General features: G+C 26.7%; 43 protein-coding genes, 7 tRNA genes and 1 pseudogene (1 of these 51 cut by a window edge). 33 read left to right on the plus strand and 18 right to left on the minus strand.

The window, feature by feature from the left end:
- Positions 1–346: 346 nt before the first annotated feature.
- Positions 347–1876, plus strand: a pseudogene (rne, locus tag BVAF_RS02050) (ribonuclease E); the annotation flags it as partial.
- Positions 1877–3131: 1255 nt separating this feature from the next.
- Positions 3132–4115 (plus strand): L,D-transpeptidase family protein, encoded by a 984-nt coding sequence (locus tag BVAF_RS02055; protein WP_148259509.1) that lies wholly within the window; start codon positions 3132–3134, stop codon positions 4113–4115.
- A 235-nt stretch (positions 4116–4350) separates the two neighbouring features.
- Here the strand turns inward: BVAF_RS02055 and BVAF_RS02060 are convergent.
- The 3 genes from BVAF_RS02060 to pgsA form a co-directional block, all read right to left on the minus strand.
- Positions 4351–4432 (minus strand) — tRNA-Leu (locus BVAF_RS02060).
- Between the two features lie 61 nt (positions 4433–4493).
- Positions 4494–4564, minus strand: a tRNA-Cys gene (locus BVAF_RS03215).
- A 387-nt stretch (positions 4565–4951) separates the two neighbouring features.
- The gene (gene pgsA / locus BVAF_RS02065; RefSeq protein ID WP_013516732.1) at positions 4952–5533 is read right to left on the minus strand and encodes a CDP-diacylglycerol--glycerol-3-phosphate 3-phosphatidyltransferase; all 582 of its coding nucleotides are present in this window, start codon (positions 5531–5533) and stop codon (positions 4952–4954) included.
- A 228-nt stretch (positions 5534–5761) separates the two neighbouring features.
- Between pgsA and BVAF_RS02070 the strand changes: the two genes are divergently transcribed.
- Positions 5762–5834 (plus strand) — tRNA-Lys (locus tag BVAF_RS02070).
- Positions 5835–5979: 145 nt separating this feature from the next.
- Here the strand turns inward: BVAF_RS02070 and BVAF_RS02075 are convergent.
- Positions 5980–6068: transfer RNA gene (locus BVAF_RS02075), tRNA-Ser, on the minus strand.
- A 154-nt stretch (positions 6069–6222) separates the two neighbouring features.
- Between BVAF_RS02075 and BVAF_RS02080 the strand changes: the two genes are divergently transcribed.
- From BVAF_RS02080 to BVAF_RS02100, 5 genes are all read left to right on the plus strand, one after another.
- Positions 6223–6552, plus strand: coding sequence for a TusE/DsrC/DsvC family sulfur relay protein (locus tag BVAF_RS02080; RefSeq protein ID WP_013516733.1), 330 nt, complete (start codon positions 6223–6225; stop codon positions 6550–6552).
- Between the two features lie 190 nt (positions 6553–6742).
- On the plus strand, positions 6743–7060 hold the full coding sequence (gene hspQ / locus BVAF_RS02085; RefSeq protein WP_013516734.1) for a heat shock protein HspQ: 318 nt from the start codon (positions 6743–6745) through the stop codon (positions 7058–7060).
- A gap of 336 nt (positions 7061–7396) precedes the next feature.
- Positions 7397–7915: a bifunctional 3-hydroxydecanoyl-ACP dehydratase/trans-2-decenoyl-ACP isomerase gene (gene fabA / locus BVAF_RS02090; protein WP_013516735.1), complete on the plus strand. Its 519-nt coding sequence runs from the start codon at positions 7397–7399 to the stop codon at positions 7913–7915.
- Between the two features lie 233 nt (positions 7916–8148).
- Entirely contained in the window at positions 8149–9555 is a 1407-nt protein-coding gene (asnS, locus tag BVAF_RS02095) for an asparagine--tRNA ligase (protein ID WP_013516736.1), read from the plus strand.
- A 117-nt stretch (positions 9556–9672) separates the two neighbouring features.
- On the plus strand, positions 9673–10887 hold the full coding sequence (locus tag BVAF_RS02100) for an amino acid aminotransferase (protein ID WP_013516737.1): 1215 nt from the start codon (positions 9673–9675) through the stop codon (positions 10885–10887).
- Between the two features lie 144 nt (positions 10888–11031).
- Here BVAF_RS02100 and BVAF_RS02105 read toward each other — a convergent pair whose 3' ends face one another.
- Both BVAF_RS02105 and BVAF_RS02110 read right to left on the minus strand, forming a co-directional pair.
- The gene (locus BVAF_RS02105) at positions 11032–11667 is read right to left on the minus strand and encodes an MBL fold metallo-hydrolase (protein ID WP_013516738.1); all 636 of its coding nucleotides are present in this window, start codon (positions 11665–11667) and stop codon (positions 11032–11034) included.
- Positions 11668–11780: 113 nt separating this feature from the next.
- Positions 11781–12566, minus strand: a complete 786-nt coding sequence (locus tag BVAF_RS02110) for an enoyl-ACP reductase FabI (protein WP_013516739.1) — start codon at positions 12564–12566, stop codon at positions 11781–11783.
- A 952-nt stretch (positions 12567–13518) separates the two neighbouring features.
- Between BVAF_RS02110 and ribA the strand changes: the two genes are divergently transcribed.
- From ribA to trpA, 7 genes are all read left to right on the plus strand, one after another.
- Positions 13519–14121 (plus strand): GTP cyclohydrolase II, encoded by a 603-nt coding sequence (gene ribA / locus BVAF_RS02115; protein ID WP_013516740.1) that lies wholly within the window; start codon positions 13519–13521, stop codon positions 14119–14121.
- A 673-nt stretch (positions 14122–14794) separates the two neighbouring features.
- Positions 14795–16366: an anthranilate synthase component 1 gene (locus BVAF_RS02120; RefSeq protein ID WP_013516741.1), complete on the plus strand. Its 1572-nt coding sequence runs from the start codon at positions 14795–14797 to the stop codon at positions 16364–16366.
- Positions 16366–16965, plus strand: coding sequence for a glutamine amidotransferase-related protein (locus BVAF_RS02125; RefSeq protein WP_013516742.1), 600 nt, complete (start codon positions 16366–16368; stop codon positions 16963–16965). Before BVAF_RS02120 ends, BVAF_RS02125 begins: the two co-directional genes overlap by 1 nt.
- 20 nt (positions 16966–16985) lie before the next feature.
- Positions 16986–17990, plus strand: coding sequence for an anthranilate phosphoribosyltransferase (gene trpD, locus BVAF_RS02130; protein ID WP_013516743.1), 1005 nt, complete (start codon positions 16986–16988; stop codon positions 17988–17990).
- 26 nt (positions 17991–18016) lie between these two features.
- A complete protein-coding gene (gene trpCF / locus BVAF_RS02135) occupies positions 18017–19405 on the plus strand; it encodes a bifunctional indole-3-glycerol-phosphate synthase TrpC/phosphoribosylanthranilate isomerase TrpF (protein WP_013516744.1) in 1389 nt (462 codons plus the stop codon).
- Between the two features lie 36 nt (positions 19406–19441).
- The gene (gene trpB, locus BVAF_RS02140) at positions 19442–20638 is read left to right on the plus strand and encodes a tryptophan synthase subunit beta (protein WP_044026205.1); all 1197 of its coding nucleotides are present in this window, start codon (positions 19442–19444) and stop codon (positions 20636–20638) included.
- On the plus strand, positions 20635–21453 hold the full coding sequence (gene trpA / locus BVAF_RS02145; RefSeq protein ID WP_013516746.1) for a tryptophan synthase subunit alpha: 819 nt from the start codon (positions 20635–20637) through the stop codon (positions 21451–21453). Before trpB ends, trpA begins: the two co-directional genes overlap by 4 nt.
- 722 nt (positions 21454–22175) lie before the next feature.
- Here the strand turns inward: trpA and BVAF_RS03160 are convergent.
- Positions 22176–22886 (minus strand): TonB family protein, encoded by a 711-nt coding sequence (locus tag BVAF_RS03160; protein ID WP_148259510.1) that lies wholly within the window; start codon positions 22884–22886, stop codon positions 22176–22178.
- 277 nt (positions 22887–23163) lie between these two features.
- Between BVAF_RS03160 and cls the strand changes: the two genes are divergently transcribed.
- Entirely contained in the window at positions 23164–24648 is a 1485-nt protein-coding gene (gene cls / locus BVAF_RS02155) for a cardiolipin synthase (protein ID WP_044026207.1), read from the plus strand.
- A 277-nt stretch (positions 24649–24925) separates the two neighbouring features.
- Here the strand turns inward: cls and BVAF_RS02160 are convergent, their stop codons facing one another.
- Positions 24926–25531: a thymidine kinase gene (locus BVAF_RS02160; RefSeq protein WP_013516749.1), complete on the minus strand. Its 606-nt coding sequence runs from the start codon at positions 25529–25531 to the stop codon at positions 24926–24928.
- Between the two features lie 1285 nt (positions 25532–26816).
- Between BVAF_RS02160 and xthA the strand changes: the two genes are divergently transcribed.
- The 7 genes from xthA (at position 26817) to minE (ending at position 33558) form a co-directional block, all read left to right on the plus strand.
- Positions 26817–27641 carry an exodeoxyribonuclease III gene (xthA, locus tag BVAF_RS02165; protein WP_013516750.1) on the plus strand — a complete coding sequence of 275 codons (825 nt, stop codon included), beginning with the start codon at positions 26817–26819 and terminating at the stop codon, positions 27639–27641.
- Positions 27642–27740: 99 nt separating this feature from the next.
- Positions 27741–29600 carry a signal peptide peptidase SppA gene (gene sppA, locus BVAF_RS02170; protein ID WP_013516751.1) on the plus strand — a complete coding sequence of 620 codons (1860 nt, stop codon included), beginning with the start codon at positions 27741–27743 and terminating at the stop codon, positions 29598–29600.
- A 240-nt stretch (positions 29601–29840) separates the two neighbouring features.
- Positions 29841–30851 carry a type I glyceraldehyde-3-phosphate dehydrogenase gene (gene gap, locus BVAF_RS02175; RefSeq protein ID WP_013516752.1) on the plus strand — a complete coding sequence of 337 codons (1011 nt, stop codon included), beginning with the start codon at positions 29841–29843 and terminating at the stop codon, positions 30849–30851.
- A 235-nt stretch (positions 30852–31086) separates the two neighbouring features.
- On the plus strand, positions 31087–31620 hold the full coding sequence (dsbB, locus tag BVAF_RS02180; RefSeq protein ID WP_013516753.1) for a disulfide bond formation protein DsbB: 534 nt from the start codon (positions 31087–31089) through the stop codon (positions 31618–31620).
- A gap of 118 nt (positions 31621–31738) precedes the next feature.
- Positions 31739–32449: a septum site-determining protein MinC gene (minC, locus tag BVAF_RS02185; protein WP_013516754.1), complete on the plus strand. Its 711-nt coding sequence runs from the start codon at positions 31739–31741 to the stop codon at positions 32447–32449.
- A gap of 11 nt (positions 32450–32460) precedes the next feature.
- A complete protein-coding gene (minD, locus tag BVAF_RS02190; RefSeq protein ID WP_013516755.1) occupies positions 32461–33285 on the plus strand; it encodes a septum site-determining protein MinD in 825 nt (274 codons plus the stop codon).
- A 6-nt stretch (positions 33286–33291) separates the two neighbouring features.
- Positions 33292–33558: a cell division topological specificity factor MinE gene (minE, locus tag BVAF_RS02195; RefSeq protein WP_013516756.1), complete on the plus strand. Its 267-nt coding sequence runs from the start codon at positions 33292–33294 to the stop codon at positions 33556–33558.
- Positions 33559–33649: 91 nt separating this feature from the next.
- On the opposite strand, the gene tsaB is transcribed toward minE, so the two are convergent.
- On the minus strand, positions 33650–34321 hold the full coding sequence (tsaB, locus tag BVAF_RS02200) for a tRNA (adenosine(37)-N6)-threonylcarbamoyltransferase complex dimerization subunit type 1 TsaB (RefSeq protein ID WP_013516757.1): 672 nt from the start codon (positions 34319–34321) through the stop codon (positions 33650–33652).
- A 318-nt stretch (positions 34322–34639) separates the two neighbouring features.
- Between tsaB and pabB the strand changes: the two genes are divergently transcribed.
- Complete coding sequence (gene pabB / locus BVAF_RS02205; protein ID WP_013516758.1) at positions 34640–36022, plus strand: aminodeoxychorismate synthase component I; 1383 nt, start codon at positions 34640–34642, stop codon at positions 36020–36022.
- 97 nt (positions 36023–36119) lie between these two features.
- Here pabB and BVAF_RS02210 read toward each other — a convergent pair whose 3' ends face one another.
- Positions 36120–37697 (minus strand): TerC family protein, encoded by a 1578-nt coding sequence (locus BVAF_RS02210; protein ID WP_013516759.1) that lies wholly within the window; start codon positions 37695–37697, stop codon positions 36120–36122.
- A 451-nt stretch (positions 37698–38148) separates the two neighbouring features.
- Here BVAF_RS02210 and manX point away from each other — a divergent pair, with 451 nt between their 5' ends.
- The 3 genes from manX to BVAF_RS02225 all read left to right on the plus strand — a co-directional run bounded on the left by manX (position 38149) and on the right by BVAF_RS02225 (position 40936).
- Positions 38149–39123 carry a PTS mannose transporter subunit IIAB gene (manX, locus tag BVAF_RS02215; RefSeq protein ID WP_013516760.1) on the plus strand — a complete coding sequence of 325 codons (975 nt, stop codon included), beginning with the start codon at positions 38149–38151 and terminating at the stop codon, positions 39121–39123.
- Between the two features lie 103 nt (positions 39124–39226).
- A complete protein-coding gene (locus BVAF_RS02220) occupies positions 39227–40036 on the plus strand; it encodes a PTS mannose/fructose/sorbose transporter subunit IIC (RefSeq protein ID WP_013516761.1) in 810 nt (269 codons plus the stop codon).
- Positions 40037–40048: 12 nt separating this feature from the next.
- Positions 40049–40936, plus strand: a complete 888-nt coding sequence (locus tag BVAF_RS02225; RefSeq protein WP_013516762.1) for a PTS mannose transporter subunit IID — start codon at positions 40049–40051, stop codon at positions 40934–40936.
- A gap of 250 nt (positions 40937–41186) precedes the next feature.
- On the opposite strand, the gene cspE is transcribed toward BVAF_RS02225, so the two are convergent.
- Positions 41187–41396 (minus strand): transcription antiterminator/RNA stability regulator CspE, encoded by a 210-nt coding sequence (gene cspE, locus BVAF_RS02230; RefSeq protein ID WP_013516763.1) that lies wholly within the window; start codon positions 41394–41396, stop codon positions 41187–41189.
- Between the two features lie 780 nt (positions 41397–42176).
- Entirely contained in the window at positions 42177–43676 is a 1500-nt protein-coding gene (gene zwf, locus BVAF_RS02235) for a glucose-6-phosphate dehydrogenase (RefSeq protein WP_013516764.1), read from the minus strand.
- 496 nt (positions 43677–44172) lie between these two features.
- Here zwf and pyk point away from each other — a divergent pair, with 496 nt between their 5' ends.
- Positions 44173–45624 (plus strand): pyruvate kinase, encoded by a 1452-nt coding sequence (pyk, locus tag BVAF_RS02240; RefSeq protein WP_013516765.1) that lies wholly within the window; start codon positions 44173–44175, stop codon positions 45622–45624.
- Between the two features lie 142 nt (positions 45625–45766).
- On the opposite strand, the gene mepM is transcribed toward pyk, so the two are convergent.
- Both mepM and aspS read right to left on the minus strand, forming a co-directional pair.
- Entirely contained in the window at positions 45767–47143 is a 1377-nt protein-coding gene (mepM, locus tag BVAF_RS02245; RefSeq protein ID WP_013516766.1) for a murein DD-endopeptidase MepM, read from the minus strand.
- A gap of 295 nt (positions 47144–47438) precedes the next feature.
- Positions 47439–49169 carry an aspartate--tRNA ligase gene (aspS, locus tag BVAF_RS02250; RefSeq protein ID WP_013516767.1) on the minus strand — a complete coding sequence of 577 codons (1731 nt, stop codon included), beginning with the start codon at positions 49167–49169 and terminating at the stop codon, positions 47439–47441.
- A gap of 404 nt (positions 49170–49573) precedes the next feature.
- Here aspS and argS point away from each other — a divergent pair, with 404 nt between their 5' ends.
- Positions 49574–51322, plus strand: a complete 1749-nt coding sequence (gene argS / locus BVAF_RS02255; RefSeq protein WP_013516768.1) for an arginine--tRNA ligase — start codon at positions 49574–49576, stop codon at positions 51320–51322.
- Positions 51323–51332: 10 nt separating this feature from the next.
- Here argS and murJ read toward each other — a convergent pair whose 3' ends face one another.
- A complete protein-coding gene (gene murJ, locus BVAF_RS02260; RefSeq protein WP_013516769.1) occupies positions 51333–52895 on the minus strand; it encodes a murein biosynthesis integral membrane protein MurJ in 1563 nt (520 codons plus the stop codon).
- A gap of 519 nt (positions 52896–53414) precedes the next feature.
- Here murJ and mdtH point away from each other — a divergent pair.
- Both mdtH and BVAF_RS02270 read left to right on the plus strand, forming a co-directional pair.
- Entirely contained in the window at positions 53415–54662 is a 1248-nt protein-coding gene (gene mdtH, locus BVAF_RS02265) for a multidrug efflux MFS transporter MdtH (RefSeq protein ID WP_013516770.1), read from the plus strand.
- A 227-nt stretch (positions 54663–54889) separates the two neighbouring features.
- A tRNA-Ser gene (locus BVAF_RS02270) sits at positions 54890–54981 on the plus strand.
- A gap of 285 nt (positions 54982–55266) precedes the next feature.
- On the opposite strand, the gene BVAF_RS02275 is transcribed toward BVAF_RS02270, so the two are convergent.
- Positions 55267–55358 (minus strand) — tRNA-Ser (locus BVAF_RS02275).
- A 159-nt stretch (positions 55359–55517) separates the two neighbouring features.
- Between BVAF_RS02275 and BVAF_RS02280 the strand changes: the two genes are divergently transcribed.
- Positions 55518–55593: transfer RNA gene (locus BVAF_RS02280), tRNA-Asn, on the plus strand.
- Between the two features lie 38 nt (positions 55594–55631).
- Here the strand turns inward: BVAF_RS02280 and gutQ are convergent.
- Entirely contained in the window at positions 55632–56609 is a 978-nt protein-coding gene (gene gutQ / locus BVAF_RS02285) for an arabinose-5-phosphate isomerase GutQ (protein ID WP_013516771.1), read from the minus strand.
- Between the two features lie 338 nt (positions 56610–56947).
- Complete coding sequence (locus BVAF_RS02290) at positions 56948–57280, minus strand: DUF496 family protein (protein WP_013516772.1); 333 nt, start codon at positions 57278–57280, stop codon at positions 56948–56950.
- A 269-nt stretch (positions 57281–57549) separates the two neighbouring features.
- Here BVAF_RS02290 and sbcB point away from each other — a divergent pair, with 269 nt between their 5' ends.
- Positions 57550–57671, plus strand: the start of a protein-coding gene (gene sbcB / locus BVAF_RS02295; protein WP_013516773.1) for an exodeoxyribonuclease I. The gene runs 1354 nt beyond the window's last position; the window shows 122 of its 1476 coding nt (coding positions 1–122); the start codon lies at positions 57550–57552; its stop codon lies beyond the right edge, outside the window.

Consider the following 57671-nt stretch of genomic DNA (forward strand, 5'->3'; position numbering starts at 1 on the left):
ATAATAAGTTTAAATTATATAATAGACACATTCAATTAAATACATGATCAAAAATAAAATAAAAATATATTTAATATTTTAAATTACACTTTTACTTAAATATACATCGAGTAAAATAATAGTTATACACAATAAAAATTTTTAATAATATAAAATACATTAAATTATTAATAAATTTTTTAAATATTTAATAAAAAGAAAATATATTATTTGTATGATAATGTATATAAAAAATTTTATCAGCTAAAAAACTATAAACATATGTAAAAATCCGTACCATACATAAGATTTTACAAATATATTCATATTACAATATATAATAATATCAACATTTGAGTATTTCATAATGAAAAGAATGCTAATTAACGCCACTCAAAAAGAAGAACTTAGAGTAGCATTGGTAGATGGACAACGTTTATATGACTTGGATATTGAAATAATCGGACATGCTCAAAAAAAATCTAATATTTACAAAGGTAAAATTATTCGTATAGAACCTAGTTTAGAAGCAGTATTTGTAGATTATGGTGCAGAACGACATGGATTTTTACCAATTAAAGAAATTGCCCGAGAATATTTTCTTTCTTCATCGTGTGCTCAAAATAAGTCTAACATCAAAGATATCTTACGAGAAGGTCAAGAATTAATTGTACAAATAAATAAAGAAGAACGAGGAAATAAAGGTGCTGCCCTAACTACTTTTATTAGTTTAGCCGGTAGTTATTTAGTTTTAATGCCAAATAATCCAAAATCTGGAGGTATTTCACGAAGAATAGAAGGCAATGATCGCATAGAATTAAAAACAACCTTAGCTACTTTAGCATTGCCTGAAGGTATGAGTTTAATTATTCGCACAGCTGGAGTGGGTAAATCTGTAGCCGAATTAGAATGGGATTTGACCTCTCGGTTGCAACATTGGAAAAATATAAAAAACACAGCATCTATTCGATTAGCTCCATTTTTGATTCATCAAGACAGCAATGTCATTGTCAGAGCGTTTAGAGACTATCTTCGCCCAGATATAGGAGAAATTTTAATTGATAATCCTGATATTTTAAATGTAGCTAAAGAACATATCACTTCTTTAGGAAGACCAGATTTCGTAAAAAAAATTAAATTATATAATGGAGAAATTCCTTTATTTAGTCATTATCAAATCGAATCACAAATTGAATCTGCATTTCAACACGAAGTACGTTTACCGTCAGGAGGATCAATTGTTATTGATGCAACTGAGGCATTAACAGCAATTGATATAAATTCTGCTCGGTCAACAAAAGGATTAGACATTGAAGATACGGCTTTTAACACAAATTTAGAAGCAACAGATGAAATAGCACGACAATTACGTCTTCGTGATATAGGTGGATTAGTAGTAATAGACTTCATAGATATGACATCAAATTCTCATCAACGAGAAATTGAAAATACTCTTCGAACAGTAGTACGTCAAGATAGAGCGCGTATTCAAGTCGGACGTATCTCTAAATTTGGATTATTAGAATTATCTAGACAGCGATTGAGACCTTCATTAGATGAATCTAGTCATCATGTTTGTCCTCGTTGTAGTGGGACAGGTAGTATTCGAGATAATGCATCACTTTCTTTATCTATCTTACGTTTAATCGAAGAAGAGGCATTAAAAGATAATACTTGTGAAGTACATGCAATCGTTCCTGTAGCTATTGCATCATACCTACTTAATGAAAAACGAAAAGCTATTAGCGATATTGAACAACGTCAAAAAGGAGTGAGAGCAATTATTGTACCGCATGAACAAATGAAAACTCCAAATTATGAAGTGCGTCGTATACGTAAGGGAGAAACAAATAACAATCAACCAAGTTATGCATTAGCAACCTATCATAATAATAATTCAACATTATCTTCAGAAAATACAATCATACAAAATTATGATTTTGATGTAGAACAAAAAAAATTATTAAAAAAAAAACAGAATACACTATCCCTAACAAAATTATATCAAGAAAACATATTATTTTCTTTAAACAATTTTAAACTAAGGCTCAAAAAAAATATCTTTAAAATTATTAAACTAATTAATTTTTATTTACTCTTTAAACAATTAATACGGAAACACATTTATACGATGCAAACATGGATAAAAACAATACATAAATGCAATATTAAAAATAAAATATATATCTCTTCTTTTAATAAAAAAAAGAATTTGCAATATAATAAACATCCAAAAAAATTATTATATCAATATAGTGCTAATTTTAATAATAAACAGAGTGTAAATAATAAAAAGAAAATCAATTCTAATATTGATTACAAAAATAAAAAAAACAATTTTAATAATCACAATTCAACACAGTTACGTTATAAAAAACAACCTTATTCAAGTATATATTTTTCAAAATTTATTAAAAGTGATATGAATCATTCTCTTGATAATTTTTCTATTATGAATATAAAAAAAAATACACATCAGATGAAAAAAAAGTTTAAAAGAAAAGAAAATTCTATATAAAATGACCGTTATTTTTTTTGATAAAATAACGGTCATTTTACTAGCAGACAAAAATTTTTATTTAATTAAAATATAAAAAATCCACATCTATCCTAATTTATATATATAAATATTCTATATAATAAAAAATGCATATATTTTCATTAAATTAATTTCTAAACAGAAAAACGGGCAATTTATTTTTCCATAATTTCTTTAAAAAGAAACACCATTAAACCCATCTTTTTAAAAAAATAAATGAACTACACGTATACATATCATATAATATAAAAATTAACAGACTTCACTGCGTTTTTAATAACATGACTTTTATTTATATTTAATAATATTAAATATATTATTTGAAGTTAACTGCAAATAAAATAATATTTATGCATACAATAAACATCTATAAGATAATTTACATTATATTATCATTCCAAATTACTGATTATTATTTATAATAATAACTTAATGCCGTTTATTAAAAATATACAATAATGTTTATTGAATGAATATTATAAATTGATAAAAAATTATACAATCCATAAAACAATTACTATTCTGTATAAATATAAAGTTAATTTAATTTAAAATCTTGATTAAATATTATAATAATATACTTATATCTAAATTGAATCATATATCAGTAATAATGAACATAATTGCGATTAAATGTTTTAATTTTTTTAACAAAAGATTATCTATAGGAATCAAAACATTAAAAATATTAATGTATATTATTTTAAACATACACTTTCATTATGTTGTTGCGGAGATATATTTATTATCTAATAATAATAACATTCTGGGAGAAAACTTAAGATATACTATCCCTAATAATAATTCACATTCCTTAGAATATTTTGCTAAAAAGTTTAAAGTAGGATTACGAAACCTATTAGCAGCTAACCCAGATATTGATCTATATCTTCCAGATTCAGGAAAACCCATTCTTATACCAAAAAAATTAATTTTACCAAATACTCCTCATAAAGGAATTATTATAAATATTGCTGAAATGAGATTATATTATTATCCTAATACTAAAAACAATAATATTGTTATGGTGTTTCCTATATCTATTGGTACCCCTACCCATGAAACACCATCACAATGGATAACTTCAATAAAAGATAAAAAAAAAGATCCTATTTGGATCCCTACCCAAAATATTCGAAATGAATATATAAAAAGAGCCGAAATTCTACCTTTAATGATTTTATCAGGACCTAATAATCCTTTAGGATCTTATGCTTTATATTTAGGCAACAGTTATGCGATACATGGATCTAATACAAATTTAGGAATTGGATTAAGAGTAACAAGAGGATGTATTAGATTAAGAACAGAAGATATAAAACTTCTTTATACCCTGGTCCCATTAAACACTAGAGTACAATTTATTAATGAGCCAATAAAAATAGCTATTGATTCAAATGGAATGCAATACTTAGAAATACATACTCCTTTATCCACTATAAATAATAAACAAGACAATAAAACAGCAACCATACATAATTTAAAAATACGTACATATACAATGCTACAAAAAAATAATTTTAAAAACATAAATTTTTTAAAAGTAAATCAAGCCTTAGAAGAATGTTTAGGGATACCAATTGAAATCACAACATAACCTCATTGTCATTATCATGTTGTTATACAAAAATACTTATTTATACAATTTCGGGCTTAAAAAAATTATTAAAATTTATAATCTACTCTTTACTTCTTTAAATTAAAATATTAATAAAATTACCCATAAAACAAAAAATTATTTTTAATCATTCTGAATAATAAAACTATATACTTAATATCAATTCTACTATTTGATCTACACAATCATATTAACATTACATATTTTAAATATATACCCGGGACGAGATTTGAACTCGTACAGCATAAGCTGAGGGATTTTAAGTCCCTTGTGTCTACCTATTCCACCACCCGGGCTTTTTCAATTATGCAAATAAAAAATATAAATATTTTACATAAAATTTTACTAATAAAACACAGGCGCGTCTCGGGCTTGAACCGAGCTAAACGGATTTGCAGTCCGCTACATAACCTCTCTGTCAACGCGCCCCTCATTTTCAATAAAACTATTATTAATTCATTGTGTAATAAATATATTTAATTTTTATAACGTATGCATTATTAAAATGCATAATGCATAATTGCTAAATCAACACATCCCTAAAAAATATTATTTGTATATTGCCGTTTGCAATATAAAAAAAAATAATAAAAATATCATGCTACTAATTTGAAAATAATTTATTGTTATTCTATTATAATCTTGTAATTATTTTTTTATATTTTTATACTGTACTATCCGTACCCTTTTATATTTATATTTGATGTATATATTTTATATATATAATACATTTTAAGAAATTATACAAACATTACTAAAATTAATGCATATATACAAATAAATAAAATTAAACTATTAATGATGTCAATCAATAGTTATAATTTAACAATTATACAACATGCAGTATACAAGTAATAACATAACGACCATAATGCCAATACAACTGAAACATACAGAGCCACTATTCCTGTTATCATTGTCCACTCATTAAATCTACATAACAATACAATTAATGCAGACATTTGTATAAAAGTTTTTAATTTACTTAACCAAGATACAGAAAGATCACGGTGATTATAAATTTTAGCTATCCATTCTCGTAATGCTGAAATAATAATTTCTCTAATAATCATACTAGATATAGGTAAAGTCATCCACCACACGTGGAAATATTCAGATATCAAAACAAACGCTGTAATGATCATAATTTTGTCTACCACCGGATCTAAAAATTTTCCAATTTTACTGGTTTGTTTCCATCTACGCGCTAAAAAACCATCAAACCAATCTGTAATAGCAGCAGTAATAAATATAATCGTGCAAAGTATTGGCCCCCATTGTACCGGTAAATAAAATACTATAGTAAAACACGGCACCATCACTAACCTAAATAAGGTTAAAAAAATCGGTATATTAAAAGTATTACAACATTTAATAAGAGTAAATATGATTAACATCATTACACATTACATAGCATAGGCAATTCAATATACTATTTTTATTTTAAAGAATTTATTTATATTCAGTTTATAAATACATTAGGAGTTATTATACATAATTTTATATATATTTATAATTTTTTACCCTGATTCAAAAAAATGTTATTTTTTGGATTATTTTATTGTATACATATTTACTTATTGTATAACAAATTATATAAACAATTTACTATATGCAACATATGTGGGTCGTTAGCTTAACTGGCAGAGCAGTTGACTCTTAATCAATTGGTTATAGGTTCGAATCCTATACGACCCATAAAAATATTAGTTTTTATTTAAGTAAACAATTATGATTTATACCTATACAAATAGAAACTAAAAAACAAATCATTATATTTAAAATATACAAATCCTTAAAAACATAATTATTTGTTAACATTCATATATACAAGGCTGATTTTTGGAGGAGTAGAGATTCGAACTCTAGAATGTAAAAAAATACATTACCGATTTTCAAGACCGACGCCTTCATCCACTCGGCCACTCCTCCAAAAATCAGCCTTGTATATATGAATGTTTATTTAATAAAACACTCCTAAATCAATTAGGAAATAAATGCATAAAATATATATCATATAATATGATACAATAACATATAATTAAAAATTATTTTTCAAATATATACAAATTATAATAATGAAACCATGAAACAAGACCAATTTAATATCAATACTGATCTAGAAGGATATTTAATAAACTTTGAAGACTGGAACTCAAAAATAGCCATAAAATTAGCTAACTCAGAAGGCATTAAACTTAATAAAATACATTGGGATCTTATTTATTTTGTGCGTATGTTTTATAAAGAATATAAAATGCTACCAAAAATTCAAACATTAATTAGCATTATCACACTAAAACACGGACAAATAAAAGGAAACAGTAGATATCTAATTAAACTTTTTCCTAAAAAATCAGTTACTCAGCAGATTTCAAAAATAGCTGGTCTTCCAAAACCAAAAAAGTGTTTATAATAAAATAGAAAAAATTTTATTTCTACGTTTATACTTATATATAAACCTCAAAATTTTTAACAATTTTAACTAATACTTAACAATCGAAATCTTATACATAACTTAATCCATACACTAACTCTTGATTTTATGATAACTATCCCATATTTATAATAATTAGACAATGATAACCTCAAAGAGGGGTATATTTATGATATCTAGTAAGTTTGGAATAGGACAACAGGTACGACATAGATTATTAGGATATTTGGGAGTAGTAATAGATGTCGATCCAGAATATTCATTAGAAAAACCAACTTTATCTGAAATTACTGGCGATGATTCCTTACGACAATTTCCTTGGTACCATGTAGTTATGGAAGATGAAGACGGTAAACCTATTCATACTTATTTAGCAGAAGTTCAATTAGGATACGTAGATACTCCTGGGCATCTAGATCAATCTACTTTAGATGATTTATCTGCATCTATTAAATTGCAATTAAAATCTCCCCGATTAAGAAACTAGTGTATTAATAATATTACAGATTATTAATAAATTTTATACAATACATTATCCAAATTATTTTTTACAATATAATTAGTTTATTCTAATTATTTTTATCATATTAAATAATAAAAACATATTTAATTAAAAAATTGAATCAATTAATATTACTTCTTATACACTATTTCTTTTAAATAACAGTGTTTTTTATCATATAAGAATATATATAATTTTCGAAACAAAATTTTTCTTTATTCATAACGTACAGATACTATATAGCTATCTTTTATAAAATAATAACAACTGAATAATATAAATATGATTTAACAAAAAATATCCAATAGGACAAATGTTTATATGCAAAATAAACGAGAATCTTACACTAAAGAAGATTTATTAAACTCAAGCAAGGGAAAATTATTTGGTAACAAAGGACCAGTGCTTCCCGCTCCTAATATGTTAATGTTAGATCGCATAACAAAAATGACTATGAACGGAGGTAATTATAATAAAGGTTTTGTATCAGCAGAATTGGACATCCGAGCAGATATGTGGTTTTTTAATTGTCATTTCATCAATGATCCTGTTATGCCAGGATGTTTAGGATTAGATGCAATGTGGCAATTGGTAGGTTTTTATTTAGGTTGGATTGGAGGAGAAGGTAGAGGACGAGCTTTAGGGGTAAAAGAAGTAAAATTTACTGGTCAAATTCTTCCTACATCTAAAAAAGTTACTTATTTTATTCATTTTCGCAAAATTATCAACAGAACATTAATTATGGGAATGGCTGACGGAGAAGTTTTATGCGATAAAAAAATAATTTATACTGCAACTGATTTAAAAGTTGGATTATTTAAAAACGTTACAAATTTTTAACACGTATAATATTACGTATTAAATACATATACACAATAATTAAATAATCTATATATAATTTTTATAATAAAAATTAATAACCTAAATTAATACAATTATATCAATTTTATCTGATATAGTTATATTTTTGCATCATATCACAATGAATTTTTAAATACACAGTACAAAGATATATAAAAAATCAAATGTAATATATATGTATATATTACTTTAATATATATAGGAATTTTATAATGCAAACCACATCTATATCAAATATATTACAAAAATTTATTCCAGAAAATACTAAAATTACTGTACATGGTTGGATTCGAACCTTACGACATTCTAAAGCTAAAATTTCTTTCCTTGATCTATATGATGGATCTTGTTTAAAGACTTTACAAATAGTAATAGGAGAAAATTTACATAACTACAAAAGTGAAATTTTACATTTAACTAGCGGTTGTTCTGTAACAATCTGCGGAAAAATAGTAAAATCTATTGGTAACAAACAAGATATAGAGCTCGTTGCTACAAATGTTACAATATTAGGATGGATAGATCAACCTAATACTTATCCAATCACACCAAAAAAACATTCTCTGGAATATTTAAGAAATGTTGCTCATTTAAGATCAAGAACTCATATTTTTGGAGCCATTTCTCGTATTAGACATATTTTATTTCAATCTATGCACAATTTTATGCACAAAAAAGGATTATTATGGATACCTACCCCAATAATCACTGCGGCGGATACAGAAGGAAATAGTAAAATGTTTTATCTTTCTGAAAATTTCAATAATAAAAATATCTCTAATAATATTTCTACTAACCAAGTAAATGGTGAACAATTTTTTTTTGGAAAAAAAGCATTTTTAACAGTATCTGGTCAATTAAATCTCGAAACTTATGCATGCGCGCTATCTAAAGTTTATACCTTTGGCCCCACATTTAGAGCAGAACATTCTGATACTAATCGACATTTATCAGAATTTTGGATGTTAGAAGTAGAAATAGCTTTTTCAAAGCTGAATGATATTATTGAATTAGCAAAAGCATTTTTAACAAATATGATTCAAATTGTCTTAGAACAATGTACTCCTGATATAACATATTGTTCAAATCATTCACAATGTAATTTATTTAAACGATTAGAAAATTTTTTAAATAATAAAATTGCTTATATAGAATATACCGATGCAATAAATTTATTAATTTCATGTAATAAAAATTTTAAAAATACGGTATTTTGGGGAGGTGATTTATTTTCTGAACATGAAAAATATTTATCAGAAGAATATTTTAAATCTCCTGTGATTATTATGAATTATCCAAAAAACATAAAAGCTTTTTATATGCGTTTAAATGATGATAATAAAACTGTTGCATCAATGGATATTTTAGTTCCTGGCATTGGAGAAATCATCGGAGGCTCACAAAGAGAAGAAAGATTAAACATATTGAAGGAACGATTATTAGAAAATAATCTTTCTAACAAATATTATTGGTGGTATCAAGATTTAAGACGATACGGTACAGTGCCTCATTCAGGTTTTGGATTAGGTTTTGAAAGACTGTTAATATACATTACAGGAATAACAAACATAAAAGATGCAATTCCTTTTCCTAGAGTATTTAAAAACATTAATTTTTAAATTATATATAATGAAAATTGTTAATACAAAATATTAATAATTAATAGTTGGCATTTACAACCATTTTTGATATAAGTAGAAAATACTATATACACATTGCTAATGGATATAATTATCATGTTTGAATCGATGTTAATGGCTCCTTCTGATCCTATTCTTGGTTTATCTACAATTTTTAGAAATGATATTAGAAAAAAAAAAATTAACCTGGGCATTGGAGTATATATAAATGAACACAATGAGGCTCCAATTCTAGAAAGTGTTAAACATGCTGAAGATTTCTTACTAAAAAAAGAAATGAATAAAAATTATCTAAATATTGAAGGGATACATGCATTTAATAATGCAACCCAGTCATTATTATTTGGACAAGACGAATCTATTATATCAAAAGAACGAATAAGAACCGTTCAAGCTCCAGGAGGAACTGGAGCACTAAGAATAATTTCAGAATGTATCGCTAAACATTTTAATATCTATTTTGGAAGAAAACAACGAATATGGATTAGTGATCCTACTTGGGTTAATCATAAAAATATTTTTATCGCATCAGGATTAGAACTCCATACTTATCCATATTATAATCAATACAAACATGCACTTGATTTCGAAAAATTCCTTGATACATTAAACTGTTCAGTAAAAGCTACAGATATAGTTCTATTACATTGTTGCTGCCATAATCCAACCGGTATCGATCCAACAATTGAACAATGGAAAATTTTATCTGAAAATTCTGAAAAAAATGGATGGATTCCATTATTTGATTTAGCTTATCAAGGTTTTGATACTGATTTAAAAAACGATTTACAAGGATTGCATATTTTTTGTAAACACAATTCGGAACTAATAGTATGCAATTCGTATTCTAAAAATTTTGGATTATATAATGAACGTGTAGGAGCATGCACCATAATAGCACAAAATAACGATCATGCTGAGCGTGCATTAAGTCAATTAAAATCTACTATTAGAGCTAACTATTCTAATCCTCCAGCTCACGGAGCATCTATAGTATCTACTATATTAACAAATCCTATACTATATTCTATTTGGGAAAATGAATTAAAATGTATGAGAGAACATATTAAAAATATGCGATTTTTACTTATACAAAATTTAAATCACAATAATCAACACAACAAACCAAATTTTGACTTTATTACAAACCAAAAAGGAATGTTTGCTTACATGGATCTTAATTCAAATCAAGTAACTAAATTAAGAAAAAACTCAGGAATTTATTTAGTAGATTCTGGAAGGATTAATTTAGCGGGGTTATCTAAACAAAATATTCAATACGTATGCGAATCCATACGTGATTTATTTTAATAAAATTTAATACAACCACACAATACTCTTTCGTAATTTTTTATATTTCAACCTTATCTCATAATGAAGAGATAAGGTTGAAATATAAAAAATTACCGTCTAACTTTAAATATGGATCAACTAGATAATCTTCTTATCTACCTTTCATATTAAAAATGTATTATTTTTTCTCTCATATCCAATACTAGAAATAGGTCCATGACCCGGTAAAAAATTAATATCATCCTCTAAAACAAGTAATTTATTTTTAATTGAATTTATTAAAGTCACATAACTTCCCCCTGGTAAATCTGATCTTCCAACATTTTTTTTGAATAACACATCTCCCATAATGATAAATTTACACGATTCGTTCCAAAAAACCACATGCCCAGGAGAATGCCCTGGGCAATGTAATACTTTAAAAACTTCATAACCTACCTCTATAATATCCCCATCTTTTAACCAAAAGTCAGGGGACACTGCGCAGTTACAATACTCTTTAATTTTTAATATTTGACATTGCAATGTCAAATCATTCATTAAAAATTCATCATCCTTATGAGGACCCCAAATTGGAACATTATAATATTTTTTTAAATCTACAGCATGACCAACATGGTCAATATGACCATGAGTTAATACAATCTTATTAATCCTAACATTTAAATTATCTATTACTCTAAATAACTTTTCTTTTTCCCCACCAGGATCCACTACAATTGCATCATGAGTTTGCTCACACCACACTATTGAACAATTTTGATTAAAAGAAGTAACTGGTATAACATGATATTTCATTTAACCCTCTATAAAATAAAAAAACAAAAATAGATTTATTAAATAACTTAAACTATATTACTACAATGAATAAATACTCACACATTAAAAATATACTAAAAAAATATATATTACTACATATCCTCCGTACCTGAAATAGTGTTAAAACCTCCATCAACATAGATTATTTCTCCAGTTATTCCAGAAGATAAATTAGAACATAAAAAAGCAGCGACATTCCCTACTTCTTCAATTGTAACATTACGTCGAATAGGAGAGTGTTTTGCATAAAATGATAACATTTTCTTAAAATTCAAAATACCAGAAGATGCTAATGTTTTTAAAGGACCAGAAGAAATAGCATTAACACGAATACTATCTGCCCCCATTGCATTCGCCATATATTTCACATTCGATTCTAAAGATGCCTTTGCTAAACCCATCACATTATAATTAGGAACAACTCTATTCGACCCTAAATAAGTTAAACTTAACAAAGATGAATTTTTCCTTAACATACTTCGACATACCTTTGCCATTCCAACAAAACTATAGGAACTAATCATATGTGATACTTCAAAACCTAAACGAGTAACACTATTAACATAATCACCTCGTAATTGTTCAGTAGGAGCAAAAGCAATAGAATGTACAAACCCATCAAATTGACTCCAGCTTTTCTTTAATTCAACGAACAATTTTTCAATGGATGAATCAGAAGAAACATCACAAGGCAATATAATTTCATTAAACGAATAAAGTTTAGCAATTTCATACACTCTTGATCTTAACTTATCAGTATGATAAGTAAATGCTAATTCCGCTCCTTCTCTATGTAAAGCTTTTGCTATTCCACAAGCTATTGATTTACTATTAGCTACTCCAGTTATTAAAATACGTTTATTATTAAGTAACGCCATCTATTTTATAACCTATCTGTTATTTTTAATTACATAATTTAATTAATACAATCACTCTAACATTAATCAACTAAAAAGATCATTAAACTAAAACTTAACAACCAAAATGAAAAATGGCAGTTGACTGCATATAGTCAAAAATTTAAAACATTAACTATAACTCACATCCCGAGCAATTCATAAAAATTCTCAATATACATTTATCATATTAAATATTTCTAAAAAATTTTCCATAATTCACTAGTTAATTAATACTGTATTGGTGAATAATAACATAAAACAATCAATTATTTAATTCTTGCACTACATTCTACACAACAATAATATTAACACAACTAAATATCATTGCATTCAAAACTCCAAACAAGAATTTAACTAAATAAGTTTCAAAATTACCCCCTATACTCAAAATAGTAATTCTTCAAAAATTTAAAGCACACATTAAAGTATATAAACATAATTAATATATCTTCCAAATTTACTCAGAAATAATTTTATAACACATCTAAACGAACATACCTATTATACCCATGAAAAAATAAAATAATCAACAAAACGTCTATAACGAATAAAAATTAAATCAATCATGTTATTATTTCTGATTAATAATATATTAATTTTTATCGTTCTGTTATCAAATTTAAAACAACACTTTAAAAGTACAAAGATTGTATCTAAAACACAAGATAAATAAAAACAATTAAATCAACTGAATATTAAATTAAATTAAACAATCAAATATCATAAATAAAAATTTATACCTAAAATATATAATAATACTAATAAAAAAAATTGTATAGTAACAAAATAATTACTATTATTAACAATATATGTAATTATTCAACTATTATACAGGAATTTATAATTAAATCTTTAATATTATTAAAATAGTGATATCTGGTACTAATATTTTAATAATAATAATTATAAAAATTTTTAAGGAATTATAATAATGCGACTTAAACAAGTAGGAAAAGCAAAATTACCAACATTATGGGGAAATTTTTTAATCGTTGGATTCGAAGAAAAGCTTACTAGACAAAATCATGTAGCTTTAATATATGGTAGTATATTAGGATCAGAACCAGTTTTGACACGAATACACTCTGAATGTCTAACAGGAGATGCCTTGTTTAGTTCTAGATGCGATTGCGGCTTTCAATTAAACACTGCATTGAATTATATCACGACAGAAGGCCAAGGTATTCTCATTTATCATCGTCAAGAAGGACGTAATATTGGTTTATTAAACAAAATTCAGGCTTATTCTTTACAAGATAATGGAGCTGACACTGTAGAAGCAAATCAATGTCTTGGTTTTCATGCAGATGAAAGAGATTTCACCATATGTGCGGACATACTAAAATTATTAAATATACATACGATACGTTTATTAACTAACAACCCACAAAAAATCAAAGTCTTAGACAATTCTAATATCAATATCGTTGAAAGAGTTCCTCTAATAGTTGGAAGAAACTCAAAAAACGCTAAGTATTTAAATACAAAAGAATCTAAGCTAGGACATCTATTTAATCTTCGCCATAAACAATAAATAGTAAACATTATATAATTAACCCCGTATGATAAATATCACACGCTACATTAACAATTCATTTTAATAATAAAAACTATCGCTACCCACTACACCTATATTCTTAAATAAAAAAATCTACAACAAGTTGTATAATATTTATTATTAATTTTAGCCCCATTTTGTATCGTGAAAATATGATAATCTTTTCATATTATTCATATTAATAAAACTAAATATTATCGTAATTATATCATATACTCAAAAAATAAAAAATTGCAGTTCATAAACATACTTATACAAACATCACTGTCGCAATAGTAATTAATACGTAAAATATTTTTGTTAATAAACTTATTTATACTTTTTCAAAACAATACTTACTAATCTTTATAAAACAAAAAACTAACAACTACAGACAAACATTAATAAAAATATCAAACATTATTGATAACAGTATACTTATATAGAAATTCATGAAATCTAAATACAATTAATATATTTTCTTTAATTTATAATATTATCGAAGATTTGACTTTTTATAAAAAACCTTGTATTAGTACCTCCATGATCGCAATAAACTTTTGTCTTATTATTTGGCATTGATATTATTTTGATGTACTACTAAATACATAAATATTATAATTAAATTATAGATACTTTTTTAATTAAAATATTTAAGGAAATATAAATAATGGGATATACAAAACAACGCATAGAAAGTTTTAAAATTCAAGTTCATTATCATTCAAATCCTACGATAGTTTTTAATCAATTATGTAAAAACCGGCATTCTACATTACTATTAGAATCATCAGAAATTCAAAAACAACGCAATATCGAAAGTATGATGATTATTGATAGCGCCCTAAGAATTTCTGCTTATAATACAAACGTTATAATACAAGCTCTTACTAAAAATGGAGCTAACTTATTATCGGTATTAGAACAAGCTCTACCTAATACTGTAAAAGTCATTAAAACACATAGCACTGCAATAAAATTAAAATTTCCTATTACACAAAATACTTTAGACGAAGATAGTCAACTTAAATCAATTTCTATTTTCGACGGACTACGATCGCTATTAAAAATCATGAAACCACCTCAAGATAATCCAAAATCTGTATTTTTAGGTGGTTTATTTGCTTATGATTTAATAACTTGTTTTGAACCTATCCCAAAACTTACTGATTATCCTCAATGTCCAGATTATTGTTTTTATTTATCTGAAATTCTATTAATTTTTGATCATCAAAAACATACTGCGGAATTAAACGGGACATTATTTCATTCAGATACTTTAGAAAAAAACAGACTAAAAAATAGAATGAATGAACTCAAAAAACAAATAAACCGTACGTTATGTACTACTATTCCTTACATAACTGTACAAAACATGACATTAAGTTGTAATCAAAACGATACCTCCTATAAAAAAAACATACATAGAATACAAAATTTTATACGACAAGGAGAAATTTTGCAAGCTGTTCCCTCCAGATGTTTTTTCCTTCCGTGTCCCTCCCCATTAGCAGCCTATCATACTTTGAAAATTAATAATCCCAGCCCTTATATGTTTTTCATGCAAGACAAGGTATTCACCTTATTTGGGGCATCTCCAGAAAGTTCATTAAAATATGATGCAAATACTAGAAAAATTGAAATTTATCCCATAGCTGGAACTAGGGCTCGTGTATATCATGATGATGGATCATTAGATATAGACTCAGATAATCGAATCGAACTAGAAATGAGATTAAATCAAAAAGAATTATCAGAACATTTAATGCTAGTAGACCTAGCAAGAAATGATTTAGCTAGAATATGTAAGACAGGTAGTCGCTATATATCTGAACTATTACAAGTAGATCGTTACTCTTATGTCATGCACTTAGTATCTAAAGTAGTAGGTGAATTAAGTTATAACTTTGATATACTGCATGCTTATAGAGCATGTATGAACATGGGGACATTAACAGGTGCCCCAAAAATAAAAGCAATGCAAATCATTTATGAAGTAGAAAAAAAACGACGAAACGCTTATGGAGGTGCTATAGGGTATTTAGTAGGTTCAGGAAGTTTAGATACATGCATCATTATTAGAGCAGCATATGTTGTAAATAATTTAGCTACTGTACAAGCTGGAGCAGGAATTGTATTAGATTCTATACCCCAATCTGAAGCAGATGAAAGTCGAAATAAAGCGAAAGCTGTATTACAAGCAATTGCAATAGCACACAATTCCAAGGAAATATTTTCATAATGGTGAATATAATACTACTCAATAACATTGATTCATTCACATATAACTTAGTAGATCAATTACGCAGTAAAAAACATCAAGTCTTAATATATTCTAATCGACTATCAGACTCTGTAATAATAAACGTTATAAATAATATAGATAATCCCATTTTAGTATTATCTCCTGGACCTGGATCTCCACAAAATTCTGGATGTATGATGAGTTTAATAAAAAAATTACGAGGACACATCCCAATTATCGGAATATGTTTAGGATATCAAGCATTAGTTCAATCTTATGGAGGATGTATATCACAATCATCAGAAATTTTTCATGGGAGATCTTCTTTAATATATCATGATGAACAGGCTATGTTTTCTAATATTCCTAATCCTTTGTTAGTAGCTCGATATCACTCATTAATAGGAATTAATATTCCTAGTAATTTAAAAATTAATGCTTATTATAAAAATCACATAGCTATGGCCATTCGCAACGATCTTGATCGAATTTGCGGATTTCAGTTTCATCCTGAATCTATATTAACTGCATATGGAACGAAATTAATACACCAAACCATTCTATGGGCTAACACCTTAATTAGAACAAGAGCATAAATATACATATATAATATATTATGAAACACATTCTGAACATATTACGCCAAAGCAATAATTTAACTCGAACACAATGCAAAAAATTATTTTTCAATATTATAAACAAAAAATTCTCTTCAAAAGAGATCTCAGAAATTCTTATTAACATAAAAAATAAAGGAGAAACTATTGAAGAAATTTTAGGGGCAGCAGATGCACTGTTAATTCATGCTAAATATTTTCCAAAACTTAGGGGATTATTCGCAGATATCACAGGCACTGGAGGAGATGGTAAAAATACTATTAATATTTCTACAGCAAGCGCACTAATCGCTTCAACTTGTGGTGTTAAGATTGTTAAGCACGGTAATTATAATGCATCTAGTTCCATAGGTGGATCAATGAATTTACTACAACAATACAACGTATGTATTAACATGAATACACATCAAATACTTAAAAATTTTAACGAATTAGGAATATGTTTTTTATGTGCCTCTCAATATTATCCAATATTACGAGATGTAACCTATATAAGAAAACAACTAAAAACTCCTACTTTATTTAATATAATAGGCCCATTAATTAATCCATCAAAACCTCCATTGACCTTGATTGGAGTATATAAAAAAGAACTATTATCACCAATAACTCAAACGCTAAAGTTATTAAATTATAAGCGAGCAATAGTAGTGCATTGTGACGGCATTGATGAAGTAGGATTACATAATCAGACAAATGTATTTGAATTACGAAATGGTACAATCCAACACTATACATTAACCCCATCAGATTTTGGATTAAAAAAATATCCCTTAGAAGAATTATGGTCTAGTTCACAACACCAATCATATTCAAGTATAATAAATGTATTAAAAGGGCAAGGAAAACCATCACATACCGCAGTAATAACCGCAAATGTAGCATTGTTATTAACGCTATTTGGGCACAATAATTTACGATCAAACACATCAACAATTTTAAATAAAATTTATACTGGGTTACCTTATAAAAAATTATTAGCTCTTTCTTCGTCACTTGTATAAACAAATTAATATATAATAATAACTGTATGCCAAACACAATTCTCAATCAAATTATATCATATAAAAAAAACTGGATCTTAAATCAAAAATATTATTTATCTATTGATAAATTGAAGACTAACATAAAAAATAGTAAACGTAGTTTCTATAACACCTTATTATTAGCTCATCGTAACAACCACACTATTTTCATATTAGAATACAAAGTAGCTTCACCATCAAAAAATATTATTTGCAATAATCCCGATCTTGTTAAAATTATTCATATTTACAAAAAATATGCTTCAATTATTTCCGTAGTAACTGATGAAAAATATTTTCATGGAAATTTTGATAATTTAGTCCAAATAAGTAATATGACAACACAACCTATATTATGCAAAGATTTCTTTATTTCAGAATGGCAAATTTATTTTGCTCGATTACATCAAGCAGATGCAATTTTATTAATGTTATCTGTTATAGATGATAATACTTATCGTAAACTTTCGTATATTGCACATTCATTAAATATGGGCATTCTTACAGAAATAACTAATAGCAATGAATTACAAAGAGCTATAAAATTAAATGCAAAAATTATTGGAATAAATAACCGAAACTTAAATGACTTATCTATTGATTTAAATCGTACTATTAATTTAAGCCCCAATATCCCTGATTCAATTATCAAAATTAGTGAATCTGGGATCACTAATCACTATCACATAAAGAAACTAAAACGTTACGTTCATGGATTTTTAATCGGAACAACTTTAATGTCATCTTCAAATTATTTAGATACAGCAATTAAAAAATTAGTATTAGGAGAAAATAAAATATGTGGACTTACTCGAATTGAAGATGCAGAAGTTTCTTATGAATCAGGAGCTATATATGGAGGACTTATTTTTGTTAACTATTCCCCGCGTTTTATAAATATAAAAAATGCTCAAAAGATCATATCTGCAATACCAAATTTAAATTATGTTGGGGTTTTTCAAAACGATCTTATTCTAAATATTGTAAATATAGTAAGGATATTAAATTTATCCGCTATTCAATTGCACGGAACAGAAAATCAAAATTATATTGATAAATTACGCACTCAATTACCACATACCTGTCAAATATGGAAAAGTATTAATATGAATAATCAGACACCATATACATCTAACTTATTACATATTGATCGATATTTATTAGATAACAAACAAGGAGGAAGTGGAAAAACCTTTAATTGGGGAAAATTATCATTTACAAACATACCATTAAACAAATCAATTTTAGCAGGAGGTTTAACAATAAATAACTGCTCCAAAGCAGCAAAAATAGATTGCGTGGGTTTAGATTTTAATTCAGGAATAGAAATTCAACCTGGCATTAAAAATCATCAATCAATTTTAAAAATATTTCAAATATTACGTATATATTAAATCAATTTTATAAAATAGGTATTAAATATTAATATGATGCAAAAAAAATTAACTTCCTACTTCGGAGAATTTGGGGGTATGTATGTCCCTCAAATACTAATACCAACACTAATAGAATTAGAAAAAGAATTTATATCCTCCCAAAATGATCCAGTTTTTCAGAAAGAACTCAAAGCATTATTAAAAAATTACGCGGGCCGACCTACTCCTCTAACTTTATGTAGAAATTTGACTCATGGAACACATAGTAAGCTATATTTAAAACGTGAAGATTTAGTTCATGGAGGATCTCATAAAACAAATCAAGTATTAGGACAAGCATTATTAGCGAAACGCATGCATAAAACAGATATTATAGCTGAAACTGGAGCAGGTCAACATGGGGTTGCTGTTTCCATTGTTGCAGCTCTTTTAAAATTAAAATGCCGAATTTACATGGGTCAAAAAGACATAAATCGACAAAAATCTAATGTGTTACGCATGAAACTTATGGGAAGCCAAGTTATTCCTGTATATCATGGTTCTGCTACATTAAAAGATGCATGCAATGAAGCAATGCGAGAATGGTCAAAAACTTATCAATATACTCATTATATGTTAGGAACGATTGCAGGCCCTCATCCATTCCCTACAATTGTAAAAGAATTTCAACGCATCATTGGTATAGAAACATTCGAACAAATACAAAATTTTGAAAAAAGACTACCAGATTCTATTATTGCTTGTATAGGTGGAGGGTCCAATGCTATTGGAATATTTTCCAGTTTTCTTGACATTCCATCCGTTCAACTATTAGGAGTAGAAGCAGGGGGGTTAGGGTTAAATACAGAATATCATGGAGCAGCTTTACAATGCGGAGATACAGGAATTTATTTTGGAATGAAAGCTCCTATTTTGCAAACCGAAGAAGGTCAAATAAAAAACTCCTATTCTATTGCAGCAGGATTAGATTTTCCTTCCGTTGGACCAGAGCACGCTTATTTAAAAAAAATTAACAGAGTAAAGTATGTATCTGTATCAGATCAAGATGCAATATATGCATTCCAACAATTGTCTATTCATGAAGGCATAATTCCAGCTTTAGAATCAGCTCATGCACTAGCATATGCTTTAAAAATAATTAACCAGAACCCAAATAAAAAACAAATTTTAATAGTGAATTTATCTGGTCGGGGAGACAAAGACATTATAACAGTTAACAATCAAATACATAACAAAGAGAAATTAACATGAATCGTTATCAAAAATTATTCACTAATTTACATCAGCAAAAACTTGGGGCTTTTGTCCCATTTATTACTGTTGGAGATCCTGACCCCGATTCTTTTATAAATATTATAGATACGTTAATAGAAGCTGGAGCTGATGCTTTAGAATTAGGAATACCATTTTCAGATCCTTTATCTGATGGTCCTGCAATACAAAAAAGCATGGAACGTGCTTTTAAATCTGGGATCAATTTTTTTCTTTGTCTAAAATTAATCAATGATATTAGATCTAAATATCCTCATTTACCCATTGGGTTATTAATTTATGCCAATTTAATTATGAAACATGGCATAAAGAACTTTTACTGTAATTGCTCAAAACTTAATATAGATTCTGTATTAATCCCAGACCTACCTATAGAAGAAAGTTCTCTATTTTATAAAACTGCTATGTACTATAAAATAGCTCATATCTTTATTTGCCCTCCTAATGCCAATTTTAATTTAATTAAACAAATCACAAATCAAGGACAAGGATATATTTATCTATTATCTCGGCCAGGCATAACTGGTATTAATAATGATGAATTTAATATCACCGTATTAAATATGTTGATTCAACATATAAAACAACAAAAACGAGTTCTACCAATATTACAAGGATTCGGGATACATACCCCAGACCAAGCCCACCAATCTTTACTATCAGGAACTTCTGGGGTTATTATAGGATCTGCAATTGCTAATATCATTGAAGATAATCTCTCTTCTAATCCTATTATATTATTAACACAATTAAAAAAATTAACTCATTTAATAAAAATATCTATGAAACTATAAAGACATTTAATTTTATATTATACATAACTCACATATTATATGTTAATACCGATCGATTCTTCCCCACGATGTCTCTCAACATGCTTTTCAATATATACTCCAAATCTATAATATATATTTCAATAAAAAAAACGGCTACATTTATAGATAATCAATAATGTCATAATGTTTATATTAAAAAATATATATATAAATTATAATTTGATAATATAGCGCAATTTCATACATGAAATTACTTTTTATAGTTGCTAACAACAAACAAAATTCATATCACAAATAATAAATATATTTTATAATTACGTCCTTAGGTTTGTAACCAAACATTATTTAATATGCGATATTATCGCATTGTAATAGTTTATACATATCATTATAATGTTTCCTCTAAATCTTATCAATTTATTTACATCACAAAATAATGATTATTATATTCCTACTCCTCATCCACAAAATAATTTTAGCAATACTTGTTGTGCTATCCACAAATTCTAATAATAAATTCTGTATTATTTTATTGATACAAATAAAACATCATATCAATAAATATTTTATTATAAACTACTGCATTTAAAAAATACAATCATAACTTTAAAATCAATAACATAACAACATAAATAATTAATTAAAATTATTTAATTTCTCAATACATAACCACCCCAATAATATAATTTAATTATTTTTTAAACATATTCAAAATTGCAATATTATTAAACTTTTAATTATTAAGCTGAATTTAATAAAAATTTAAAAGTAAGAACTAAATCTTTTTTTGGTTTTTGAATTTTGTATACCCAACGAGCCATGGCAAATTTAATATTTTTTTCAAACACTCCAGGAGAAGTAGCAGATAATATACGTATTTTTCTAACTTTTCCTTTAGCATCAATATTATACATAACTGTTACATGTCCTTCTATTTTTAATGATTTTGCATTCTGAGGATACTCAGGATATACATATAGGATAGGAAATAAATCAGATGATGTAGATAAAATTACTCTATTATCAATAATATTATTAGTTGAATTGTCAATATCGGTGGTTTTAACGCCATAATTATTATCACATGCCTCAACATCATTTTTTCTATCTAAATAAACATTATTTTTAATATTAACCATAATATTCTCAGAATTGTTTGGTGTTTGATTTTCTAAAAAAGATAATACTTTAGATTCTAAACGTTGAGAAGAAACAGGAAGGGGTTTTGATGATTTCAATAATTTTCTATGGTTCGGTAACATTTTGCTTGGCTTTACATCTTTAGAAGATGATAATATTGTTATCATATAAGGATATTTTTTTTTACAAAAAGTAACATGTTTTCCTGTTTCATAATATATATTATGAAACATAAACAAGATTATTATAAAAAACACATGCAAACTACACGATAATATAATAGAAAAAAATACAGAAGTAATTAATTTCAAGAAAATCACCTTACTTATCGTGTTAAACAAATTTTATTATTAAAAAATTAATTTCATGATATGTATTTTAATTTTTAATAAAAATATATAAATATTGATAATATCAAATACAATTAGGTGAATTTTATCAAAATTACTTAAGGATTTGAAATACAATACTAATAATTTTAATAAACATATGCCTAAATAAAAAAAATTCATACATAAAACTACACTAATATATAATTCAGTAATAATAAAAATTAATTATTATATGGAATTAACAAATAAATATGTAATTTTAATTATTTATAATATTTTCAATTATAGCGTAATATGCGGATATTGGGGGCTAACTATCCTAGTCACTATTCGAGTGTTATTAAAACGTCGAACTGTCCCGTCTTTTATGGCCTGGTTATTAATGATCTACACCTTACCTTTAATTGGGATTATCACATACTTATTATTCGGAGAACCGAATCTTGGTAAAAAACGATTAACTAAAAGTAAAATAGTATGGTCGTCTAGTATTTTTCACATAAACAAACTCAAAAATTATTATAAAAATATATTTCCTAAACAAAAAAGCGATATTGCTTCTTCTGTATTCACATTATGTAAACATCGGCAAGGTATAGGAGCTTTACAAGGAAATCAAATACAATTATTTAACAAAATTGACGATACTTTAATATCTTTAATCCAAGATATTGAATTAGCTCAACACAGGATCGATATGATATTTTATATTTGGGAGCCCGGTGGACTAGTAGATTATATTTCCAAAAAATTAATTATAGCTGCACAAAGAGGGGTAAAATGTCGTTTAATCTTAGATTCTGTTGGATGTATAAACTTTTTCAACAGCTCATATCCTAAAATATTACAACAAGCCGGAATAAATATCGTAAAGGCATTACACATAAGTTTATTACACATATTTTTACGTCGAATGGATTTAAGACAACATCGAAAAATGATATTAATAGATAGTCATATTGCTTATACAGGCAGCATGAACATGGTAGATCCTAATTTATTTAAAAAACATATTGGTATTGGAGAATGGATCGATATCATGCTCCGAATAGATGGACCAGTAACTTCAGCGATGGGAATAATTTTTGCATTTGACTGGGAAATGGAAACAGGAGAGCATATCATGCCACTTCTATTAAATACACCTTACTTAACAACAAAAAAAAACCTCATCCCTAAATCAACAAAAAACCAACATACTATTCAAATTATTCCTTCTGGCCCAGGATTTCCAGAAGGAATAATTCATCAAGTTTTAATTACTTTATTATACAAAGCACAAAAACAATTAATTATCACAACGCCATACTTAATACCGAGTGATGATTTATTATATGCTCTCTGTTCGGCCGCTCAAAGAGGAGTAAAGGTCCATATTATTATTCCACAAAATAACGACTCTATATTAGTAAACTGGGCCAGCCGGGCCTTTTTTAGTGAATTATTAGATGCCGGAGTTTTCATTCATCAATTTCAAACAGGATTGTTGCATGTAAAAAGTATATCAATTGATCAAAAAATTAGTTTAATAGGAACTGTAAATCTAGACATACGCAGCTTATGGTTAAACTTTGAAATTACCTTATTAATTGACAGTAAATCTTTCAGTAATGATTTAAATAAAATACAACAAGATTACATCGCTCATTCAAAACTAATTGACCCAAAAGTATGGGCTAATCGGCCATATTGGAAACAAATTGTTGAACGATTATTTTATCTATTAAGCCCACTACTATAATTTAAACTATTCAAAAAACTTAATTAATAATTGAAATACCATTCACTCATACGTCGCCAATATTTTTAATAAAAACTTTATTATTTAATTGATAAATATATATCATTTATATATATGTCATAATATGCAAAAATCCTTGTATACATTTTATCGAAATAATTTTAAAAAATATATAACAAGAATTTTATACTATAACTATTCTACATCAAGCAAAAATATAATTTACACTATACTATCAAATACAATTCAATGCTTTTATTTACAATTTATTTAATTTTTATTTTAATTGCAGCACAGGTAACGTTGACTGAAATTTTTCAGAAAAATGTTTACGACATACCGAAATATAATGTTTATTACTCCCAATCATTATTTGGTTTCCCTCTTTGATTACTACTCCTTGGTTATCTACTCTTAAAACTCTATTAGCTTGACGCCCACAATAACAGACAGTTTTTAATTCAATTAATTTATCTGCCCACGCTAATAACCATAAACTTCCAGAAAATAATTCAGAACGAAAATCTGTCCGTAACCCATAACATAACACTGGTATATTTAAAATATCTACCACTTCAGTTAAATTAAGCACTTGATTACGACTAAGAAAATGGCATTCATCAACTAAAACACAATGTATTATCTTTTTATGAAGTATCGCTGATATTTGCTCAAATAAATTTGTATTATCACTAATAATTTTAGCATAAGCAGTTAAGCCAACTCGAGACTGAATGCTTTTATAAGCAATTTTTTCAGATCCCGATTGAGCTGTATACAATAAAGTATGCATTCCACGTTCTTGATAATTATACGAAGATTGCAATAACGCAGTAGTTTTACCTGCATTCATCGCAGAATAATAAAAATATAATTTTGCCATATATCGTTACCCCAATTAAAAATTTTAATTTTTATTACACAAGCGTATATAATTTTCTTATATAAAAAATAATACATAATTAATTAATAAATTAGTATAAAAATACATAACATCTAAAATACACAACCTATTTCGGAATAATAAAATTTCAGTAAAAATATAACTACCATTTCATTTATTAATACATAAAATAAGTAAGTATTATTAATGCATATGTAATATATTTAAATAACAAAATTCACTAACAATAAAATTGTTGTATACCTAACATTATTTGTATCAATATTGACTGATAACAATATTGAACAATAATTTAAATAACAAAATTTTATTAATTTTTAATAACGTAAATATTTTAAAAACACAAACTAAATAATATATTCTAAATCCTAAAAAAGATATGGGAAAAATTAAAATTAGTACTAATGATTGATAATAAAAATATAATCAAATTTGAATGGAAACCAAAAAATAAAATTAACAATACAACAATATCTAAATATTAATTAATAACTGATAAAATAAACCTAAATAAATTATTGAAGAAATAAACGCTATACACACATCATAACACAACATAAATATACAATTTGGCTAAAAAATATACACTAATACAACAGTACAATAAAAAAGCAAAATTAAATCTAAATTGCATAAAAACATTTAATTGGTCATTCATTATAAATAATTATTGCTTTATTATAGATAAAAAAATCTAAAAAATTTTCTATTAACACTCATAATCAATTTATATGACAAAATTAAAAATTACAATCTAAATAAATAACACAACATACCAATGATAATTATAGAAACTAAATTTTCTTTATTGTATTTTTTAAAAAATTTTAAAAATCTTTACCATAATAACAAGCACAGTGGATTAAATTTCATCAATAAAATAATTAATATAAAATACTAGACTTATATATTTACTCATACAAACCAATTTTGTTAATAATAATATTAAATAATATTCGAACAATTTCAATAACATAAATTATAAATTTATTTATCTCAAACACAAAATATACTGATTATTACGATAAAATAAAGAAAATTTTTACACATTTTATTACATTAACTAAAATAATTCGTGTATACTATTAAATATATGCATAAATAGTTCATATTAGATTTGCTCAAATTATAGACTTTGTTTACTTTTATTCTTATAACGATACATACACATCTTATTAATGCAACATTATTATTAAATATTTACTTAGTAACACAAAAACATATAAATTAACAAACAAATATAAAAATATAAATTTTAATACATATGCGATTCGTTTCTTTTAACATTAATGGATTGAGAGCTCGAACACATCAACTTGATCAACTTATAAATAAACTACAACCTGATGTTCTTGGATTACAAGAAACTAAAGTTCATAATGATTTATTTCCTATAAAAAAAATAAAAAAATATGGTTATCACGTATACTATGATGGCCAAAAACAATATCATGGAGTAGCATTATTCCTAAAAAAATTACCATTAATTGTAACTCGAGGATTTCCGTTGAATCCCTGTCCATACCAAAAAAGAATAATTACAGCTCAAATTACAACATCGATAGGATCTCTAACAGTAATAAATGGATACTTTCCACAGGGCGAAAACAATCAATCTGAAAAATTTATCTATAAAAAACAGTTTTATCAAAATTTAAAAAATTATATACAAAATAACTACAGTAATGAGTCATTATTGTTAATAATGGGAGATATGAATATAAGTCCTACTGATTTAGATGTTGGTATTGGCAAAAAAAATACAGACCGATGGATAAAAATGGGTAAATGCGCTTTTCTTCCAGAAGAAAGACAATGGATAACCGATTTAATGAACTGGGGTTTAATAGATATTTATCGATCTAAATATCCATACCAAAACAACCGTTATTCTTGGTTTAGCTATCAATCTAATGGATTTAAAAACAACAGAGGTTTACGTATTGATTTAGTATTAGTAACTCAACCATTAGCTCATTTATGTACATGTAGTGGCATTAATTACGACATTCGTAATATGACCCACCCTTCTGATCATGCTCCAATATGGGTAGACCTTGACATTGAATATGATGTTTCTACTAAATGAAATAAATAAAACAAATAAAAATAATATTTATCTATACAATATCGATTGTTGTACTTACAATAATTATTATTTAATTAAATTATTATAATTGGGGTAATTATGAAAATTGCATGGAACCTTATCTGCAAAATATTTAAATCTGGTATAAATGTATTAAACATAATACGAATAACCATATTAAATATACTTTTGTTAATTTTCATAATTATAGGAATAAGTATATATTTTCATATAAAAAACACCAAAAACACTACATCCCCTTCTGCTTTAATATTAAATTTAACTGGAATCATTGTCGATAAACCAACAACATATACAAAATTTCAAAAATTTAGTAAACAACTATTCAACATAAATCAATCTCACATACAAGAAAATTCATTGTTTGAAATCATACATATTTTAAGACAAGCAAAAAATGATACAAATATTACAGGATTAATTTTATTATTAAAAAATTTTTCGGGGGGTAGTCAATCATCATTAGAATATATTGGCAAAGCATTATATGAATTTAAAAACACTGGTAAACCTATTTACGCTATTTCTGATCACTACGATCAAATTCAGTATCTTCTTGCTAGTTACGCAAACAAAATTTATATTACACCACAGGGTGAAGTAAATTTACGAGGAATTTCGACTCATAAACTATATTATCAATCATTATTAAAAAACTTAAAAATCAATACACATGTTTTTCGAGTTGGTTCTTATAAATCAGCTATTGAACCATTTACTCGAGATAATATGTCCCCTCAAGTACGCGATGAAGAAAATATATGGATACATCAACTATGGGATCAATATCTAAAAATCATTTCTCTAAATCGAAATATAACAACACAACAAATTTTTCCAGGAATAAATAAAATTATAGATGAATTATATGAAATGCAAGGAGATACAGCCTATTACGCATTACAAAAAAAGTGGGTAGATGAAATTTCATCTTACTCTGACATTGAAAACACAATGAAAAAAACATTTGGAACAAACAAAAATAATACTTCATTCAATTCAATCAGTATATATGACTACAATCTTAAACCCCCTATTACAAAAAATAATAATAATCAAATAGCAATAATTTGCATTCAAGGAACTATTATACACGGGAACAATGATATAGCTGGTTCAACAGGAGGAGACACAATAGTTAGAAAAATTCGTAATGCACGATTTAATCCTAAAATAAAAGCAATAATTTTAAGAGTAAACAGTCCCGGCGGGAGTGTGCACGCATCGGAATTAATTAGACAAGAAATAATAGCTACTAGAAACTCTGGAAAACCAATTATTGTTTCCATGGGAAATATAGCAGCATCCGGAGGATACTGGATTTCAACTCCAGCTAACTTCATTATTGCAAGTAATAGTACTCTTACTGGATCTATAGGTGTATTTGGTATTATTAATACATTTGAAGATTCTCTCGATACTATCGGAGTTCATAGTGACGAAGTAAATACTTCCCCTGTAGCAAATCTTTCTATTGCTAAAGCCTTACCTAATGAATTTAAAAACATGATGCAATTATATGTTAACACAAGTTATCAATACTTCATAAAAACTGTAGCTAAATTCCGTTGCAAAACAATAACCGATATAGATCGCGTAGCTCAAGGACATATATGGCTCGGATATGATGCAATTAAAAATGGTTTAATAGATAAAATTGGGGATTTTGACGATGCAATCAATAAAGCAGCAGAGTTAGCTCATTTAACAGAATATCAATTAAATTGGCACGAAGATAAAATAAATTGGATAAATATCATAATACAACAAACAAATAAAATTGTTTTTTATGCAATCACAAATTTATTAAATCATTATATTGTCCTTAATAATCTTGAAAAATTTATTAAAATCCATTACACTGCAGATAATCATTTTACATGGAACGATCCAAAAAACTGTTATGCTATTTGCTGTAATTATGTAAGTTATCACTAAACTATTATATACTGTAATACAGTCATATCTATAAAAAATAAATATGATTGTATAGATAAGAAAACACAAATTTTTTCTATTCTTAAAATTATTATAAAGAATAATGAACTAATATCATGCATGATAATTTAATTTATACCAAACATAACAATATGTGCAATAATCTTAAAACTTGATAATTAAGAAACATATTGGTATTTAAAATTAAATATAAAAATTAAAAAAGGAGTATGAATACATATGATTACTAAAATTGGCATTAATGGATTTGGTAGAATAGGTCGTATAGTTTTTAGAGCTGCACAAGAACGCGAAGACGTAAATATTGTAGCTATCAACGACGTATTAGATATTGAACACATCAAATATATGTTGAAGTATGATTCCACTCATGGCAAATTCAATGGAGATATCAAATCATTTAACGATTATCTCTTAATAAATGATAAAATTGTATATTATACTTCTGAAAAAAACCCAATAAATTTGCACTGGAAAAAATTTAAAGTTGACGTTGTTATTGAATCTACAGGTATTTTTTTAACTAAAACAGATGCACAAAACCATATACAAGCTGGTGCAAAAAAAGTAATATTAACAGCTCCTCCTAAGGACAATATTCCAATGTTTGTTATGGGAGTAAATAATCATCTGTATCAAGGAGATGCAATACTTTCTAATGCATCTTGTACTACTAATTGCTTAGCTCCGATAGCCAAGGTAATACATGATAATTTTGGTATTATTGAAGGTTTTATGACTACTATTCATTCTGTTACTTCAACTCAAAAAACAGTAGATTCCCCAGTATATAAAGATTGGAGAAGTGGTCGAGGAGCTTATCAAAATATTATTCCATCCTCTACAGGAGCAGCACAAGCTTTAGGAAAAATAATAAAAGAATTAGATGGAAAATTAACTGGAATGGCATTTAGAGTCCCTACATCGAATGTATCTGTAATAGACTTAACTGTACGTTTAAAAAAATCTGTATCTTATAATAACATTTGTGATGCAATTAAATTTGCTTCCGAAAATAACTTTAAAAATATTATAGGGTATATTGATGAAAATGTAGTATCGAGTGATTTCAATGGAGAAAAATTAACTTCCATTTTCGATGCTAAAGCTAGTATGTTATTAAATAATCATTTTATTAAACTTATATCTTGGTACGATAACGAAACAGGCTATTCTAACAAAGTATTAGATTTAAGCGTGTACATTATGAAATATCAAATTAACCATTAATAAATAGGTTATTGGTGAATAACATCCCCCTCCCCCTTTATGAGAAAGGGGCATGCTGTTTTTGAAAAAAATTGGGCATTTATCTCGTACCTACCAACGAATTAAGTTGATATAAAAATTAAAAATATGATAATCTAATAATATTCATATTTTTTATTAAAAATGATTTAATTTATATATGCTTTAAAAGCAATCTAATTGCTATCATTATATTTTAGTTCTTAAAATAAATATTATGCTTTATAATTTTTACATTTATTCTAAATCAAGAAAATGTTGGATTACTTTAATATATAGTATCATAGGGCTAATAAGTGTAGCTTTGTTCGAACAATATTTTTTAATGCTAAAACCTTGTGTATTATGTATATATCAAAGATGCGCTCTGATAGGAATAGCAATATCAGGAATTATTGCTTTAATTTCTCCTAATCGTTTTTTATTTCGAGTTATTGCCATAATTATATGGACATACAGTGCTTATAAAGGCTTATATTTTTCCATAAAACATATCACAACGATCTTATATTCATCTCCATTTTTTACATGCGATCTAATTGTTTCATTTCCTGAGTGGTTACCTTTAAATAAATGGTTACCTATTATGTTCAAAGCAAATGGAGAAGATTGTTCTATACATACTTGGAATTTTTTTTTATTAAACATACATCATTGGATGTTTCTAATTTTTATTAGTTATTTATTTGTAGTAATATGTATAATAATTGCGCATTTCATGCGTATATATAAACATCACTACATTTTGTAAAATAAATTATATCATTAATATATTGATATTTAAATTTATAAAAATTATTCATATTGAAAAATGAGAATACCATTAAAATACGTTATATTAAATTCATCCTTTATACTGTTTAATAAACATGTCAAAAGTTATTTCTATTGATTTACAAGGAAGTAATTTTACACTACTGGTAATGCATGCACATACTACCTGCATGCCCAAAATTCGTTTAGCATTAATAAGAAAAATAAAAGAGTCTCCAAATTTTTTTACCACTAATACCCCAATTATTATTAACGTAGCTAATATTAATCAAAGTTCTGATTGGTTAAAGCTATATCAAACAGTATCTGAGGTTGGACTACTTATTATGGGAGTATGTTGTTGCTATAATAATCAATTAAAAAAAACAATTACTAAAAGTAGGATACCTATCCTAACTAAAGGAACAAATATTATAAACTACAACAAAAATTATAACTCTAAAATCGTTGAGTACCATAATTATTCTGTTCTAACTTTTAAAACTCAAATCATATACACCCCAATCCGTTCCGGCCAACAAATTTATGCTCGTAATAGAGATTTAGTTGTTATTGCTAATGTTAGTTCTGGAGCTGAAATAATTTCTGACGGCAATATTCATATTTACGGGGCTATGCGAGGAAGAGTATTAGCTGGAGCTTCAGGACATGAAGAATCTCAAATTTTTTGTAGTAACTTATCTCCAGAACTTGTATCAATAGGAGGACACTATTGGTTAATCGATCAAATTCCGCAAGAATTTTTAGGAAAATCAGCCCGATTCTATTTAAAAAACAATGCTCTTGTTATTCAACATATTGTATAATACAATTAATTATGACTCGAATAATAGTAATTACATCAGGAAAAGGAGGAGTAGGTAAAACAACATCAAGTGCAGCTATTGCTACTGGTTTGGCAATGTATGGGCACAAAACTGTTGTCATTGATTTTGATATAGGATTGCGTAATTTAGATTTAATTATGGGCTGTGAACGTAGAGTAGTTTATGATTTTATTAATGTAATTCAAGGAGAGGCTACATTAAACCAAGCATTAATCAAAGACAAACATACACATACGAATTGCCTGTATATACTTCCTGCATCTCAAACACGGGATAAAAGTGCCTTAACCCGCATCGGAATAGAAAATATATTTAATCATCTAATTAACAAAATGAATTTTGATTTCATCATATGCGACTCTCCAGCAGGAATAGACAGTGGAGCTTTAATGGCCTTATATTTTGCTGATGAAGCAATTATCGTAACTAATCCTGAAATATCTTCAGTACATGATTCAGATCGTATTTTAGGAATTCTATCTTCTAAATCCAAACGAGCTGAAAATTCATCAGAAAACATAAAAGAACATTTACTACTTACTCGATATAGCCCTAATAAAGTCAAACAAGGCAATATGCTAAATTTAACAGATGTAATTGACATCCTCAGAATTCCATTACTAGGAGTAATTCCAGAAGACTCATTAGTATTAAAAGCTTCTAACCAAGGTACACCAATCATTTTAGATAATTTATCTTATGCAGGCCAAGCTTATTTAGATACTACAAATAGATTATTAGGAAAATCTTGTCCCTTACGGTTTATCAAAGAAAAAAAACAAGGATTTTTAAAACGTTTTTTTAAAAAGAGATAAAATCCAATGATTATTTTAATAAATTTTTTTACAAGAAAAAAAAAATTAAGTACAGCTAATATTGCTAAAGAAAGACTACACATTATTATCGACGAACATAGAATTAAAAACAAATTTGAATTAAATTCTTTACCAAAATTTAAACACGAATTACTTGAAATAATTCATAAATATATTCAAAAACCTCAAATAATTTCAATAAAATTAAAAAAACACGACGAAAACACATCAGTTTTAAAAGTAAATATACTTTTATCTAATAAAAAAATATAGCTTTAACATTACATAATACTCATTGTGTATTGTATTAATACAATTCTGCATTAATTAATTGTTGCAATCATCATATTAATAATATTTTAAATTAATAAATTGGTCTGATTTGATCAGGAGTAAGAATATTGTTAATATTCCAAGAATTGATGCCTAATAGTAACATATCATGTGCTTCAGGTAACATAACTTTTTTTAAAATAATTTTATCACTTTTATCAATACAACACTGTAATTGTTGATGATTATTCCATCCTGTTCCTACAATCATCCACTCTCCCGACAACGTATTACTTATTATATTTTGAGCAACACTCAAAGTTATAAAGCCATCGTCATCCTTACGAATCCAAATATTATTAAAATCATTATACAAATAACGTGCCCAAAATAATTTATTCATACGAGCATCAATCATTGCTATAATATTTTTAATACAAAAAATACGCCAAGCTTTATGGGCAAGCACTGCTAAAGAAGATACTGCTACTAGGGGTAAATCTGCTCCTACTGCTAAACCTTGGGCGACACTTATTCCAATCCTTACTCCAATAAAATTACCTGGACCTTGATCAAACACTATACAATCAAGAGATTTTAATGAAACTCCAGAGTCAATTAACAATTGATTAATAATAAACAAAATTTTTTTATCATGAGATTGAGGAGCTAAAATACTGTAATCATATATTTTTTCACCAACCATAATCGCAACTGAACATAATTCAGTAACAGTATTAAACGCTAAAATTCGAACAGTCATATTAAAACCTACTACTTATTTTGATACACCATAATAACAACGGATATCTTATCGTAAATCAAATAATTAAATTAATACGTAAATTACACAATATATTATAATAATTCATATAAAATATTTACAATTTTAAATAAAAAACTTCAAATAAAATTTTGTATCATATATAGTAATAGCAATGCACGTAAACATATACACACATGTTACAATAACGAACATAAATATACCAGTATATATTTTACTTTCATTGTATAAACTCGATTTCTATGCATTAGAACACCACACATCGTAGCAAATCACCTATAAGGATTATTAAATTAAATGACAATTAATCTCATAGAATTACCTTACCATCCTAATGCTACCCTAAATTTATTTGAATCATTATCCAATACGCCTTGGTCTATGTTATTATATTCCGGTTATGAAAATAAACATTCCGAAGGCCGTTACGATATACTAGTAACCAATCCCGTGTTAACATTACTTACATACAATGATATTACTACAATTTCATCTAAAAAATTTCATAAAATTAGTAAAGAAGATCCTTTTTTATTATTAAAAAAATATATACAAACATATCAATTGCAATCAGATAATAATTATCCTATTCCATTTCAAGGCGGATTTTTAGGGACATTCGGATATGATTTAGCTAGACGTATAGAACAATTACCAAATTTATCAAAAAAAGATATCTACCTTCCAGATATGGCCCTAGGCTTATATAGATGGGCTATTATCTCAGACCATAAATTATTTAAAAATTATTTAGTAACCCATGATCACCCAGATATGACTTTATCCTGGATAAAAAAACAGCACATCTATCATAATTGCAGTCACTATACAGGATCATTTAAATTATTGAATCCATGGAAAAGTAATATTGATTACTCCGAATACCTAAAAAAAATTCAAATTATCAAAAAAAATTTAATATCAGGAAATTGTTATCAAATATGTTTAGCTCAACGATTCTTAGCTCCCTATATTGGAAATGAGTGGGCAATATTTCGATATTTATTAAATTACAATCAAGTTCCATTTTCTGCATTTATTCGATTACCTAATAATTCAAGCATATTAAGTTTTTCACCGGAGCGTTTTATACAATTAAAAAAATCAAAAATTAAAACTCAACCAATCAAAGGCACATTATGCAAATTAAATAATAAAAAATCTGATAAAAAACAAAAATTAAAACTGTTTCAATCTGTCAAAAATCAATCAGAGAATTTAATGATTGTCGATTTATTACGAAACGATTTAGGAAAAGTATCTATCCCAGGTAGCATTTATGTTACTAAATTATTTGATATTCAATCATTTTCTAAAATACATCATATGGTTAGCACAATTATAGGGATACTTGACACCGATAATTTCTCAGCTTGCGATTTATTAAAAGCATGTTTCCCCGGAGGATCAATTACAGGCGCTCCTAAAATTCAAGCTATGAAATTAATAGAAGAATTAGAACCTCATCGCCGTAGTGTTTGGTCTGGAAGTATTGGATATTTAAGTTGCTGCGGAAATATGGATTCTAATATCATTATTAGAACTTTATTATCTGAAAAAAAATATCTTTTTTGCTTTGTTGGTAACGGTATTATTTTTGATAGTAACCAAGAACTAGAATACCAAGAAATGCAAGATAAAATGCTAACTCTTTTAATACCTATATTAAAACAAAATTAAAAAATTTCAAACCACCATATTGAGTATAATCAAAATTCTTGATAATCTTTACTAAATCATAAATTTTAACACGTGATACAATTATACAACATAATAATTAAAAATTTTTAGGTTCATAAAAAACATCGTTTACACGATATAAACGCTCTACCTCTACTAATTCAATACGATATTCTATCATTTGTTTAATAATAAATCTCCACTCATTAATTATCAATATATCACCTTCTTTTGGTATATGGTCACAACGAGATAGCAACAATCCTGCTAAAGATGCGACATGATCACATATATCTGCCAAATTATATGTTTTTAATGCCTGTTGTAAGGCATGCAAATCCGTACTACCTTTCACTAACCAACTTTTTTCATCAATTGTTTTAATCTCAGGAGTCTCATCTTCATCAGGAAATTCTCCAGCTATAGCTTCTAATACGTCTACAGGAGTAATTAATCCTTGAATAACTCCAAACTCATTGGATACAATCACCATACTTCCTTTTGCTCGTCTTAATTCCGTTAACAAATTTAACACATCCAATGTTTCAGGCACTACAACAGGTAAATTTTTGGCAGCATATGTTTCGACTGGTTTCCCTTTAGAAATAGATGCCATTAAATCCTTAGCCCGCACAATTCCTATTAATTGATCCAATTCTCCATCACAGACCGGAAACATATTATGAGGAGTATTTGTTAAAACTGAATATAACTCTTGTGTCGATTTTTGAGAATCTAACCATGTAATTTCATTACGAGGAGTCATTATACTACGTAAAGAACGTGAAGCTAATGATAATACCCCTGTGATCATATGACGTTCTTCTTCAGCAAATTGAGTTTTTAGCGGAAAGGTTGAAGATTTTTTTTCTGAAAAATCCCATTGTGATGCAGAAGAACTACCTCCCATTAATTTCATTATTGCTTCAGCCGTGCGTTCCCGCATAGATTTATTAGATTGATTTTTCATAAAATTACAATAAGCAATCTGATTCAATAATTCAATCAATACAGAAAAACCGATAGCAGCATATAAATACCCTTTGGGAATATAAAATCCTATTCCTTCAGCCATTAAGCTAAGCCCAATAATCAGCAAAAAACTTAAACACAATACTATTACAGTTTGGTGATTATTAACAAAATTTATTAATAAACGAGACATTGACAACATTATAATTACTGAAACAATAACCGCTATAATCATCACCGATAAACGATCTACTGTGCCAACAGCTGTTATTACCGCATCAAGAGAAAAAATCGCATCAAATACTATGATTTGTATCACTACAATCCAAAAACTAGCATATCCACGTTCAGAATGTCGACTATGCATTTTATGCTCTAATTGTTGATGTAATTCCGTAGTCGCTTTAAATAAAAGAAAAAATCCCCCGAATAATAAAATTAAGTCCCGACCAGAAAAAGAAAAAGCAATAACCTTAAATAATGGCTGTGTTAAAGTTGCAATCCATGAAACTAAAGATAATAATGTTATACGCATAATTAATGCTAATGTTAATCCAACAATACAAACATGTTCGCGTTGATTTTTCGGCAATTTATCTGCTAAAATAGCAATAAATACTAAATTATCAATTCCGAGTATCACCTCTAAAACGACTAAAGTTAAAAATCCTGCCCACATTGATAAATCTGTTAAAAATTCCATGACAATCCTTATTCACAATATCAAATGCAAATCATGCATAAGCATATTTATGCTAAAAGCAAAATATACCGTATGACCTACTTCATACAGGAATTACGAAAAATAAAATTATATATCACTGAATAATATACTAGTCTTATAATAGGATAGGAAGATTGTTCATATTAAACAAAAATATGAAATTGATAAAATAAACATTGTTAATTTTACGTTAATAAAATTTTTATCACAATAGGTATTCATATATTTATAATTACTATAATAAATCTAACGTTTATATTATATATATAATATATCATTATAATAAAAAAAATAGTATAATGATTTGTTATTCAAATAAAAATTATTTACTTAGAATAAGTGTACATATTTAAAAAAATAAAAACATAATTGAGATTTCGAAAAATAGAAAAAATAAAATTATAACATTCAATTAACGGAGAAAAATATAGTGACTATCGCAGTTATACTCAGTGCTCACGGATCTGTCTCTGAAAAATTACTCCATACTACAGAAATGATTGTAGGCAAACAAGAAAATGTTGCTTGGATTAACTTACTCCCTTCTGAAAACACTGATACTTTAATTGAAAAATATAACACACAATTATCCAATCTGGATATTAATTCAGGAGTATTATTTTTAACCGATATTTGGGGAGGCACTCCATTTAATGCAGCTCAACAATTAATATTAAATCACAAAAATTATGATATTATTACTGGAATGAATATTCCTATGTTAATAGAAGTATTTATAGCTAGAGAACATACTCATACAATAAAAAAATTAGTACATATTGCATTACAATCTGGATCAGAAAGTATAAAAGCAGTAAAAAACTCATTATTTAGCCCTGATACAAAAAATTTAAAAAAAACTTCTATATCTACTAATCAACATAATAAACATTTTAATAAAAATGATAAAAATAATATGACTATATGCTTAATTCGTATCGACGATAGACTAATTCATGGACAAGTAGTAACGCGATGGGCTAAGGAATATAAAATCAATCGTATTATTGTAGTAAATGACGAGATTGCTACTGATGAAATAAGAAAAGATCTACTTACTCAAGTTACTCCTCCTGGAATTACTGCTCATGTCATAAGTGTTAATAAAGCTATACGAGTATATAATAATCCTAAATATGCAAAAGATAAAATAATAATGTTATTTTCCAACCCCACAGACGTAGTTCGATTAATTGAAGGAGGAAGCGTTCCTATTAAATCTGTAAATGTTGGAGGTATGTCCTTTAGCACAGGAAAACAACAAATTCATAACGCTGTATCAGTAAATTCAATAGATATCAAAGCTTTTAAAAAACTTGATCAACTTGGTATTCACTTAGAAATACGTAAAGTACCATCAGATTCACCAATCAATTTAATAAAATTAATAGAAAACATTACTTAATTAAATATTTTAAAGATATATAATTTATACATTGTAATTACACATCAAATCTTATCGTTGATGTTTTTATTTCTAATCTTTTATAACATAAAAAGGATGATTTATGGAAATCAATACATTTCAAATTATTCTGCTATTCTTTACTTCTTGTATTGTTGGAATGGCTTCAATACTTGATGAGTTTCAATGTCATAGACCTTTGATAGCATGTACTATCGTAGGATTAATTTTAGGAGATATAAAAACTGGAATCATCATTGGTGGAACATTAGAAATGATAGCTTTAGGATGGATGAATATAGGAGCTGCAGTAGCCCCTGATGCAGCATTAGCTGCTATTATTTCTACCATATTAGTCATTGCAGGAAAACAACCTATTGGAGCAGGCATTGCTTTAGCAATTCCATTAGCCGCAGCAGGACAAGTATTAACTATAATTGTACGAACTATTACTGTTGCATTTCAACACGCTGCAGATACTGTAGCAGAACGTTGTAACTTAACAGCATTGAGCTTAATTCATATAACAGCTTTAATATTGCAAGCTATGCGCATTGCAGTTCCTGCAACTATTGTCAGTATTTCTATGGGCACTGAAGTAATTCACCGAATATTAAATTCGATTCCCGAAATTATCACAAACGGATTAAACATTGCGGGAGGAATGATTGTTGTTGTAGGATACGCTATGGTCATCAATATGATGAGAGCTGGATATTTAATGCCATTTTTTTATTTAGGATTTGTTATTACAGCTTTTACTAACTTTAATTTAGTAGCATTAGGGGCTTTAGGAATTATTATAGCTATCTTATATATTCAATTATCTTCAACCCATCAAAAAACAGAACAAAAAAAATATCCTTATTCAACTTTAAGTACAGAAAATAAACTCGATAATGAATTAGATTAATAGGTGATCACAATGATAAATAATGCTGCTCATAATAATAATGACAATTATAATAACAAAAATAAAAAACAAATAATTCAACTAACTAAAAAAGATATTAGATCTGTTTTTATTCGTTCTAATTTTTTTCAAGGATCTTGGAATTTTGAACGCATGCAAGCATTAGGATTTTGTTTTGCCATGATTCCAGTAATTCGGCGTTTATATTTAAATAATAGTAAAGAACAAAAAGAAGCGATTAAAAGACATCTAGAATTTTTTAACACACATCCTTATGTTGCTGCGCCTATTTTAGGAATTACTATGGCTATGGAAGAAGAAAAAGCTAATGGAGCTACAGCCATTGATGACGCATCCATTAATGGACTAAAAGTAGGATTAATGGGACCTTTAGCTGGAGTAGGAGATCCAATATTTTGGGGTACTATTAGACCAGTATTTGCAGCATTAGGAGCGGGAATAGCAATGACTGGCAATCTATTAGGACCATGTATATTTTTTATTTTTTTTAATACAACTAGATTAATAACGCGTTACTACGGTATAATATATGGATATAAAAAAGGCATTAGTATTGTAAAAGATATAGGAAAAGGAGGGTTATTAAAAAAATTAACAGAAGGTTCTTCAATTCTAGGTTTATTTGTAATGGGAGCACTAGTTAATAAATGGACTCATGTTAATATTCCATTCGTTTTATCAAGTATTACGGATAACGAAGGAAACACTACCATCACCACTGTTCAAAATATTTTAGATCAGCTTATGCCTGGATTTGTGCCTTTATTACTCACTTTCGCATGTATGTGGCTACTCAACAAAAAGATAAATGCTTTATGGATTATTGTAGGTTTTTTCATATTAAGCATATCAGGGCACTGGATGGGCCTGTTGAGCTAGTGTACACTAGCTCAACAGGCCCATCCAGTGCCCTGATATGCTTAATATGAAACACTCTTTTTTTATTTTTATCCTATTCTAACAAACTACTAAAACTCTATCTTCAAAAATAACTCTCAGAAATTTTTCTTTTTTATATAAATAAAATATTTTATATAATAGACAAACTAAACATCCTTACTTACAAGGACCCTTAAACTCTTTAATAAAACCTAAAAATAAATAATTTATAATAAAAAATTCCAAAATTTTATATAGTTGTTACATTAACCGCGGAAGGTCCTTTATGCCCATCTTGAATTTCAAATTCAACATTTTGACCTTCAGATAAGGTCTTAAACCCATTTCCTTGAATTGCAGAAAAATGAACAAACACATCTTTACTTCCATCAGAAGGTGTAATAAAACCAAACCCTTTAGATTCATTAAACCATTTTACTTGACCTTTAATTTTCGCCATCTTACATATTTCCTTTAAACGTTTTACCTAAAATAAAATTTTTAAATATTAAATCTACCAATTGTACAATATCACACAATATAATCTAAATTATTAATAATAAATTCTCTCCTCACTAAACTATCAAACTACACTTATATTCAATATATACCAAATTACCTAAAATATTCTATAATTCTCTAATATACATTGATCCTATCAACTTTATAATAAAAACTAACTGACCTTTCATGATAACAGAAAAATACTCATTATCAATTTTTTTTATACGTATTTTAAAAAATAATATTATGAATCAAAAAAATATATCTGTAAAATTAGATACTTTGACAATATAATAACATAACATATATAATAAAAATTTTAATATATTTTTATATATTAACTAAGTACAATTATTTTCAAAAAATTTTTAATAACCCATTAATCTATCACTACTCTTTAAACATATATGTTTATTCATTAAAATTCAACAATCAATCTTTCAGACTTATCAACTAATACAATACCATATACAAATTTATAATTTGTATATCATTCTTTACATATATAATCTACTACTTTATTTTTCCCTTACCCAAAAAATAATATTTTAAATATTTAAACCAATACAACGATCAAAACCCTATACATCCTAATATAATTTTTAAATTAATACATACTTTAAAAATATTTAAATAAATTAAATCTACTCTTCTCAAAGAGAAATATTATTAATACAGTATTCATATATATGAATATAAATATATATCACTCATTAATGTATATATATAAAAAATACTAATAACTTATATATTCATTCCAACTACGATTATCTTTAAGCATCATAGCGGTAGACTCACTAGGACCCCAAGTTCCAGCTTGATACACATTTAAAATACTATTACTTGATTGCTCCTCCCATGCTTTAACAATAGAGTCAACCCACTTCCAAGAACCTTCTACTTCATCATAATGCACAAATAAAACTTGAATACCTCGCATAACTTCCAATAATAATCGTTCATATGCATCAGAAACATACTCTTTAGAAAAAATTTTATTGAAATACAAATTCATATTAACAGGTTTTAAACGATTTTTATTCCCCAACCCAGGGACTTTACTAAGAATCTGCATATCTATACCTTCATTTGGTTGTAATCTAATAATTAATTTATTATTAGGCAAACATGAACATAAGTCTGAAAACAAGTTCAACACTGGTTTTTTAAAATATATAACAATCTCAGAATATTGCTTAAATAATCTTTTCCCTGTTCTTAAATAAAATGGAACACCAAACCATCTCCAACTATCTATATTTACTCGAATAGATACAAAAGTTTCAGTAGTGCTATTTTGATTAGCTCCTTTTTCTTCTAAATAACCTGGAACCGGTTTACCTCCAATGAAACCTGCGACATATTGACCTCGCACTGTAATCTCATGTATTCTATAGGGATCAACCATCCGCAACGCACGTAAAATTTTAACTTTTTCATCTCTAATACAATCAGAGCTTAAACAAGACGGAGGAGACATAGCTACAATAGTTAAAATTTGTAATAAATGACTTTGTATCATATCTCTCATTTGGCCTATTTTATCAAAATATCCCCAACGACCTTCAATTCCTACTTCCTCTGCTACTGTAATTTGTATATGATCAATAGTGCTATTATTCCAGTTAGAAAAACACAAAGAATTTGCAAAACGCAGCACTAATAAATTCAATACAGCTTCTTTTCCTAAATAATGATCTATTCTATAGATTTGAGTTTCAGAAAAATATTTTGATACATTGGCATTAATAACACGAGCAGAATCTAAATCAATACCCAATGGTTTCTCTATGACCACTCTATTTAATTCTTTATTTAATCCTATTGAACTTAATCCTTTACAAATATTATCAAAAGTATGCGGCGGCATAGCCAAATAATTTATTGTTAACAAATCCAAACGTTTTAATTTATTGATCAATAAAACAAAACGCTCTGTATGATTAATATCTAAATTACAAAATTCAAATCGTCGAGAAAAACGATTCCATAAATTTTCGTCAATCGATTCTTCTCGCATAAAAATTTCTAATGCAGAACGTATAACCTTAACATATTTTAAGGTATCCCATTCTGCCCTACCCACTCCTAATATACAAGTATCAGGATGAATAAATCCTATCTTTTCTAATTTATATAATGCAGGAATTAATTTTCTACGAGCTAAATCCCCTTTAGCTCCAAAAATAATTAAATTACACGCATGTTCTGCAGGCGTTTCAAATGAAATATTCAATATTTTACCTCATATAAAGAACACTATTAAAATATTATAACCTATTTATACAGATATCAATCATCCTTCTAATACTCAAATTATCTATCAAATCTATACTATTTAAATAGTATATCTCAATAAAAAAATTATTTACTAATCAAACACTCTTAATTCAATATATAGTAATCACTTAATCCACAAAAATTATTATTCATATGCATTAATATTGCATCAATATATAACATCTTCCTACAAAAAAAAATACTATAAAAAATTATTTTCAATTAAAAGTTTTAATATATTACATTACAAAATATTACTCAATAAAACTACCCCACTTGTTTGCTTAGCCTACTGTAAATAATCAAGATTATATCTATATAATTATATAAAGCCACAATGACCACCGATATAATTATAATCATAACAATAACAAAACACTCGTATATTAAAAAATATTCTCATATAATAAAATATTATATATAATAATTCCATTATTGTTCAAGGAACTAATATGCCGAAATACCTGAGAAGAACTAAAATTATTGCTACCCTTGGTCCTTCTACAGATCAAGCAAATAATCTCGAAAAAATCATTACTTCTGGAGTAAATGTAGTTAGATTAAATTTTTCTCATGGAAAACCTTTAGAGCATTTTACCCGAGCAAATAAAATTCGAGCACTTGCTACTCAATTAAAACGATATATCGCTATTCTTGGAGATTTACAAGGACCTAAAATCCGTATTTCAACTTTTCAAAACGATAAAGTATATTTAAAATCTGGAGATAATTTTTTACTCGACTCTATGAATCAAGATAATAAAGGTACCCAAACATATGTAGGGGTTAATTATAAAAAACTTTCTCAAGATGTATCTCCAGGCGATTATTTACTTTTAGATGATGGAAAAATTCAACTACAAGTTATCAAAATTAATAACACTAAAATTTTTACTAAAGTAATAATCGGAGGAATATTATCTAATAATAAAGGCATTAATAAATTAGGAGGAGGTTTATCTGCTAAAGTATTAACAGATAAAGACAAAACAGATATTATTACTGCCGCTAAAATAGGAGTAGATTATTTAGCGATATCTTTTCCTCGTAGTAGTATAGATTTAAATTATGCCCGCAAATTAGTTATAGACGCTGGTAGTAATGCAAAAATTATATCTAAAGTAGAACGAGCAGAAGCAGTTAAATCCGATGAAACAATAGATGATATTATCAAAGCGTCTGATGCAGTCATGGTGGCTAGAGGAGATTTAGGGATAGAAATTGGAGATCCAAAATTAGTAGAAATACAAAAAAAAATAATATACAGAGCACATGCTCTCAATAAAGCAGTTATCACTGCAACACAAATGATGGAATCTATGGTTACAAATTCCATACCTACTCGAGCTGAAGTCATGGATGTAGCTAATGCTGTATTAGATGGTACAGATGCAGTAATGTTATCTTCAGAAACTGCTACTGGATTGTACCCATCTGAAACTGTTACTGCTATGTCTAATGTATGTTTAGGAGCAGAAAAAATATCCAATATTGATCAACCATCAATATCTTTAAATAAACCAAAAAAAAAAATTACAAACGTAAAAGAAGCTGTTGCATCATCTACTATGTACATAGCGAATCATCTCGATACAATACGCGCAGTTATTTCTATAACTGATTCTGAATATACCGCATTACTTATGTCTCGTATTAATTCAAAATTACCTATTTTCGTATTATCCCATGATATTAATACTCTTAATATAGTTACTTTATATAGAGGAGTCATTCCTATCTATTTTAGTCACACTGGAAACAATATCATTGATGCAAGACATGCTAGCAATCTATTGCGAGATAAAGGATTTGTAATACCCGGTGAATTAGTAATAGTGATACAAGATAACATCTTGAATCAATCTAATGTAACTAATATGAGTTATATATTAGCAGTAGAATAAGTGATTTTATACCCCAAAACTATTAATAATAAATTTTTATATATAAAACAATCAAAATCAAAGCTATCATTTAATCATTTTAATATCTATACTAACTAATAAAAAATATACAGAATTATACATACCTCACTATTGTTTATATTTAATCAAAATTTAATTTTGGGATAATTTCATTTATTTGTTTTAAATATTTTATGCGATCATTCCCTAATAATTTCTCTACATTTAGAATACTAGTAGTCAAAGGATTTACAGGTTGACGATTAATCCAGACTTCAAAATGTAGATGAGGACCAGTAGATCGACCCGTATTACCAGATAATGCAATACTATCTCCTCGACTTACTCTCTGTCCTGATTTAACTAATATTTTTTTAAGATGCATATATCGAGTTATACATTGAAAATCATGCTTAATAACTACATAATTGCCAGCAATTTTACTATATTTACTACTCAATACTACTCCGTCTCCTATGGATAAAACCGGAGTTCCAACCGGTACAGCAAAATCTACTCCAACATGCTGAGTTACTTGACCAGTAACAGGATTTAACCTATTCATATTAAAATTAGAAGATATACGATACGGTTTTAATATCGGTAAACGAATAAATTTATTTATAGATCCTACAGCTTCTTTATTATAAAAACGACCATTATTTGCCTTAAAAATATAGTAATCTTGACCAGCAGTACGTACTCGGGCTCCAATTAATTCGCTATATATATTATTATTTTTAATATCAAATATCAAAGAAACTAATAGAGCAAATTTATCTCCTGAATGCAATTTTTTAAAATCCAATTGATATCTTAACGCATTAACTACATCTACTATACAATTTTCCTCTAACCCTAAAGATCGAGCGCTATCAACAAAAGTTTCATGTAGTGATCCTGAAAACAACACTGTGTAACATTGTTTTTTCTCATTGCTATTTTTTTTTAATACTTTAATAATTCCTTGATTAAAATAAGCATTCATTTTCTTATTATAAAGACGTATTTCTTGCTCAGAAACACCCCAAATTAAACATTGTAGACGTTTTTGATTTACAATCAGCCACAATAAAGATTGCCCAATTCTTAATTTATCCAATACAGGGTATTGTTGAGTTAATAAATACACTTCATCAATATTTACTAAATTTCTATTATATTTTTCTACAAATTGCGTCAATGTATTATTAGAGAACAGTCTTGAATAATCATTCATACTGAATATTTTTAAAGATTGCTCTTGACTAACTTGTTTTTTTAAAATGTTTAAGAAAAATAAATTATCTTCAACATATGTATTATTATTAATAGTTTTAAAAAAAGAACACAATGTAGATTTTTGTACAGCAATGATTTGATTATAATCATTTTTATTAAATTCATATGATAATAAAAACATATTCCACACAATCATGATAATAATAATTATTATAAACACAAAAGGAACAATGATACTATATCGCTTATACAAACAACGACATATTAATTTAATAGAATTACACACAATTCCATACACTCATAATAAATCCCATATGACATTTGTTATTTCTATTACATTTTACATATCAAATACACAAACAATATCCACTTTTAAAAGAAACGACAACTAAATATATATAATTATTTATTTCATTACAGGATAAGTATCCTAATTCCAAATATTTATATTCTTTATAACAAAGCAATATATATTAATTATAATTAATATATATTTAAAATATAAAAATTATTACTATAAATGACAACAACAAAAATTAGACATTATTCAATCTTAATTTAATAAAATCAAATTATTCTCATAAACAATAAACTTAATCAGGCGCATCAACCATTAAATCTATTGCTGAAGTAGTTTTTGGAAACGCAATAACATCTCTAATACTTTTAGAACCAGTTAATAACATCAATAATCTATCTAGTCCAAATGCTAATCCAGCATGTGGAGGAGCACCATACTTTAAAGCATTCATTAAACAACCAAATTTTTTTTGCTGTGTACTTCGACTTATTCCCAAAATATCAAATATTGTTTGCTGTAATAAATACGAATGAATACGAACTGAACCACTTCCTATCTCATACCCATTAATTACCATATCATAAGCTTCTGACACCGCTAATAACGGATTATTTTTTAAAAATTCTATATCACAATTTTTTGGTGCTGTAAACATATGATGTACCGGTATTAAACTACCTAATTCATTCTTTTTAAATACTGGAAAATTTACTACCCATAATGGAGCCCAAGTATCTTTTTTAATCAAATTTAAATCACTACCTATTTTTTGTCTTAACGAACCTAATATTTTAGTGATAAATAAATTTTTATTGTTACCAAAAACAAAAAATAAAACACCATTGTGTTTAAAATTAATTTTTTTGAATAACGCTTTTAATATAATTTTATTTAAGAATTTAACTATTGGACCATCAACTTTAACTATTTCTTTTTGATCATTGCATTGTGCTTTAATCCAGTAAAAATTTTGTATCCCGCATCTTCGAATATAATCTTCATATTTATTAATCTGTTTGTCAGTTAAAAAATATCCATTTGGAATTTTCATAACTATTACTTGGTTAACAGCTATATCTATCATAATTTTATTTAATAAAAATTGATTCCATATAGATCTAAAAAAATCAGATACATCAACTATTTCTATTGGATTTCTTAAATCTGGAGTGTCAGATCCAAATCTCCTCATTGAATCAAAATAAGAAATTTGAGGAAATACTCCTAACTCTATATTTAAGATTTCACGCCATACAGTACAAATAAAAAATTCCATAAGCTCTCGTATTCTTTTAGCATCAATAAAAGATGCTTCCATATCAATTTGAGTAAATTCTGGTTGTCGATCTGAACGTAAATCCTCATCTCTAAAGCATTTAGTAATTTGATAATATCTATCAAATCCAGCAATCATTAATAGCTGCTTAAATATTTGAGGAGATTGAGGTAAAGCGTATTTCTTATCTATATGCAACCTACTAGGAACTAAATAATCTCTAGCACCTTCTGGGGTAGATTTAGTTAAAATAGGAGTATCAATATTAAAAAACCCCTCCAACTCCATAAATCTATGAGTTAATGACATAACTCTAGAACGAGTTTTAATATTCAATAACATGATCGGTCTTCTTAAATCTAAATAACGATATTTTAAACGATTCTCCTCTGTATTATTCTTAGTAATATCTAATGGTAATGGCTCAGACACATTAAGAATGACAAAAAATTTCGCTACAATTTCAATCATTCCAGTTAACATATTTTTATTTATTTGAGTAATAGGACGAGCACGAACTATTCCTCTTAATTGTATACAAAATTCCTGTTTAAGACTAATAGAAGCATTTTTACATACTTCTTGTTGAAAATTAGGATCAAAACATACTTGAATAGAACCCTCTCTATCCCTTAACTCAATAAACATTAACTTTCCAAGATTTCTTAACTTACTTATCCAACCACACAATGTTATTTCCAAACCAATATGAGCTGAATTTAATTGCCCGCAATAAGCAGTACGCATGCATTACCTCTGACTCAAAAATCAATATATTGTATATTTACAATTGTACAAAATAAATAAAAATTTATTTATTCATATAATTATGTAATGTAGCATGATCTTATTATAAAATATATATTTGTATATATAACGCTCTTATTAAACATTAAAATAATATCGTTCATATACATAATTTAAATTTTTATCATCAAACTCATGCTGTTAAAATAAATATATGTAAATCTCCCTAATATTAATTGATATATGAACATTAACATAGACACTACATAATCATGATAATATACAAAACAAATATCCTATTATTTATATATAAAAATACGTATACAAATTATAATCAAATAAATATGTATGCAGTTTATAAAACAAAATAAAAACTTCAATAATTAATTAATTCTATAAATTATATGAACATTCAAAATCTTTTATTGCAACATCTATATCAAGCTTTACTTAAAATAAACGCAGAATCTTTTTTTCATTTAATCAAAATTCACATATCTACTCACAAGCAATTTGGAGACTATCAAATTAATGGACTTATTCCTATATCCAAATTACTAAATATTTCTGTTGAAAATTTTTCTAAAAAACTTATTAAATTTATAAATTTACAACACATGGTTGAAATTATAAAATTTGAACAACCAGGGTTCATTAATATTTTTTTAAGTTCAACATGGATAGAAAACCAAATTAATTATATTGGTAATTTACCTAATTTTGGAATTTATTCAAAACAACAAAAAACCATCATTATTGATTATTCTGGCCCTAATATTGCAAAAGAAATGCATGTTGGACATTTAAGATCAACTGTAATTGGCGATAGTACCGCTCGTATTCTATCTTTTTTAGGACATCATGTTATTAAAGCGAATCATATAGGCGATTGGGGCACTCAATTTGGTATGTTAATTGCATATATACACAAACAAATACCACATAACTTTTCATTAAATAAAATTCAATCATTTGATGTATTAGAAAAATACTATCAAGAGGCTAAAAAAATATATGATATTGATCCTAATTTTGCTAAATTAGCACGTCATTATGTTGTAAAATTACAACAAGGCGATGGTTATTGTAAAAAAATATGGCAACATTTAGTAAATATATCTGTTTCAAATAATCAAAAATTATATAATCGGCTTAACATCACTCTCAAAAAAAGCGATATCATGGGAGAAAGCATGTATCAAAATATGCTACCCCATATTGTTAGGGACCTAAAAAATAAAAAAATAGCCGTTACTAGTAATAATGCTACCGTAGTTTTCCTCAATAAAGATCAAAAAAACGAATATTACTCTTCTTTTGGAGTAATAATACAAAAAAAAGATGGAGGTTATTTATATAGTACCACTGACATCGCTTGTATAAAATATCGTTGTGAAATATTACATGCTGATAGAATCATCTATTATACTGATTCAAGACAAAAACAACACTTGTTACAAGCATGGAAAATTGCACATAAAGCAGGATACATTCCAAAATCAGTATCATTTGAACATCATATATGCGGCATGATACTTCAAAAAAATAGAAAACCATTCCAAACTAGAGCAGGAAACGTATTAAAATTAACCACATTACTAAATGAAGCTTTTAAAAAAGCCCATGATTTAATTTATAGAAAAAACCCTAATTTAGAAGATATAAAATTAAACAAACTTGCGCACATTATTAGCATAGGAGCAATTAAATATACTGAATTATCGAAAAATAGATCAACAAATTATATATTTAACTGGGATACTATGTTAAATTTTAACGGTAATACTGCTTTATATATACAATACGCTTATACTCGAATTTTTTCAATATTAAAAAAAACCGGACAACCTAACCTAAAAAAAAATAAATACAAAATTCAAATAATTACCAAAAAAGAAAAACTATTAGCAACTTGCTTGCTTCAATTTAATGAAATAATTGAAATTATAGCAGATCAAGGAACTCCACATCTATTATGTAATTATTTATATAAATTATCAGCATTATTTTCTTCATTTTATGAATCTTATCCTATTTTAGAAACAAAAAACATTCATCTACAACATAGTAGATTAAAATTATCTTTATTTACTGCTCATATTTTAAAACAAGGTTTAGAACTATTGGGAATAGAAACATCAGAGTATATGTAATATGTATCTACTAATTAGTAGTATCTCTATGAAACCAAAAAAAATCTTTCACTCGAAATCCTAATAATTTTAATATCGCAAGATAACTACTTATTCCTAAAATTAATATACTTATTATTTTTAATAATCTATAAAACATATGATTTATAACCCATCCCTCTCCATTTCCATAAATTAATAATTGCATGAAAAATATAGCTATATACATAAAACACAATGCTATAACTAATTTACACAAAAAATGCAACCATCCAGAAGATAAACGAAATAAATATTTTTTCTTAAATTGCCAAAATAATAATCCTGCATTTAGCCAAGCACCTAAACTAATAGAACAAGCAAAAGCAACGTGTTTTAATATATGAATAAACATCATGTTTATAAATTGCGAAAAAACTACAGTAATAATAATCATGCGAATTGGAGTTTGGATATCATGACGAGAATAAAAACCCGCAGTTAATACTTTAGTTAAGATTAAACCAGGTAATCCTATTGAATAAGCTATTACAGAATATTGAGTCATCAAAACATCAAATCCTGAAAATTTACCATACTGAAATAATGTTATTATTAATGGTTTAGATAAAACTCCTAAAATAACAGCACTAGGAAAACTTAATACACAACATAATTTTAACCCCCAATTTATAAGATTAAAATACTCTACACTACTTCCTATCGCAATAAACCTAGATAAACATGGCAATAAAACAGTAGTTAATGTCACTCCAAAAATACCAATAGGTAATTCAATAATTCTATCAGCATAATATATCCAAGAAATAGACCCATCTGGTAAAAACGATGCAAAAATAGTATTAATTGTTAAAGATATTTGATTACTTAATACTGCAACTAACATCAATCCTGCAGACCGACATATCCTATGTATTCTATTATCATGTAAATTAACTGTTGGACAAACTAATAAATTTACTTTTTTTAAAAATGGCAAACAATATATACACTGCAATAATCCTCCTACAAACACTGACCAAGATAATCCAACTATGGGAGTACACAAATATAAATATTTAGAACATAACATAAATCCTATCATACTTATATTTAAAAAAATTGGAATAAACGCAGGAACCAAAAAAAAATTCCACGTATTTAAAGTTGCTCCCATAAAAGATGCTAAAGAAATCAATAAAATATAAGGAATCATAATTCGAAATAATAAAACGGTTGTATCAAATTTTTCTGAAATATTATCAAACCCAGGAACAGCAATCCTTATAATCCAAGGAGCTAATAATAACCCAAAAAAAATTATTATAATTAAAATGATTATTAATAAACCAAACGCACGAGAAATAAATGTTTTTATTTCTTTTATATCAAAAAAACATTTATATTCTGATAATATAGGTAAAAAAATCTGATAACATGCGCCTTCAGCAAAAATTCGTCGTAAAAAATTAGATAATTTAAAAGCAACGAAAAAAGCATCAGTCATTATACTTGCTCCAAATGTTCGAGCTATAATATTATCCCTAATAAATCCTAGAACCCTAGAAAACGTAGTTATAAAGCTTACTCGTATTAATGGCTTTAATAAATTCATCGTTATTATAAATAATCAATAATTTTATTATATATATAATGTATAAAATATATTTCTATATACTAAATATATGATTATGTAAATACAATAAATTTCTAAAATATATAGTATTAAAATTTACAAAATATATGTGATAATAGTTCTATCATACATAAACACTTAATACATACATAATCATTCAATATACGTATATTATATGCTTCATATACATAATGAATTATATTACATATCTAATACATAAATAATCAGACATGATAAAATAATTTAATCAAGTTAATGATAAAAATAAATAATACTAATTGTAGCATCAAATAACTACAAACAAAAACTATTAGTCATCTTATGCGATTACTATAACTATATCCTGTATTTACTAAAAAATATCTCATGATATAAGCACAAAATTAATAACATAAAACAAAATTATATAGTATCAAAAATTAATGTATTATAATGGGTATACTTATATCATTCATACAAAATCTACATAAAAACATCACATACTATAAGCGGTGACTCATGCATTCAACATCTAAAGCTCGAAGATTAGGTAAGTATTTTTTAATTATAGATAATATGTTTGTGGTTATAGGCTTTTATGCTGTTTTTCCATTAATTTCAATATACTTTGTTGAACAATTAGGATGGGCAGCTTTTTTAGTTGGATTTGCTTTAGGATTACGCCAATTTATTCAACAGGGATTAGGTATTTTCGGAGGTGCATTTGCTGATAAATTAGGAGCTAAACCAATGATTGTCTCCGGACTATTAATGCGTACAGTAGGATTTATTATAATGAGTATTGCACAAACTCCCATACTATTGTGTTTATCATGTATATTGTCCGCATTAGGGGGTACATTATTTGATCCTCCAAGAACAGCTTTAGTTATTAAATTGATACGACCATGGGAATTAGGTAGATTTTATTCTATTTTAATGTTAGAAGATAGTGTATGCGCAATTATAGGAATAACATTAGGCACATGGTTACTACAATACAATTTTAAACTAGTGTGCTTTACAGGGGCAATATTATTTTTTATAGCTGGTATTTTTAATGCATGGGGGTTACCTGATTATAAAATTTCTAGTTCTCATCTTTCTTTATTAGATGGAATTAAAAAAGTATTAAACAATCAAAGATTTGTTATTTATGCTTTAACACTAACCGGATATTATATTTTATCTGCTCAAATGATGTTAATGTTACCAATTCGTGTTCACGAAATATCTGGGCAATTATCATGCATAAAATATATCTATATCATAGAAGCTATTTTATCTTTATTGTTTATCATTCCTATAACTTATTGGGCTGAAAAATATTTTCGGTTAGAAACACGATTAATGATGGGATTAATTATAATGATTATTAGCTTATTCCCTATTGGGTTAGTAAAAAACTTATATGAATTATTACTTTTAGTTAGTTTATTTTATATAGGCTCTATTATTGCCGAACCTGCAAGAGAAACATTAATTGCTTTATTCACAGACTACAAAGCACGCAGTAGTTATATAGGGTTTAATAAATTTAGTTTAGCTTTAGGAGGTACTTTGGGTTATAGTGGTAGTGGGTGGTTATATGACCTAGGTAAAAAATTAAATTTCTTACAATTACCATGGATAGCGCTCAGTGTAATAGGTATTATTACACTATTGGGATTATACTATCAATTTCGATATTATTCCTTTCAATTCTCCTTATTAAATAAAAAAAATTGTACTTATACACATAATAAATCTATTCGGAAAAAAAATTAGCTCATATGTTAAAACAAAATAATTAATAATAATAAAAATCCATCAATTTTATACATAAATCAACAGCCTTATGCTTGACGAATAATAATTAACTCTATACTATCTAATTCAAAAATTAAGCTATTAAATTTGATCATTATGCAATTAATATTTTTAAAAGCACTATACAAATAATATAAAACAAAAAATAAAACAAATATCATATAAACTCTATATGATACCTCAATGGTGAGGTGTCCGAGTGGCTCAAGGAGCATGCCTGGAAAGCATGTATACGTATTAACTTAATGTATCAAGGGTTCGAATCCCTTCCTCACCGTATAGAATAAATTATTATATAAATAACAATAAAAAATGAAAATTTAAAAATATATACAACCTCATTTTTGGAAAAATAAATCATATCTATTAAAAATTTTTAATTTCCCTAAATAACAATATTATCAATTTAATAATGTTGTTATTTAGGGAAAATTGAATAATATATACACACATCAAACATAAATAAAATTACTATTTATAACAAACAACTTTTTAATCATATTCATGATATAAAAATTACTCATAATCTCTCACACTACTATTTTTATATATAAATCAATAATGGAGAGAAAGGGATTCGAACCCTTGAAAGAATTGGTTTTTTCTTTAGACAGTTTTCGAAACTGTTCCGTTCAACCCCTCCGGCATCTCTCCTATCTATACATAAAATAAAAACAAAATTATTATTTATTCGAAACATAATAATCAACTCTTTTCTTTTATAAAACTTGACATTATTTCCATATTTAGCACAACAAAATATATTTCTTGTATGTATATAGACAATTATATATAATATGGAGCAACATATGATCCTCTGTAGTTCAGTTGGTAGAACAACGGACTGTTAATCCGTATGTCACTGGTTCGAATCCAGTCAGAGGAGCCATATATAATCAAATTATTCAAATTAAACGTATAATAAATTCATTCAATAATTTTAACTTTATATAAATCATTAATACTTATTGATCCTACCAAAATTCCTGATTTATCAACTACCGGGGCTGCGGTAATATTCAATTTATATAAAATTTTAATAGCTTCATCAACTCTACACTCTTGAGCAACATAATGACCAGGTTTAGTCATCGCTATACAAATAGAATCCTTTAAAGATTTATCTTGTTGTATTATCCATCTTCTTAAATCTTCATCCGTAAATACTCCTATAACATACTGATTATCATCACAAACAGCAGTTAGACCTAATCCAGTACGAAGCAATTCAAACATAGCATCCATAACAGTTGATTTCCAAAAAACCTTTGAAATTTTATTCCCTATACGCATTACATGGTGCACACAATTTAATAATTGAGCTCCTAAGGTTCCTCCAGGATGAAATTGAGCAAATTTCTCTATACTAAATCCTTTATATCTCATTAAAGACATAGTTAAAGCATCTCCCATCATTAAAGCGTTAACTGCACTAGAAGTAGGTACTAATTCCATAGGACATGCTTCTCGTTGTATTTGAATATTCAAAACACAATTTGATTGCACAGCCAAAGGAGAATTAGAATTTCCAGTTAATGCAATTATAGGAATATTATTCTCTATCAATACGGGAATTAAAAGACTTATTTCATACGAACGACCAGAATACGAAATAAATATTACTACATCTTTTGATTCAATCATTCCTAAATCGCCATGTAACGCTTCCGAAGGATGCATAAAAAACGCTGGAGTTCCAGTACTAGATAAAGAAGCTGCAAGTTTCTTCCCAATATGTCCCGACTTTCCTATTCCAGAGACAATAACTTTTCCTTCACATCTCAATAAAATTTGACAAGCAACTACAATACTTTCATCTAAGCGATCTAACATATGTAGCGCTTCATTTATTTCAATTTTTATAGTTTCTTTAGCGTATTCTAGTAACAATCTATCATTAATCATATAAATAAGCATTAAAATAGATAATGAAAAATTATTAATATGACATCAATATATGATCACTCAAATATTGAGTATTCCATTTATTTAAAATTTTATTGTTATTAACATCCCTAAAACCAATCAACAATATACAACATCATCAAAAACATTTGCAATGATAATAAAACTTAATATATCTCCTAAAATGAGATATGTATATCTTTAATATACAACCTACTATTCCAATCACATCCTATTTTTATAATAAGCACTAATATTTTTCAAATAAATCATTCTTCAATCATAAAACCCAAATGTATTTTACTTAAAAAGTAAAAAATTAAAACCATGAATTGTCATCACTCAGAATCATCATAAGATTTTTTTAAATATTTTAATTTTTTTGATAATTCCCTACGTTCTTTAGATAATTCTGCATTTTTTATTATATATTCGTCAACCCGATCTTCATAATCATTACACATATTAATTATTATAGCTTGAATACCGTCTATAGAAGTTTCAGATTTTATATAATTACTTAAATCTCCTAATAACAGCACTCTTTTTTGATTATCCCGAATTTTTTTTTCATTATCAATTATTTCTCGTTGCAGTTTATTTTTACGACGAAGCATTCGTACAAACTCTAATACATCATAAAAAGATTTATCTATTGAATCTTGACTCATAATTTTATTCCAATTAATTCGTAGAACTAGAACAATATATATCAACACACAATACAAACAAAACCATAATATATAATAACATTTCTTGTTAAGAATACTAATTAAAATCAGTAAAAATTATCATTCCCATATTTATGACATGTAATTATTATAATTATATAAGGCATAATTATATGTTAATTATGATTAATATTGCATCAACACAATACTGTATTCAAAAAAATATGCTAATATTTATATTAAAAAATAATTAATGTTTATAAATAATTATGACTTTACTTCAAAATCAACCTAATTTTTTTATTTACGATTACGAAACTTTCGGACTAAATCCAGCCCTAGATCGGCCTGCTCAATTCGCAGGAATACGAGTCGATGATAAATTGTGTCC

This window comes from Candidatus Blochmanniella vafra str. BVAF (genome assembly GCF_000185985.2).
Classification (GTDB): Bacteria; Pseudomonadota; Gammaproteobacteria; order Enterobacterales; family Enterobacteriaceae; genus Blochmanniella; species Blochmanniella vafra.

What these genes read in the sequence shown, in the direction of transcription:
- BVAF_RS02055 (WP_148259509.1), top strand. Translation starts at nt 3,132, where the DNA reads ATGAACATAATTGCGATTAAATGTTTTAATTTTTTTAACAAAAGATTA.
- pgsA (WP_013516732.1), bottom strand. Translation starts at nt 5,533, where the DNA reads ATGTTAATCATATTTACTCTTATTAAATGTTGTAATACTTTTAATATA.
- BVAF_RS02080 (WP_013516733.1), top strand. Translation starts at nt 6,223, where the DNA reads ATGAAACAAGACCAATTTAATATCAATACTGATCTAGAAGGATATTTA.
- hspQ (WP_013516734.1), top strand. Translation starts at nt 6,743, where the DNA reads ATGATATCTAGTAAGTTTGGAATAGGACAACAGGTACGACATAGATTA.
- fabA (WP_013516735.1), top strand. Translation starts at nt 7,397, where the DNA reads ATGCAAAATAAACGAGAATCTTACACTAAAGAAGATTTATTAAACTCA.
- asnS (WP_013516736.1), top strand. Translation starts at nt 8,149, where the DNA reads ATGCAAACCACATCTATATCAAATATATTACAAAAATTTATTCCAGAA.
- BVAF_RS02100 (WP_013516737.1), top strand. Translation starts at nt 9,673, where the DNA reads ATGTTTGAATCGATGTTAATGGCTCCTTCTGATCCTATTCTTGGTTTA.
- BVAF_RS02105 (WP_013516738.1), bottom strand. Translation starts at nt 11,667, where the DNA reads ATGAAATATCATGTTATACCAGTTACTTCTTTTAATCAAAATTGTTCA.
- BVAF_RS02110 (WP_013516739.1), bottom strand. Translation starts at nt 12,566, where the DNA reads ATGGCGTTACTTAATAATAAACGTATTTTAATAACTGGAGTAGCTAAT.
- ribA (WP_013516740.1), top strand. Translation starts at nt 13,519, where the DNA reads ATGCGACTTAAACAAGTAGGAAAAGCAAAATTACCAACATTATGGGGA.
- BVAF_RS02120 (WP_013516741.1), top strand. Translation starts at nt 14,795, where the DNA reads ATGGGATATACAAAACAACGCATAGAAAGTTTTAAAATTCAAGTTCAT.
- BVAF_RS02125 (WP_013516742.1), top strand. Translation starts at nt 16,366, where the DNA reads ATGGTGAATATAATACTACTCAATAACATTGATTCATTCACATATAAC.
- trpD (WP_013516743.1), top strand. Translation starts at nt 16,986, where the DNA reads ATGAAACACATTCTGAACATATTACGCCAAAGCAATAATTTAACTCGA.
- trpCF (WP_013516744.1), top strand. Translation starts at nt 18,017, where the DNA reads ATGCCAAACACAATTCTCAATCAAATTATATCATATAAAAAAAACTGG.
- trpB (WP_044026205.1), top strand. Translation starts at nt 19,442, where the DNA reads ATGCAAAAAAAATTAACTTCCTACTTCGGAGAATTTGGGGGTATGTAT.
- trpA (WP_013516746.1), top strand. Translation starts at nt 20,635, where the DNA reads ATGAATCGTTATCAAAAATTATTCACTAATTTACATCAGCAAAAACTT.
- BVAF_RS02160 (WP_013516749.1), bottom strand. Translation starts at nt 25,531, where the DNA reads ATGGCAAAATTATATTTTTATTATTCTGCGATGAATGCAGGTAAAACT.
- xthA (WP_013516750.1), top strand. Translation starts at nt 26,817, where the DNA reads ATGCGATTCGTTTCTTTTAACATTAATGGATTGAGAGCTCGAACACAT.
- sppA (WP_013516751.1), top strand. Translation starts at nt 27,741, where the DNA reads ATGAAAATTGCATGGAACCTTATCTGCAAAATATTTAAATCTGGTATA.
- gap (WP_013516752.1), top strand. Translation starts at nt 29,841, where the DNA reads ATGATTACTAAAATTGGCATTAATGGATTTGGTAGAATAGGTCGTATA.
- dsbB (WP_013516753.1), top strand. Translation starts at nt 31,087, where the DNA reads ATGCTTTATAATTTTTACATTTATTCTAAATCAAGAAAATGTTGGATT.
- minC (WP_013516754.1), top strand. Translation starts at nt 31,739, where the DNA reads ATGTCAAAAGTTATTTCTATTGATTTACAAGGAAGTAATTTTACACTA.
- minD (WP_013516755.1), top strand. Translation starts at nt 32,461, where the DNA reads ATGACTCGAATAATAGTAATTACATCAGGAAAAGGAGGAGTAGGTAAA.
- minE (WP_013516756.1), top strand. Translation starts at nt 33,292, where the DNA reads ATGATTATTTTAATAAATTTTTTTACAAGAAAAAAAAAATTAAGTACA.
- tsaB (WP_013516757.1), bottom strand. Translation starts at nt 34,321, where the DNA reads ATGACTGTTCGAATTTTAGCGTTTAATACTGTTACTGAATTATGTTCA.
- pabB (WP_013516758.1), top strand. Translation starts at nt 34,640, where the DNA reads ATGACAATTAATCTCATAGAATTACCTTACCATCCTAATGCTACCCTA.
- BVAF_RS02210 (WP_013516759.1), bottom strand. Translation starts at nt 37,697, where the DNA reads ATGGAATTTTTAACAGATTTATCAATGTGGGCAGGATTTTTAACTTTA.
- BVAF_RS02220 (WP_013516761.1), top strand. Translation starts at nt 39,227, where the DNA reads ATGGAAATCAATACATTTCAAATTATTCTGCTATTCTTTACTTCTTGT.
- BVAF_RS02225 (WP_013516762.1), top strand. Translation starts at nt 40,049, where the DNA reads ATGATAAATAATGCTGCTCATAATAATAATGACAATTATAATAACAAA.
- cspE (WP_013516763.1), bottom strand. Translation starts at nt 41,396, where the DNA reads ATGGCGAAAATTAAAGGTCAAGTAAAATGGTTTAATGAATCTAAAGGG.
- pyk (WP_013516765.1), top strand. Translation starts at nt 44,173, where the DNA reads ATGCCGAAATACCTGAGAAGAACTAAAATTATTGCTACCCTTGGTCCT.
- aspS (WP_013516767.1), bottom strand. Translation starts at nt 49,169, where the DNA reads ATGCGTACTGCTTATTGCGGGCAATTAAATTCAGCTCATATTGGTTTG.
- argS (WP_013516768.1), top strand. Translation starts at nt 49,574, where the DNA reads ATGAACATTCAAAATCTTTTATTGCAACATCTATATCAAGCTTTACTT.
- murJ (WP_013516769.1), bottom strand. Translation starts at nt 52,895, where the DNA reads ATGAATTTATTAAAGCCATTAATACGAGTAAGCTTTATAACTACGTTT.
- mdtH (WP_013516770.1), top strand. Translation starts at nt 53,415, where the DNA reads ATGCATTCAACATCTAAAGCTCGAAGATTAGGTAAGTATTTTTTAATT.
- gutQ (WP_013516771.1), bottom strand. Translation starts at nt 56,609, where the DNA reads ATGATTAATGATAGATTGTTACTAGAATACGCTAAAGAAACTATAAAA.
- BVAF_RS02290 (WP_013516772.1), bottom strand. Translation starts at nt 57,280, where the DNA reads ATGAGTCAAGATTCAATAGATAAATCTTTTTATGATGTATTAGAGTTT.